Below are 57671 nucleotides of genomic sequence, written 5' to 3' on the forward strand. Positions count from 1 at the left end.
TGTAGTAAAAATCTATTTACTATCATTATGAGTTCAAAAACGTAGACAGTAAAGCTACCCAAGATTTAAGCGCTTACTTTTCAACTACAGTCGCATCAACAGATTCAACTGCCGCACTACTATTATTGCTGAAACTTAACAACATTTGGGTAAATACAAACATCATGATTATGAGTGCTGCTACACAGATTATAAATGCCATCCTATTTCTCCATTCCAGATATTTCATCCTGGGTCTGACTTATATGTTGTTCACGATAAAAATTCCGGTATTCCCTTGACGTTACTTTATATCTTTCACGAGATACCCGGTTAAATGTCCTTTGGCTCTCAACTCCTGCATCCAGGCAAATGTCTGTGATGCTCTTACCAGTACATTCCAATTAATCTCCTGCAAGTTTTGTCTACTTTTTCTTCCCATTTGGCAAGTAATAGACGTCTTCTGATATTATAATGTGCTTGTAAGATAAAGAAAGGAGGAAAACGAAATGAAAAGATTTAAAGCATACGTCAACTACCTCATGAACTTCTATGCCAACTACTTCAGAATTTACCGCTATATGTAAAGGACATTCCTGCCATCACAGGAATGTCCTTTACGGAAACCCAGTTTCAATGGTTTCCCTTATTATACTCTAATTTAGTTGCATTTGTACATGAACAGGATTCTCGAAAACATAGACAAAATTGAACAGAATTATGAAAATACTCTTACCACGTTTTTTGATTTTTAAACCACTTATTAGCAGACGGATCCGCCAATGCTGAAAACGGATAGGCAGTTTTCCTTTCAGCTTTCAATTTGTCCAATTAATAATCTCTGAATTTCCATACATCTGATGGATTTGCATTTTTCATCCTCAGCATTCTTTGAAGCAGCTCTTCTGTAAACCACAAATCGTGCAGTATTTTTCCGAAATATAGAGGCTAGATATCAGACCGCTTCATTGCAATTATAAACTGTTGATTTACCAAGATTATTTACATATACGGTAATCAAGTCGCCTTTCTTAAGATCCGGCTTTTCCCATACCAAACGGCTTTTATGATAATACACTTTATCATGATATGTAAAACTATATAGAATCCTGTATGGAATCTGTCTTCTATATCTTGTGTATTTTTGCAAATATACTTTTTCTACCAAGCCCTTCACTTTTGTACCATTTTCGATTAATTGTAAATGTAATTTATCAAGCTTTGCAGTATAAATTCCAAGAGCAGCACTTATTATACACAAAAGCACCCCCGTTATAGAAAACACAGTTCCCAACATATCTGGATTCTGAATACCTGAGTTTACTGCTGGTTTTAATATCCCAAGAAAACTTAAGATACCGGAAACAAGAAAGAATGTTCCTATCCAAAAGAAGATAACTCTCAATAAATCTTCTGTATAGTTAAGTTTTTTCATATTTATTTTCTCCACAAGCATTCCATCAAAATTTTTTATCCTGTTTCAATCATATCTAATTTTACTTCAATTTAGTTAAATCCTCTAAATACATTTCTGTATGTCCACACTCTGGACAGACTGCAACTTTAACATCATCTATAGTTGTCGTTTTTTGTTTTTCATCTACATCTACAACGATCCCATAGCCACCGCCATTAACTTTAAGTCTTAAATCCGCTCTCATGACTGTTCCACACTTTTCGCATTTTCTCATTGCTGTCCTCCAAATATATGTTTCGCTTTCCTATTTTTCTTACTATATAATAGCAGACAAAATATTAACCACTGAATGATCTACCGTTCATACGATGCAATGATTTCCTTACTATCCGCTATTTTATAATCAAGCGTTTCCAAATTACCAATCAAATCAAATGTCATATCCGCATTAACTTGCAATTCATCTTCAATCTTAACTGCAGACGGCTCAACTTTTAGAAATACTGTTAATCCATAAGGCTTCGTTTCAGACTGTATCTGTATGCTATCATAAGAATATCCTTCCGGATACTCTTGCCCACTTACAATATTTATAACATTCGAAGAATCTCCTACATAATCTGTCTTGTACTGTGACAGGTCAGGAATCTCGTACAGTTCTTCTTTTCTGCCACATGCAGAAAGCAATATTGCTGATACCGTAAATAAAATAATTGGAATTACTTTTTTCATCATGAACCAGCTCCTCTTCACACTTTGATATAAAACAGCCTGCCCAATGAACCAGAAACTGCCATATATTTGCTTCTTTATTTATAGATCAGCCTTTAAACAAACGAAGCATAAATCATAAAAATTTCTGCAATCAAAATAGTTCCTAAAACACAATCAATCATCAGGTTATATTGACCAACTGTTAGCCAAGTTTTCGAATGCATCAGAACATACTTTACACTTTTTATACCACTCAAGATCGTAACTGTCAGAAGAAGTATCGGCATTAAAAAAATTTCCATCTTATTGCCAAAGTCATCTGCTGCTCCATTTCCAGCAAAGTGAACAGGAATAATCTCCGGTAAGAAAAAGAAGCTTATTATTGCAATCGCAATTCCAACGATGCAAATTCCCCATGTTAATTTCCTGCTGCTTATACCATCCATAACAGTGCCTTCCTCTCATATGTCAGATACTGGTATTTACTCAAAGCCCTCTAATAAGCTTACTTTTTGAGCAATTCTATAACAACCCAGCATGTAGCTATTGTTTGCATCAGAAAAACGAAATCACACACATATTTCATTCCAAATTTCATAGAAGAGCTCCCAATCAATCCAAAACCTATGTAAGTCGCACCTATGCTGAATATCAAAGCCAGAATACAAATAAGTACCTTATATTCTTTTTTCATATCCCTTTCCTCCCACATCTACATTAATTTGTTGATAAAGATTTAAGGTTCCATATTTCTATTTTACATGAAGAATATGCTGCCTTGCCTCATCTGGAACGATATCTAATAAATATGTTTCCTTAGAAGAAATTTTTTCAAGAAACTCATCCAGTAAATTTTCTTCCTTACCTTCTGCTATTGGCAGAAGTTCCTTATACAAAACCGTAGGAATTCCAATAGAATACTTTTCTTCCTCATATACGAGAGAAGCAAATGTCCAGTCTTCCTGTTCCTCTGGGCCTAATTCCACGATCAACTCAACAATCGGCAAATAATGACACATTTGTAGGAAACTTAAATTAACTTTTATCCGGCCTTCCTCGCCCTCTGGATCTTTTTCTATTATCTCTATTTTATCCTTTCCCGTTACGGTCATTACAACTAAAGAGTTTTTCGGAGATTCTGTATTTATCTTCTCTATTGACTTTGCTTGAACAAAGCCTTTTTCCATCGTTTCTTTTTTATACTCACTACATCCTTTTGATTCAAAAACACCATAGTAGCCGCCCAAATTGTTCATTGCTATTAAATCCGGTGATTTGTATGTAGTTTTACCATTAGCTGAAAGAAATTGATATTTTTCTATGAGCGGCTGTGAACTGAGTTTTAATACCATTGATAAGTGAACCATATACTCATAAGAGTACTTTTTCTTTCCAAGTACTGTAGTAAGTATCATCCCAAGCCAGTAATTAGTTGCACCAACTTCTGTACTATCCAAATAATCTTTTCTTGCTAAATCAAATGAAAGTTCTCCCTTTGGCAATAAAGAAACAAATGTTTCAAATAATCTAATTTTGAAATATATTTCTTCTTTACGGTCTATTATCTTTTTCTCGGTCAAATATACATCTGGCATCCCAACCGACACAATAGCATCTATTAGTTCTACCCCGGTAAATGACAAAGTTCCATTGTCTCTTCTATTATGATCAGAAATTTTTTCAGGTTCCAGATACAATTTTATCTGATAAATATCTCCACGTTTTATCTTCATCGCCTGATTCCTCGCAATTAATCGTATTCAAATTCAATTAGTTTCCATATCTACATAAAGCATATTTTTCAAAGAATTGAAAATCTCAATATTCGTAAGAAACAATAATCTTTCTGCAGAAATCACAATTATAGGCAGCTATGCGGTCTCCAGATATCCTTGCTGCCAACTCTGGATCCGTATTTAACCGCAAACTCTCAGAGCCTTCTTTCCACTCCAGTCCTGCCCCTGCACCAACCGCATGCAACTGACCCTTTCGCATTTTTCCTTCACAATATGGACATCTCGTATTCACGTCATCTCCTTTAAGTAGTTAAAGTTCCTCTTGTTACCGAGTATTATCCTGTTCCTGGATAAATTGTATATCTCCTTTCGCATATGTCTTTCGTCTAAATGTTCTTTTCTATTTTTTCTCGTTTCATACGTTCTTTCATCAATAAAACAAATTGAACGGTCCATATTACCCATGCTGCAAAACACCCGATTCCACTGTATAATAAATCTATGGCTGCCCCGGCTACAAATGGCAGTGCCATCCACATCATCCGATTTCCATATACTCTGCACATTTCTTTTTCATCATACTGTTTTCGTTCTTCCTTAGATTTCATATTATAGCCAGACAAAAATGCAGCGGCCTTTCCATTTGATTTTACAAAGCAGATTCCGAATAAAAACATAATCACTGCCATTCCCAAATCAAAGATAACACAGATTATCATTGCAGACACCTCACTTCCCACTCTGGCTATCAAATAAAAAAAGCCAAACACAACAGTAAAACTTATTATGTTTGGCTAGGTCAACTTGTTATTTTTTTATCACTTCTTATGGTTTTATTATACTATATATTTCTCTATAGTAAAACAATTTTTTATATTATTTTTTATTTTAATATTATATTTCTACTATCATCAATTTTTCAGATATTTTCAACGCATAAACAATGCTATTAGCTATAATATTTCCATAAAATTCATCATAGGTTTGTGTAAACGCAAAGAAACGGCGGCTCTGAAATCAAAGCCGCCGTTCCAAATTGTCTGCTTTTTTCTTTTGCCGTCGTGCGGCAGATAATCAATTCATTCTATTTTGAACTTCTTTTATGCCACCTGATATCTGCAATAGGAATGAATCGCCAAGAATGTAAACACAAATAATTCAATTCCTGCCGAAAGCAAAATAACATGCGGTGTCCAGAAACTCATTCCACCGATATTTAGATAATTGAAATTTGCAAGCTGATAAAGGAAATTGTTCTGCATACCGATTCCGGCGGATGGAAGTATGGTAGAGAGCCATGTTGCGCCCATCGCCACATAAGCAAAAAGTGGCAGGAAAAGAACTACAATAGAAATCAGCAAAACAGTCAATGTATTTTTGCACTTTGCAGACAGGAATAGCGTACAGCTAACGGTTGCTAAGACTGAAAGCAAGCCTACTGCGACAAGAATAATCTGCAACTGTCCCAGATTGATGTTTGGCAGGTTAATGGTAGAGTATAGCATCTGGAATGATGTTTTTAAGCAATCCGTCCCGAACGCTACATCTAAAAGAAGCTGCCCACTACGGACAGCCTCTTCTCTATAATAAGATTTTCATTACTGATATATGTCCACCAATCCTGTTTTTAACATTGAATCTGAAAACTCATATGCAGCTCCATCACCGTTAAGATTCAGATACATATTATTCAAGTCATTCTCATTTACGATCCATGCCATATTCACCTGTATACTCTCACCAGGTTTTAATGAAGAAATATAGTTTCCTCCATTTCCATAATCCTCTGATATACTGTTGTATGTCATTTCAGCTGTACGTGCAACACCATCCCATATAACACGATCGTAGTCATCTCCGGACTGTTCTGTTGGATCGTAAATTTGATATGCTCCATCTTCATGGTCCATCAACAGCAATGTACCAATATAAAGCATATGGTTAATTTCTTCATCTGACTTATTGGTATAAGTAATTGTCGCATAGACGAGCTTTTGTTTCACACTTTCTGTTTTTACAATCTCATCCACTGAATCAATGCCATTACCGGACTTAATATAAGACAGCGTATTATTTACTAAATTTCCATCAGTTCCAACTGCATCAGTCCATTCTTCCGGCACATTATTCTGACCAAGCAGCTGCAGATTGTCCTCCACCTGAACAGCATCAACACAAACTGAAATTTTATCATTTTCAATATAGTTGCCATCTCTGTCTTCACCAGATGCTGATATATCAAACACTTCACCAATCTGATGTATTAGCAATTTATTATCTGCAATGGAAGTCATCACTGCTTCTCCCGATGATTCTTCAGGGGATACCATTTCGCTCCACGTATACAAACCAGCGGTTTCAATCATTGTATCATTTTCAGTGATTACAAGGTTTTCTACCACTTTAATGGCATCCTCTTTTGAAATATCATCACCGATATAAACAGTAATTACACAATATACATCTGGACAAAGAAGGTAAATCCTTTGATTAAAAGATCCATCCTCTGCCAGGTCATTATATTTAAGATATACACCTTCATAATTGCCAAAAGTTCGTTCCTCACAGTCAACAACATTCTTATCTTGCATTACTTTGCTCAAATCATCCTCGTCTAAAAGCACAGATGCAAAGCTGAATCCTCCGGTTCGATCATGCTCAGGATATTCCAGATGAAATTCATCAATCCATTCCATACCTTCTGGAATATATCCTGCTGAGATATCTATATCATGAATTTTTTCAGGAAGATTAATTTTCCCTGTGCTGCCATCCGCCTTAATTCCCGTTACGATACTGTAGGCTCCTTGTTTTTCTAAAAACATATGATATAATTTGGCACCTGCATAGACTATGGTCGATGTAGCCAATACACATACGGCTATTGCTGCAGCCACTCTGGCACCTGTCCATTTTTTCACTCTCCTTGTCTGAATATTAACCACCTTCGTGTCCTGAAGCTGTTTTTTCACTTCGCTTTGGATCATCGTGTGGATGAACTCCGGAGTTTCAGGAATATTTTTTTTCATATCTTCTAACCTCATACTGTCAGCTCCTCACTTTCCTGTAAATTACGCTTAAGCTTTCCCCGTGCTCTGGCAAGTCTTTTTTGAACTGCTCCCTCGGTTATCTCAAGAATCTGCGCAATCTCTTTTATGTTGAAATCCTCAATATAGTACAGAATAACTGGCATTCGTAATTCTTCTTTCAAAGAATTTACGGCTCTGTACAAGTCGCTGTAGTCAGTTCTCTGATCTGTCTCAATTTCTGTCATTTCACTCATCCCTTCCAAAGAAACAAGTTTACTCGACTTTCTCAAAAGAGTATAACACTCATTGATCAATATACGAATCAACCAAGTCTTGGCATATTTGTCATTTCTCAAAGTTCCAATCTTTGAAAATGCCTTAACAATCGTTTCCTGAATAGCATCCGCACAATCTTGATCGTTAATTAAAATTGTTTTGGCAGTAGAATACAATTGTCTCTCTGAATTGAGAATCAACGTCCCTAATTCTTCTTTGGTCACTTTAACACCACCTTCTTTAGCCGGCCGGCAATTTTCATTTACATAGATTAGACGTACAGTTTTTCAAAATATCCCCAAATAAACTTTATTTTTTTAATAATAGAGGAAATAAATCTTTCCCCTCTGTTGACATTATACACCTGTCTTACTTCTTACCCATATACAATTGTGAAGGCTTTTTCCAACGTCGGTACATTAAAAAACGATAACTATGCACGGACCTGGTTAATCCGTATCTTAATCAACGAATGTTACAGCCTTGTGCGTAAATCCAGTAAATTTATCCCATTGGAAAATCTGGCTGACAGACAGGAACCGGAATCATCAACGGTATCCAAACAGATTTTAGCTTTTTGCACAACACCAAAATCAAAGAAAGAGCTTGCAGCATTTTGCGGCTTCAAAGATTTAAGAAACTTCACTTTGAAGCATATCAATCCGCTTTTAGAATCTGGGCAATTAGAAATGACTATTCCCGATAAACCTAAAAGTCGCAATCAAAAATATATTACGGTTCATTTTGAATAAACAAAGGAGCAGGGCATTGGGTAGCATCCCCATTGTCCTGCTTCTTTGTTTATTCTGTATAGATGTTCCCATTCTCATCCGTCCAGGTACCGTCACCATTGTCTGTGTATCCGACCCCATCTGCGTCACAATAATAATAATCTCCGTTTGTTGTTTCTATTACATTAACAGTACCGTTACTGCCCTGAAGTTCATGCTGTTCCAGTTGGTTTCCGAAATGATAACCTTCGTCATTCCAGGTACGATATGAATTTCCATTGGCATCTGCCCAGTTTCCATCTCCCTGATAACTGTATCGGCTCCCATAATCATCAGAATAGGTCCCATCTCCGTTATCGTAAAGAACTCTGGATTCTTCATCTCCTCCACCCGGTGCTACAATTGATGCTACACCGGAAGTAGTAGTGAATCCACTGGTATATGGTACGCCTGCTGGCAGATTTTCATAAGATGAAACAGACCCGTTGTTGTCAGAGGTAATTCCATCATCGGTCGTTTCACTTACCTGTCCGCTGTTTTCCATGGCAGGTTCATCATTTGTTTCCGCATCCGCTTTTTCCTCTTCGTCTACAGAATCCTCTGTATCTGTATTCTCTGTCACTCCTCCTTCGTCCTGTGTTTCAGCAGCTTTCTGCATAGTTACCATTTCAGAAAACGGTGCATAATCCGGTACATTATTTTTCTCTGGATCTGCATTTTTTTCAATACCAGACTTCTCCGTCTCTACTGAAACTGTATCTGTCCCGGCAGAGACATTAAATACCAGATTACCGCCTGCAAGCAGCAGCGTCACAAGAATTCCCGGAAGAATTCCTTTGCGGAGTTTCCGAATGTTCACCATATACAGAATCCGATCTTTAAACACCATTTCGCTGTCATTAAGACTTGCTGTCACATATGGAATCTGATTTTCCATGGCCACTGTCCTGAGAAGCAGCTGTCGATATAATTTATGTTCCTTTTTATTAACTCTGCGAACAACTGCTGTATCACACAGATTCTCAATATCCTTATCCGCTTCTTTCAGCATGATAAGAAGAAAGGGATTGAACCAGTATATCGATGCACAGATTCGAAGGAGCATCTTATACCAGAGATCCCGATGGCAATAATGTGTAAGTTCATGGTAAAAGATAAGTTTTCTTTCTTCTGCTGAATACCCGGTTGCTGGTAGATACAATTTTGTATGTAAAAGTCCTGCAAGAAGCGGCGTGGTAAGACCTGCGTTTTGCCTGAGCTCCGGTATTCTGCGTACGTGCTTCTTTTGACACGCTGCACGGTACATCTGAATACTCACCGTATCACTTACCTGCAGACTCATCCGTTCCAGATTCCTTATAGAAAAATAATATGCCAGCAATTCTCCTGTCAGTTTAAGTACCGCTACGCTCAGCCAGACAACAGCAAAAATCACAGCCACAATTCCCAGCCATTTATCTGATTCATACCTGACAGTTCTCTTTTGTTCCGGGATTTCTGTCAGATTTTTCATGTCATTGCTCGCAGATGATACGGTTTCTGTTACCTTCTGACTTCCCTCTGATCTGACTGCGTAATCCGTTATCTTCGGGTTTTGCGTATTCTGTTGACTGCTTTTAAGTACTTTGAAATCCACCAGTGCCAGATTCGCCGGAAGGCGCACCGGAACACAAAGGCTTATCGTAATTAACAGCCAGATAAAGTACTTCCATCTCGCTGATACACGTCCTTTAAACAGAGTCGCAAGCACTTTTACCAGTAAAATTACTACTGCTGCAATAATGTTCAGTTTCAGAATGTGCAGAACAAGAACCTCCATAATTCGCTATTCCTCCCTGTCCTCCAGGTTCTTAAGAAATTCACTGAGATCCTGGACTTCTTCCGAGCTGATTTTCTTTCCATGATAAAGTGAAGTTACAAACTTTTTTAGTGAATTCCCATAAAGTTTCTCAAGAACACTCTGGCTTTCATGTGCCTGATAATCTGACTGCGAAACCAGAGGTGTATACAGATTCATTTTTCCCTGTTTCGTCACTTCCACGAAATTTTTGTTCTCCAATCTGGTCAGCAATGACAAAATTGTTGTTGATGCAAGCTTTTTCTTCATATTGATCACTTTCTCAATCTCCGGTCTGGTCATCGGCGGAGTATTATTCCAAAGAACGAGCATAATATCCAGCTCTGATTCCGGAAGCCTCTGGTAAGTTTTTTTCACTCTTTCATACCTCCTGTTACATATTTTCTACAAATGTAGGAATAATTCTATTTTACCACGGTTCACGGAAATGGCAAGGGCTTTTGCACAATTTGCAAATACCCTTGCCATTCCTGCAGCTACTGACCACTATCAATCTATTTCTGTATAACTGTTGCCATTTTCATCACTCCATGTCCCGTCTCCGTTGTCCGTAAATCCTGTACCATTTTCGTCCTGGAAATAATAATCACCATTTGTGGTTTCCGTAACCGTCACAGTATTACCGTTTGCATCCTGAAGGTCATGCTGTTTCAACGTATGTCCCAGATGATGAGTGTCATCATTCAGAGCTGAGTAGATATTTCCATTTTCGTCGGTATAAGTTTCATCCCCATTATCGGTGTAGTTCATTCCATCATCTCCACGATATTCACAAGAATAATCTTTGTGAAGAATGTAATTAATCTCAATAGTATTTCCATCACTGTCAACTAATGTCATTGGTGAAGTAGTAAGGATATCGGAATCATCATTGCTGTCCGAGGATTTTGTAGAAGCATTTTCTTCTGTATCAGAGGAATCTGAATCTCCTCCTGACTTCTGACTGGCAGTATCTGTAGTTGCCTTATCAGAATCATCGGTCTGGTTTTCATTCTCCTGTCTGGTAAGTGAAGGATTTCCAGGATAAGAAATATATTCTACAAATTTTCTGACGTCACTGATGTCATCTGCATCTTTTGCATATCCCACTGCCATATACAGGCTGTTTCCCTCTGAATAAATTGTCTGATAGCAGGCATCGTATGTGTCATTGCATTTGGCAATCCCTGTTTTGACATCCTCCAGCGAATATTTATAGATATTTACATAATCATTTCCGTTCGTATAGCTTGCATAGGTACCTTCAGTATCTGCTTTTTCCCATTCAGATCCAGTCGGCGGCTGTGTATAGAAATCGTTATTTCCTGCTGCCATAACCGTTGCAGCTGAAAAAATCCCAAATGTTGCTACCGTCATAAGTGTCATAAATTTTGTCTTCATCGTGGATTCTCCTAGAATTTTATTTTCTACATCTGTAGAAGTTAATTGTATTCTACAACTGTAGAATACAATTGTCAATTCTTTTTTCTATATTTTTTTATCATCTCAGTTTAATTTCTATTTTTCCTTCCACTGGGCTATATAAATCCAGAGGATCTTCATCACTTTCATAAACACGTCCTTCGCCTTCTCCAAATGATTTTCGGCATACTGGACATGATAGCCAGAACTAACATTTCTTTATTTTTCTGCAATCGTATTTCCATCAAAAGTTCCGTTTTACAACATTCCTGCAGTAAAAAGAGGCCTTCCCGGATAGACCATTATTGTTCCTGTCCATCCAGAAAGACCTGAAAATTAAAATGTTATATTTCTTAGAAATTTTCCATTAAATTTCTGCAAGCATTTAAATAAAATCATGGGTCTCGTTTTTCGCAAACTTCCCATCTAGGAAAGCAAAAGTTTTGTCTTTCATCCATGTTCCCATAAATGCTCCGAAAAGCAGGATAACTACAACCACCCGCATAGCAGGTGGTTTATTTGTTTCCCAAAGTTCCGTTTTTCGGATCAGCAAAAAATTTTACAATGGAAGAATACGGTAAAAGTCAACGGATTTTTTTTACCAGTTTTACCCAATTTCCAGCTGTTCAAAAAAGACAGCCACATTGCAATAACTGCAATAACGATTCAGTGAATTATTTCCATCCATGATAAATTCCCAGGTATCTTTATAAGTACCACATACATAAAAACCATCGTCATGTAAATATTCCAGGAATTTTTCCAGCTGATCTGTATATTGGTCTGCGATGTCAAATGCCAGATCTTCCTTTTCATCATCAGTCAGATTTTCTGCCCGGTCATGCAGCACATGTTCCATATTTCTGGAAAAATAGTAGATCTCGTAGGGAAATCCTGCCACAGTTTTCCGGTTATACAAAGAATATACAATCTTTCTCTTGCTTAGATTTCTACGGATCAGCCGATCCTTATTTTTTGCCTCTATATGTGCATCAAAATATTTCGTTCATGATCGTTTACCAGTTTCGTAAATATAACAGCCCGTGCATCTTCATCCGTCGGCCCTTCTACAAGAAACAGAATAACTTTTTTAGTCATTAGCACGTATCCTTCCTGCCCGCCTCATAGCAAGCTCCATCTCATATATATTTGTTTCATTGTAGAGCTTTTCTTTTTGCCCGCCAAGCTTGATCGTCCGTAAATAAGATAACCGGGTATTTTGCGTATTTTTGATATAAGTAGATTTTATATAGCAATTCTCAGGATTCACAGTCGTATAAAGCAGAGAATCGTTTTCAAGAATCTCCAATGGGCGTAAGTTATGTGATGTAAAGATCAATTGTCCCTTAGCTTTATCCTGCATAACTTCCAGACATTCTCCCAATAAATACTCATAAATACCAGAATCCAGCTCGTCTACCACAAGGCAATAAGACTCCCTGTTATAGCAGGCAACTAAATTACTGCAAATAGAGATCAGCTTCTTTATTCCTGCGGATTCATACAAAAGAGGAATCCGGTTCTCTCCACGCATGGCAATGATTTCAAACTGCACTCCGTCTTTTCCATCCTTCAATAGCTTATCAAACGCATTATAAATTTCTATATTGATCTCAGGTATTAATGATTTCATTACAATATTGATCTGCTTGATCGTATTTGCTACATAAGGAAAAACTTCTTTTGGCACCACATTTATATCTGTGAAGCGTAAGAAGATGCCTTCACCTTTTTTTGGTATCGTGTCCGACCAGTCAATATTAACCGGCATACTTTCCAAATTTAAGGATAAGTAGCCGTATTGTGCGTTTTCAACAACAGCAAGAGCATAAATTCCATATTTCTGAAAACACTGACTCAGTAGAGCAAGCAATGCAGCTTCACCCTCGGCTTTTTCAAAGACTTCCTGCGCTTTTCTTGAAAATAAAAAGGAACTTACCTCTGGAACTCCCTTTTCCTCATTATAGTTCTGTGTTGCCTGCTCTGCGACTCCAAGTGCAATGACATTCTGGATATCCTTAGAAAAACGCTCATACAATTTCAACGGACGAAAAAGCTCTTTCTTGCCTTTTTGGTAATCAAAAACAGGTGTGATCCGTTTTCCTTCGGACATTTCTCTCTGGCTGAATTTTTCTTTACTGATGCAGAAGCTCTTCTTACCGTTTTTCAGCAGTCCAATTTCATATTCTACCAGATAGCATTTTTCTTCGATTTTCAGCTCAAAGCGATACTTTACAGTGGAGGTATCACTTGCTTCATTTATATAATAATAAAAATTTGACGGGATCTGACGTCCGGAAAGAAGATATTTCAGCAATACCATACAGTCCACAACTACTGTTTTTCCAGATCCATTGGCTCCGTAGATTCCTAAAATGCTTCCCTTTTTGTTTTGGGGCATTTCAATTTCGCCGTGTATCACATTTTTTATGTTGTTGATTTCTATTCCCAAAAGCCGAACAGCGTATTTCATCTCCATCACATCTCCTTTCAGCTTCATTCACCTGTACTCAGTATATCTTATTATATCTCAAAAAATCAATTCTTATTCTATTTTTGTTAATTTCTTTAACATTATTTGAATTATTTTTTAAAAACAAATATTCTACTTGCAGTAAACATGTTCATTTCTAAGGGGATAACGGATAATTCTTAATTATTTTACATTTAAAAGCAACCTTACGCTAAATAAATGATACACCAATTATAGTTTTAAGAAAGACGAGGGAGAATTTACAAATATGACTTGTCATTTACCAGATGATTTAATTGTTCTGATATCCGGTGTTCCGGGAGCAGGAAAAACAACAATATCGTATGAACTTCTTAAAATTTACACGGAAATCAGGCTCATCGAAGAAACGGATATAATTAGAGATATATTAAGAGGGTATAATATTTATTTAAAGGAAACTTGCAATTTTGAATTTGATAAGGTCTGTTCACATGACATTTTTTTGACTTATGATATGGCAAAAGAACAATGTAAAATAATGAAAGAATCTATTTTAAATATTATAAAACGCCAACAACGAAAAAAAATTCCTACTATAATCAATGGCGTACATATTATTCCAGAGGAATTATATTTATGCACGCCATATCAAAATATAGTTTATATTAATCTATATGTAAACTCTGAAAATGCATTGTGGAATCGACTTAAAAATCGAAATCCTGAAAAATACAAATCAGAATGTATACCATTATTATATCAAACAAACACTGATTTAAATAACAGTATCCATCGTATACCAACTAATATATGTAAAGTATATTCAATTGATGTAAGTAATAAAACCATTTATGAAACACTTTCAGATATCCATAAAATTTTTATAAATCTGTATGGTAATTAGAACAAATTTATAGCTTCATTCCAAATGTTAGAAAATTTGCGAATACACTCTTGACCTCGTGGGGAAGATGCGCTAAAAATCTCAAATTTTGTATCTGTCATAAGCTGGGGATACCCGTTTTCATCAAAATGAGGTTTTGCGTAAATGATGCAATTATCCAAGCGTATAATAATTTCTTCTCTTCTATTTGAGTACATGCGAAAACATTTTTGTAAGAGTTGATTATCACCTATTTGATATTTGGCGCGTTTAATTGTTGCTTTGAGCTCTGGCAAAAATATATCTTGTTGTTTATGAGCATGCTTCACTTCATCCGAATTGGGGTTTAAAAACAAACAACGAAAATCGATTCCAAACATTTGATTGTTTAGTGATTTTTCTTCCAAATAATCAAATAATTCCTTGAAATTTCCACCAAATAATTTCATGTTTTTTCTTCCGTATATCCATAAATATTTTCCTGTATACATAAAAGATTGTATTATGGCCTTCCATAATTCAAATGTTTCAAATCCGGTTAGAAAATAGGCAGTTTTATTTCTGTATATAGGGCTTTCAATTCTAAATGTATTATTTGAAATAAGTAAATCAACAAAATCTTCGCATTGAGCATCAACTTTACGATATTTTTCTCGAATTTCATCAATTCTTTTAATAAAATTTGAAAGTAATTCTCTAGTATAAACGGAATCACATAAATTAAAACAATTTATAAATGATTCTTCAAAACTTATACTATTGATATTTATTTCTCTCGCAATATTCATAGGATTATCAATCCAAGAGTGCCAGTTGTGATCTTCATCAAATAATAGTGGAATTACCATTTTGTTTTGACCGCATGCATATCCGGCTTCATATAGTAGCCATGGAGATTTTTTGTTATCGCGAGTGAAACACAACAATACTTTATCACATTCAGAAATTTTTTGAATAATTTTTTCTTGAACTTTTTCACCTGCTGAAATGTTATCCTCAGACATAAAAATATTCAAATGAGGATTCAGAGTTTCTAATAAATTTTTCACTTCAAAAGCAAATTCTCTACTTTTGGATTTAGACCAGCTAATAAATATATTATCTGACATAAAAAATGTCATCCTCCTTCAAAATACAATTTTTATTATTTAATAATATTCTGTAATTGAGCTATGGCTTAGATATCTGGGTACAGATAATTAAGAATTATCCATTCATTATCTTATTTGGATTATAGCAAATCTCGCCAGATTTTTCTATTGAATTCATCCCAATATAAAATTTTTTCATTATTCTTAGTATATTTATGCCTTACCAATATTTTTGTATGCAAAAAAGACCGCCATTTTTCGCCGATCTCCTCTCCTGCATTTTATATATGTAACTTTATACGTTCCTTTACGCTGCTCCTATGATCTTCATGTTATTCCGTGGATGCATATCGCGTAGGATTTCTGCCTGTTTTCTGGCTGCCACATGAATGTAGATCTGGGTTGTCTTTATGGAAGAGTGGCCCAGTATCCGCTGTACACAGCTTATGTCCACTCCCTCCTCAATCAGATATGTTGCAAACGAATGTCTGAACATATGCGGCGTGATATTTCTTTCTATTCCAGCCTGAGCTGTATATTTTTTTAGCATCAGTCGAATGGACTGTTCCGTATACCGGTTGCCCCTGCCATTTACAAAAAAATATCCACTTTTTTTAATCGCCGCTCTGTTTTCAGCATAATATTTCCGCAAAATATCCAACACTGAGGTACTGCCAATCTGAACATATCTTTCTTTCGCTCCCTTTCCCATGAGTTGAATCAGCCCAGTATTCAGATTCACATTTTCTGCCCGTATATTTGATATCTCATAAACTCTGGCCCCGGTTGCAAAGAAAATCTCGATTACTGCCACATCTCTCAGGCAATATTTATAAACCGTCTCCGATTCCTGCTGCAGACAGCCATACATATGGTTTAATAAATGTTCAATCTCTTCACGCGGTATAATTCTCGGAAGAATCAAATTTTCCTTAAATTTGACTTTTATTTTTCGAAATGGACTTTCTTTAATCAATTCATTCTCTTCCAAATAACTATAATATGCTTTGACAGAGGCTATTTTGCGTTTCACTGTTTTTTGCTTATATTTTTTATGTAATTCTGTAATATATTCCTCAATCTTCTCTTTGTCTGGCTCTTCGCAAGCAACAAAAGTAAAATACTGATTGAGATCGATTCGATATGCTTTTACTGTTTTCTGATCCAGTTCCTTTCTATATGTGCAATATTCCAGATACGGTACTAATTTATCCTGCAATCTCATTTTTCGTTCTCCCCTACGTTTTTTAACATTCTCCATATCATACTACCATTTCACCAGAATATTTTCAGAAATTTTACAAACAAAAAGACAGACATATTCCATATCATATTTTCTTAAAAATAAAAAGTACAGCCTTTCGGTTCATCCAATTAGCTGTACTCGCATTTCTTATCTAGTTTTATGGTAGTATTCTTCAGAATATTGCTCAGAAAAATCTTCAACATTCAGATGATGTAACGTTAAAAATTCATGTAAAGTATCATCAGATATCTCATCCAGGGAAAACGGTTTTAATTCTTTAATAAACCCTTTTATCTGATCCTTCAGGATCTTAAGTTTATTTGGACGAATTATCTTAACTTTATGTGTAAAATCTCCCTCATAAGAAAGTGTCTTTGTCGAAATAATCATAAATCTGTCTACATTTGCATTTGGGCCATATTGATCTTCAAACCATGCACAATGGTTATTCATTTGTCCCGCTTCATGTTTCGTGATTTCCTGACGGGTTCCGGACACCTCACTTTTGCATTCAAATAATAAATAATGATCATTCGAACCACACCAAAGATTATCAGGTCCCTTCCGAATTTCTTTATCTGGACGCTGGCTGACATAGCCAAGTAAAGCGCCAACATCTTTTAATGCAGCTTCAAATTTAGTAGCTTCAATACCAAAAGACAAATTATCTAATGTCGCATTAACTGACAAAAACAATTCACCATAATCTGAAAATTTCCGCATATATGTTCTGATATTATTTAGGCGGTCTTGGTGTATATAAGAAATTTTTGTATAATCAATTCCTGTACTCGGTTTTAAAAGCTGTGTATTTTTCTTAAATGCACTTTTTTGAATTTTAATCGATTCTGCAATACTTGTCGGATATGTATATCTTGCTAATTGCTGTAAATACCAACCCTTTTCTGTGTCATCAACATTAAGCCCATCAATCAATCGCTGCATGGAAGAAATAGCTTTCTCATACTCACCTTCACAAAAAAATTGTTCTGCCTGCCGTTCTTTTAAAAGCCTGTCATATACCTGTGATTCTGCATTATCTTCTACAATCGTATCCATTTCAGAAGCATAATATTCTTTCCAGCCTTCATCACGCACTAACATCTGCTTTATCAAAGAAAGCACAACTTTTATAGGGCTTTCAGTTTTATCTTCTTTCGCCATGTCAGCAATTTCGATGCCAATGTCAATTTGTTTTCTCGTTTGTGGTGAAAAGAATTTATTAGTTGCAATACTCCGCATAAACCGAACCAATTCTGAGCCAATTATTAAAATGGCGCAATAATCTTTTTCACCACGGACACCTCTGCCAATACCCTGTTCAATTTTTTGAGCTATCCGTTTATTGATCAGTTCACTATTTGGACACGCCTGTTCTTCATAGCGATCTGCCAAGCTATCAAAATACGGAAGGCTATCCATAATCAGTATTCGACAACTTTCATCAGGCAAGTCAATGCCATCATATCTGTTATTAATTACAACGATTTTTGAAAAAATTCCTTTTTTTAACTTATCAAGTTCCTCAACAATATTTCCCGTAGTAGCCGTAATTGCTCCTAAATTTTGATATTGTCTACAATTTTTCGTACTAGGCACCAATGCCACTATGCCAAATTTTGAAAGAGAGCTCTTGCAAAAATTAGTGACAATTAAATCATGATCACAAGATTCTTCAACAAGCGATGGTATTATCAACATTTTTTCGCCAGACCATTTTTGTTTTTCATTCCGCAACGGATTCTTCACAGCCTCTGGCCTAAACTCTAAGCCCTTTACAAAAAATGAATCATCCTGAGTTGTTGCAGACATTAAAATTCTATGCGTAGCATATGAAAAAGAACCAAAAGTACGAATGCTAACATTATACGGAGAAATCTCAATTTTACTTCCGGATATGTAACAACAATAATTTTCTATCTGATCACGCATAAGAGGCCACGTATAATATATTTGACTGTTTTCCTGGGCAGCAGACAAAATCTTTAGCATTTCTGTTTTCTTATTATTCCAGCTCCAGTACGGGACTGCCATAAAAGTATTATAATCTCCAGCCTGAATATCAAGCCAGCTTCCTTCCCCTTGTTCAATCATATCATCATTGAAAAGTGTCAGAATCTTCGAGTAAATTTCAGGATTTTCACTTTTGCTTATTGAAATGGTAAAAGCGCTTTTAATGGTATCTATACAAGCATGTGAATCATCCATAAGAACGGCTCCCGTTTTTATATAGTTGTTGTCTGTTCCAAATACAGATCTTCCGTTAAATATTTTCTGTACATGAGTAATAAGTATTTTGGAACCTGCAAGAAAATCATTTGGGATTTCGGTACTTTCACCAAATGTACAAAAGGGAATACCAAATTTATCCGCTTCTGAACATACCTGCCTGACAAGATATTTATTAGGACATATATAAAGACATGGCCCCTCCTTTGAATTGAGTAAAGATTGAAGAAGTAGCAATCCTACTAATGTTTTCCCTTCGCCAGTATGCAATTTAATAATTAAATCCTTATCTGCACGTCGTTTTGTATACCACTCAGATAGAACAATTTCCTGTGCTGGGCGAAGAGGACCAGCAACGCTTTTTCGGTCTAAAGTTCCATATAACTCAATGGGATTAGTTTTCGGTGTTATTGTTCTGCTTGCTAATTTTTTCTTAAAATCAATTGCCATTAAACTCCCTCCTATTGTCTCTCTACAAAATATTTATCTGATCCATAGTCGCAATTATATGTACTTTTTTCTTTTGACAATCCATAACGTATCTTTTGAATTCTGCTCTTTTTGCCTCGTCATCATCCAGATATTTATATACCTTATCTAAAGCAATCAAAGAAAAATCGCAGACAAATGCAAATATATTTCCTCCATTTTGGGGATTTCTAATTCGTTGTAAATAAAGGCCATCTGCCACTGCCTGTATTGCTCGCGCAGCATTTAGTGCATGTATTTCATAAGAAAGTCCCCCATAAATCCCCTCATAATATTTTTCATGTCCAGTTTCTCTCATCATCTCTCGAAAGTTCTGTACATTAGTTCCGATTTCATACCATTGAATATGTATTTTGTTGATATTTTTTCGTTTCTTTTTCTTCCAGTATTTTCGTTTGGACTCTATGGCTTTCTCTCTGGCATCAGCCACTTCCTTAAACAGCTCATTTGTATCTATCAAATGCTGAAAAGCATCTTTTTTTCGCTGAAATCTTTTACTATCTTCCGTAAACTGCGCTTCACCCAGTAGTTTAATTGCATTTTTACTCTTTTCGGATTTTCTGGCAAAAAGCTTTTCCCCTGTCTCAATTTCTTTATAATGCTGTTCCAGATAATATGCAGCAGCCCTCTTTCTGGTATCTTCTTTTAAAATAAATTCCAGACCTACGGTGTTTTCAAGCAATGTCCTTACAATAACTTGCATCGGCGAAAAAGCTCCTGCATCTATAAGAATATTGAGTGCATCTAGCTGTTCCATTATTTTCCTGAGAAAAAGGCATATTACTGTGTCTACAAATTCATCCTGTGCAGATGTTCTTGCAGTAATCTCATTTATGAGTTCCCCATATTTTATTATAATAGAAGCAAGCACCTCACTCGCTTCCTCAATTATTTTCTTATTATCCTGATCTTCTTTAATGTTATAAAACATATTGCCAAAGAGTTTTAAATAATTGTCTTCCATGTTTCTCCCCATATAGATACTTTACGTTTTTCCCTCCTTTATTTTATCAGTTTTTTCTGATAAATGCTACCCTACATCTTTAATTCTGCACAACAAAAAAAGGCAGTAACACCCTTTTGGTTAGGATATTACCGCCCTTTCACACTTCAAATACTGCGTATTCTCTAATTGAAGCCCTGCTTCATTCCACGCAATCCATTTTCGTACTGTATTCTTGAAAAATACCAGATTTTACCCTGGATTTTTCTGCAGATATGATTTTCAAACAAATAGCATTCACTGCACAATTCTGGATTATCCCGTCTCCATCCGCTTTTTTCCAGAAATTCCTCTATATTTTCATATACTTCAATGCAGCTTTCTGCAAGCAGTATTTTTTCCACCTCCTGCTCCTTCAGATAAAGTCCAAATTCCTTGGCAAGCAGAACTCTGAATCCATAGCTTCATATACCTGCTCATCCAGTATCTGAAATTCCTGCTGCTGTTTTTCCCACTTTCGGTACCAGTCCGGAATATGATCCACAACCTTTTCCATCTTCAGTTTTCCGGCATCTGCATGTTCCGTATAATCCATTTTCTTAAACCGAAGCACATTGTTTCCTCGGATGATCAGGATTCCCTGATCCAGCGGATAACGAAGGATCTCATCTGGCAAAAGGAGCTGCCGTTTTCCAATGGAACGTGATTCCGAATATTCCGGCACATAGTCTGTGGCACGAATCGTAAAAAAGTTCTTTCGGATAGAAGCAACTGAAACTGTAATCTCACCGATCCGGTCACTGTAGTAGGTAGCGGTTGTCATATCATTACAGCCCAGAAAGATTGAGAAATCACAGCCGCCAAGGATCTCTTCCCACTGGTTGTCCGGATAACGGTTCTGAAGCTGTGGAATATTCTGAAACAGGATGCTCATGCCTATCCGCCGGGATCTGGCCGTAGCCAGTTTCTTTTTAAAATCCGGAACAACACCGATATTTGGAAATTCATCCAGTATAAAACTTATCGGTACTGGTAGGACACGTTCTTCCGTTCTGTCAGCCAGACGAACCAGCTTGATACTTAAAAATGACGTAAACAGTGTAGCAAGCATATCGTATGTAGAATCCTGATTCAAATGCAAAAATTTGATCCTTTAAAGAAGTATTCTTTTCGAAAGGCACGTGATTGGAAGTATCCGCTATGGTGCTCTTTAGCAGTCAATGCTTATCTGGACTGGCTTAGGAGAAGCTTCCATAGTGAAGGTACCATTAGGTCCTATAAATATGTTGTATACAATTTTTGTGATTTTCTTTTGCTAAAAAAGTTAAGTTCATTTGAAGATCTAAATCGAAATCTGATAAATGAATTTCTTAGGATTGATCTGCATAGCACGGTAAATGGCACCTCTGGAAGAAATAGCGTTTTACGTCAATTCATAACATTTCTGGAAGATAATAATTATCTTGCGGATCAAACAATACATGGCGTAATACCGGCAAAGCTTGCTCACCACAGAAAAATCATTACAATATTGTCAGATGAGCAGATATCATGTATAAATGAATACCGTAAAACATGTAATTCACCAATCGAACTTAGAGATGCTGCAATGGTTATGATAGGACTGAAACTTGGATTTAGAAGCTCTAATGTTATCAATCTGAAGCTTTCGGATATCGACTGGATGAATAAAAAGATATCCATCACACAATACAAAACGAAAGTCTCTATCTCCCTGCCCTTAAGTGTTGATGTCGGGAATGCAGTTTTCAGATATATGAAATACGGGAGACCTGAATGTGATGACCCGCATGTATTTGTTAGACATAAGGCTCCATACGGAATTCTTTCAGGAAAGATATGTTCAAATGCCTTGAATCGAGTTTTGAGTACTGTCAGCGACGGTTCATCTGTTAAATTTCATACATTAAGAAAAACATTTGCAACAAGTATTTTGAAAAACAATGCTGGTGTAGAGCGTGTTATAGATGCATTGGGGAACCGGGATTCAACAACAGTAAATGTATATCTTACATACGATGAATTGCATATGAGAAAATGTGCACACTCTCTCAAAGAGATGTCTATTCCGATGGGAGGTGCAACCAAATGATTCTTGAAGAATATATTTTTACCAGTTGTTTTTTGAATGATATACAGGGACTAATTGAGCAGAAAAAGCAGTCGGGTTATATCTATGATTCAGCGAAATACATCCTTATACAATTTGACAAGTTTTGTGTAGAGAATCATATCGATAGGGCAATCATAACAAAAGAATTATCGGACACATGGCTGTCTTATCATGCAGATGAAGCAAAATCGCGCCGTGCAAGCCGTATGAGTGTGCTGCGGCAACTGGTTCAGTACATGAATTCACAGGGCAGTGAATGCTACATTCCCTCAAAATTTTCCGCCAAAAGTTATCGAGTTCCATATGTTATGAATGAACGTGAAATTAGGGAATTCTTTACAGTAGCAGATGATTACATCCCAAAGGTGAATGCCGATCGTTTTAGCATACTGGCTGAGGAATATAAAGTACTGTTTCGCTTTATTTATTGCTGTGGATTACGTGTATCAGAAGCACGTAAATTAAAACTGGAAGATATAGATTTTGAAAGAAAAACAGCTCTAATACTACGCTCGAAAGGGGATAAGGATAGGTTGATCTATATCGCAGATGATGTATGCAACATGTGTCTGGATATGCTGGATTTATTGCATGATAAGTATCATTTTTACTCAGAATATCTGTTTCCATCATCTGATCCCAATACCCCCTTGCAGGTGGCATCTATAAACAAAAAATTTCAGGAATTCTGCAATAATATTGTATATATATGTTTTTAATGAAGATATTTGATATGTATTACCAACTAAATAAAGGAAATTCAGTATTCCTACTTCATACTCAGTTACACGAACCAATCCAAAATTTTCATTTAAGTTCAAATCATGTTCACATGTTAAAGACAAAAGGACTTCTCTGGTCTTATAAGAAGGATTTTTCTCAAACTTTTCCACACATTCACATAATGTATCTAAAATCTGTTCACGCGCATTCGCTGGCCATTTTTCTGGCTTGTCAGCTGTTTCTTTCTCATAATACATTTCACTGCCCTTCCGTTCATATAAAATTAAAAGCAATTCTTTTCATCTTGAATCAAAATCAACATGATTATATTATATCCTCAGAATCTGCTTTTTTCCAGCAAAATAACGCCCCAGCCATAAAGCCAGAGCGTTACATACTTTCCATATCAAATTACCTTAAACTTTTTCTGTGCCATCGACTTTTCCTTTATAATTTATCAGTCTCCAAAATTTCTTTTTTCGAATCTTAATTTTCTGCTCTTCAGCACTATATTCAGCTTGATAAAAAGTAAAATCTGATAATTCGTCCTTATGCTTTATCAGCTTATCCAGAATCTGTTTTTTATCATATTCACTGGTTCTGATTCCAAAGATAACACCTTTCAAAAGGTTCCAATCAAATGACATATTCTGCTTTTGAGGAACATCAAATTCACCAAATGTATTTGACACAGCTACCCTAAATTCCTTTTCATGTTCCCAGTTTTTTGTCTTGCGATAGATTTTCGCATCATAGATCTTCCAGTAACGTTTTCTCCATTCCTCTACATCAGAAAATGCTTCATAACAGGAACTGACGCCGTCTACTCCAAGTAACCATTCTCTTATTTGAACCATAGTCAATCGTCCTAATGTCTGGAAAAAATTACATTCAATGGACTCTCCACCATAAGAAATTGCTCTTACATCAAGAGGAATATGTCGCCCTCCTACCTTAAGTTTTGCCTCGTCACCTGTATCATAAATCAGACATACACCCTTATGACAATCTGCATAGTTTCCCCACATAGCAGAATTATCATTTTTTTTAGAAAAACAAACAACATAGCTTTTGGGGTATATCATATCCCTCAACTGAGCCACAAACACTTTTGGAAAATCAGCCATAACAATTAACCACTTTCTATGCTGTTGAACTACTGAATTGCCATCATTATTATATATTTGTTCTTCAGAGCCTTTACCATGAAGAAATATGTCGTTTTCTGCACCTTTCATTATATAGGAGAATTCCTTCATTTCCTCGAATATTTCTTCCATAGATTCAATTGTCTGGACACGCATTTTTTCATTAGAAAAGACTTTCTTTATTGCATCTACTAATTTTTCCACAGAAAGTGAAAAATTAAGAAGTTTAATCTGTTTCTCAGCTTCCTCTGCAGGTACAAATTTATTTTTCTTAAATTCTTCCAGACACCTAATTAGTGCATTATTATGAATATAAAAAAGAATATATTGAAGTTCCTTTTCTGATACTTTCAAACAATTGTCACCATAAACTCCTGCCAGATTTTGTACATCTGTATCCGTTATGAACTCTTCTCCTAATTTCAATAAAATTTTCTCAAAAAAGTTATTTTTATAGCAATGAACATCTGCAACCAAAGTACCATGATATAACGTTTCATCATCGGCTTTCAGAATATAGAGTTCCAGTGCACGCGCTACGCTATATATATAATGTCTGAACAATCCCTCCCAGGCCATCTTATCTCCCTGCCAGAAAACACGTACAAACCCTTCCAACGGATCATTTAACTCTTCTTTCGATGCAAAATGAAAAGTGCCATTTTCAATTTCTAATAATGCACTGCTTATTGAACGGTAGTGGTATAATTTCATTTTTTCCTTCTTTCGATAAATTATTCAAATAGTTATGATGAAGTCTGCTCTTCATAAACCATGGATTGACATGCAGCTTCCTATACGAAAGCTTAATACCTATCTTCTATTTTTTCTTATTATTACCGTCTCATAACCAACTCTCTCACTTCGAACATGTAGTAAAAAATCTATCGTACCAGATAAGGAATGTTAAAACTGTCCAGATTTTACGGCTGTTATCTGCTTTTTTATTTTTATGGTCGTTCAGGAGCTGGAGCAGTTTCTCTGTATGGAAAAATTCTTCTGCTTCTTTCGAGGTAAATAAATCTGTTACCATCTGATACCAGTCATCCTGCCGCAGCCACACACGGATTGGAATGGGGAAACCAAGTTTCTTCCGTTCATTGGTTTCCTGTGGAAGAAATTCTGAAACAGCTTTACGGAAAATATATTTGGTTGTACCTGCTGCAATCTTGGCTTCTTTCGGAAGCTTTGCTGCAAAGTTAAAAACTTCTTTATCCAGAAATGGTACCCTGACTTCCAGGGAATGTGCCATGCTCATTTTATCTGCTTTCTGCAAAATATCGCCAGGAAGCCAGTAGTTCAGATCTACAGACTGCATTTTTTCCATGTCTTGAAGTGAGCCTCTGTTTTCTGACTCAAGCTCTTCATAAAATTGACTTAAATATTCCTGCGTGGAAGGTCCTGTTACTTTATTTTTCAAAATCTGTGCTTTCTCTTTTTCACAGTAAATATATGCATTTCCGATGAAGCGTTCTTCTACTTTCATTCCTGCGCGGATAAGGAAATCCCGTCCTTTCACGTCTGGCAGCTTTGCAGCCAGTTTTCTGACAGTGCGTCTGAGCACGAACGGAATCCAGGCAACTTTCTTTAATGCTTCAGGCTCTCTGTAAATATTGTATCCACCGAAAAGTTCATCTGCGCCTTCCCCGGAAAGGACTACCTTAACATGTCCGGCAGCCTCTTTGGAAAGAAAATAAAGTGCAACTGCAGAGGCATCCCCAAGTGGTTCATCCATATGATACATCACATCTGGAAGGGCATCCCAGAATTCCTGCTTGGATATGATTTTCACATGGTGTTTCAAGCTTGCTTTTTCTGCCACTTTAGCAGCTTTGTTTACTTCACTATATCGGTCTCCCTCATCAAATCCCACTGTGAATGCCTGATCTGCACCGGAGGCAGAAGCCAGATACCCGGAGTCCACTCCCCCGGATAAAAACGCGCCGACTTCCACATCGCTTAACATGTGGTGCTTCACCGAATCCTTTAAAATCTCTGCAAGCTGGCTCCGCAACTGATCCATATTCGTCTTACGGTTCCACTTGCCAGGTGTAAGCTTTGTTTTGAAATAAGTCTTTATTTCATAGTTTCCGTTTTTATATAAAAGCATATGTCCGGGCATAAGTTTATAGATTCCCTTAAAAAAGGTCTCTTCCAGAGGGGCATATTGAAATGACAAATACTGCTCCAGGGCCTTCTGATTTACTTTTCTTTCATAGCCTGGAAATGCAAGAATACTCTTAATTTCAGAAGCAAATACAAAGTGTCCATCTATTTCGGCATAGTACACAGGCTTAATTCCAAAGAAATCCCTTGCAAGCATCAAAGTCTGCTCTTTTTCATTCCATACTGCAAACCCAAACATTCCCCTGAGCTTATCCAGTGCCTTCTCCCCATACTGTTGAATGGTATTTACCAGAACTTCCGTGTCAGAATGGGTACAGAAAGAAATGCCGGAAGCCTCAAGTTCTGCCCGCAGTTCCTTATAATCATAGATTTCCCCATTAAAAACAATATGCAGGTTTCCGTCCGCACTTTCCATAGGCTGCTGCCCATCTTCTAAATCAATAATACTAAGTCTTCGAAAGCCCAGCGTAATCTTCTCCCTGCAAAAAGAGCCTTCACTATCCGGGCCTCTATGTTCAATGGCCTTCATCATCCTTTCAATTACTGTCTTCTGATCCTGTCTGTAACCTGTAAATCCACAAATCCCGCACATTTTTTCCTCCGTATCCATTTGATGTAGTTTAGACACTGCAACGACTTTTGTTACAGTCCCAAACTATTTTTACCGATATTTTATCATAAAAATGTCTGTTTGTTGTAAAATAAAAATGTCTTTCTTATCAAATACTTATATTTCAAAATAGCTTTTATATCTCATATAACATTTTATAAAAAAAGAAATGTTTTCCATTCCCTTATTTGCTTACGGAAAACGTTTCTTTTCATTTACTCTTCATGAAGATTTCCGTTCTCATCGATCCAGGTTCCGTCTCCGTTATTGTAAAGGACTCTGGATTCTTCATCACCTTCACCTGCTGCTACAATTTCCATTCTGTTCATCGGAGGTGTATTATTCCAAAGAACAAGCATAATATCCAATTCTGATTCTGGAAGTCTCTGATATGTTTTTTTCACGCTCTCATTCTCCCTCTTTCTACAAATGTAGGAACGATTTTATTATATCATATCAGTCTATTTCTGTATAGCTGTTTCCATTCTCATCAGAGATTTCGCTTTTAGTTTGTTACTGTTCAAAGGTATGTATAAGTCATTGTAAAAAGTGACGAAATTATTTTCTCTATTTTGTGGATAATTATCTTCAGCAGAAAAAACTGTATTTATAGTTTTTTCTGCTGTTCTTTTTCACAAAAGTTATACACCGAATCCTATCCATTCTTTCAGACAGAGGCCTTATATCTACTCATTTCCAATCTTATAATGGAGATTTATCCACAGTCAGATTGCCCAATGGGTCATTTCCGGAAATTCGCTTTTTTCCTGCATTTCTGCTATACTTTTTTCAAGAAAGAGAGGTTGTTTTTATGGAGATTGATTTTATACAGGAACTAAAAAAACGTGATGAACTTCTTGACGGCTATCTCAGGCAGATCGAGATCCAGGAGAAATTCATCCAGAAACAGAAAGAGCTGATCGAATATCTCGAGGATCATATCTCAAAGATCACAGATATCGTCAGCAGTGTTTAGCAGGACTGTACCGGAGGAAAACGTATGCCTGATACTTATGATCATATCACTCTCATGTGTCGGCTGAAAGCTGCACAACGCAGAAACAAAGAACTGGAATCTGGTGAAAGATATATCCAGTTAGAAGAACTTCATCAGAAAGAGTACAACGTTTATGAACATAAGATTGAGAAGCTGAAAAAAGAACTTGCAGATGCGCACAAAGAAACGATCCGTGTGCGCAATTACTGGTTTCAGGTACTGGAGGATATGCTCCGGGAGTTTGAAAAGGCACAAAAAAGGTCCGCGCAGGAACTCCGAAAAATGGAGATCCGTGCACTGAATGCAGAAAAGCAAAGAGAGGATGCACTGGATAAAGCAGCCGTTTTCAGACATCAGTTTTATGAAGCGGCATCCAGACTGGAAGAAGAACAGGGCATTTCTGTCCGACCTGACGGGTGGAAAACTGAATATTTCCAAAGGCATGATAAGCAGACTAAACCGGAGTTTGCTTTAAAAACTGAGCCTGAACGCAGGTCTGCCTATGCAGATATGCTGCTTTCCCCTGTTATGCATACAGATTGTACAAATGCCAGGGAAAACGGAAAGAGCTGCCAGGTATATGTCTATGCAACACCGGACGGAAAAGCCCTGTACTTTGCCCGCGAGAAAAAGGGACACGAAGGAGTAAAGGGTACGGTTACAGAAGACTATCAGGGGATCCTTGTCCATGACCATGATATTACCTTTTATAATTATGGAGCAGATCATCAGGAATGCCTTGCCCATGTACTGCGGTATCTGAAAGCCAGCATAGAGAACGAACCAGACCGTACCTGGAATAAAAAAATGCATGCACTGGTGCAGGAAATGGTCCCCTCCCGGAATACACGGTTCTTTTTTAGTGTATCGATCGGCTGAACCGTATCAAACTTATTATTCCAATAGCTGCAATCAAAAGCAGCAACCAGCTATATTTAAGCCTTGTACATATAAAAGTGCACAGGAACAGTAACAGGCAAGAGCCAATCACATTACAGTTAACCATCCAGTCTATTACTTTACCTGTGCATGAGTTCACTATCATATCTCAATTTGCGCTTTTTATTCTGAGTATCTGGATGAAACAATGCATTTTCACGTATTCCGCTATCTTTCAAAGCCTTTGGATAAAAAACGCTTCCTCAGAAATTTTCAGGACGCATTAGCTTATTACAACACTATGACTCAAAAGATTCCGATAGAAACTCATGATGGAATATATACTGTTCCATATTCCCATATTATTGCCATTGAAGCTCAGGTAAGAAAGGTGATCATACATACGATAAAAATATTCCGAATTTAAAAATACCTATCTTCTGTATCTTGAAAGTATGAGGTAAAACTATAGGGGACATGTAATCTTGCTATTTTTCAGATTCGTAGTCGAGGCGATTGTTATGTGGCATTACTCATCCAGCCTTTTTCTGCCAAAACACTCTGGCAAAATGAGAACTGGTTGCATTTGTCTACTGTATTGTACTTTATTTCTGTTCTCTCTTATAGATAAAGTATGGAACATACATTATCGTATACGAAATATTTTTTCTTACTCTTTGACTATTTTCCGAAGTATTCCATCTTCCATCTCATATACTTCATCACATAGAATCTCTATATCCTCCCGATTATGACTTGCCAGTATAATCAGCCTATTTTCATTCTTCATCTTCAGCAAAAGCTCCCGGATTTCTGCTACACCATTTTTATCAAGGCCATTCATTGGCTCATCCAAGATCAGGATTGGTGGATCTTCCATAATAGCCTGGGCAAGTGCCAGCCTCTGCCGCATACCAAGCGAGAATTTTCCAACCGGGCGTTTCAATTTCGAATCAAATCCAACTGTGTTTAACACTGAATGCAGATATGATTTATCTGGTCTATTTCGTATCGTGTACAGAAATTCAAGGTTATGGTAAGCACTCCAGTTTCGTAAGAACCCAGGATCTTCGATAATGATACCTGCTTCTGTAAGCATGTCCTTATCTTTTCCCATTACTTTTCCATTTACAGAAACCGTTCCTTCATCACAGGACAGAAAGCCACAGATCGTCTTAAATAAAACTGTCTTCCCGGATCCATTATGTCCGACCAGCCCATATATCCGACCACTTTCACATCTGAGCGTGACATCCTTTAAGACTTTATTGTTCTTAAAATTCTTATTGACATGTGATACCTCTATGATATACTTTTTTTCATTCACAGCAGTTATTCCTCCTATATATCCTCGTTTTCCCAGTTGAACTGCATATATCTGATCTTATGCATGATAAGACCAGTCATTATAGTTATCCCGACTAACAGGAAGACTACCATATATGACAGGGACGGTAACCAGTAATAGGTATGATCTACTGTTGCGATTCTTGCTAACTCTGCCCATACGGTGGGGACAAAACGGGCCAGTTTGTAACAGATTAACGGATGCATATTTAACACCGGAAACAAGGCAATCGCCAGCGCAAGCCCTCCGGCAACCGCAATAATCTTGTTAATGTATAAGCTAAACAAAAACATCAAAACACCAACAAATGTGCAGATCAGAGTACAGAGCAGGATTTCAAGCAAGATAAGTTCAATGGGCGTATATTCTGAAAAGATATCATAATAAATGAGCACACTGCTCTGGTATTCTGAAAGAGCATTTGTAGTTGCCGCAGTTCTCAGCAGCTTTCCCCATTCATTGCTCCATTCTACTTTTGGCAGTAACACAAGGATTGTACAGGCAATCGTTATCAGCACCATTATCAGTGAACGAAAAAAAATCCCCCCTATCTGCCCCAATCCCCATTTCTGCCGTCCAACCCGGATTGCATGATACATGCCCGATATACTTGACGTTGCCAGATCAGATGTCCAGGGAAGCTGTAGCCGTAAATACATGATAAATAAAAGTGTTCCTAAAATCATTGTTATTATGGAGGATACATAGATCACGATTACTTTTGAAAGCACATATTTTTTTAAATTTCCCCGTCCAATACTGTACCGTAGATATTTATTTTCAAGATCTTCACAGAATACAGCAGCAAAAGCAGAAGCACAAAACGCATATGCAATCATCTTCCCGGACATTTCAACCGCATATATATAAGTGTCCATAACATTAAAATTTACCATGCCTTTTTCAAAAGCATAATTTTCCAGAGAAAAAATGAAAGAGACTGCTACACCGGCTATCGCCAGATACAGAGGATATTTTTTAGCAATCGCCTGAAATCTGTTTTTAGGTATCTTTCCTTTTCCATTCAATCATCCCCTTGTTTATTCAGAAGAGTATATATAGCGACCACCAGAATCATAAAAATAATTGGTATCCCAGTGGCAAAGAATTTTCTGTTTTTCGCTTTTCTGTTTTGTTTGGATGTGATAATATCTCTGCTGTTCTCTAAGATTTCATTTAATTTTTCATATGGAACCGGCATATTGCGGATTGCCCGGTATATTTCCTTTTCATAATCATTCGGTGCTTCTTCTATACACCTGTTCAGTTTTTTTCTTTCTTCCACTACATAGTAGGGAATTGTTGAACCATCCATACCAACTCTCCTTTATGATGGCAAATTAATTTCTTTGCCTGTTTCTGCATTGACCAGCATTACTGTTTTGTTGCTGCCATTTTCCATCACTTCAAAATACCATATCGGTTCTTCTGCATACTTCTGATCTTCACCAGTGTAAACATGTTCATATAATTTTGCTCGTGTAACCTCATAATTTACATCGTTTAACATGTTGTCATATTTTTCCTCTACTACTGATGCAATCTCATCAAAAGGTTTCAGAGTTACCGTATTCTGTTCATTTTTAAAGTTGTAGATATAATCTATCGTTAAACTCTCCAGTCCACGAGCAGAATAAATGGCCTGTACAGGTGCATTATCTGGAGAATCATCTGACATTTGCTTTGCTACGCTCATCAATTCATGGAATACTGGAATCCCGGTATTTTCCTGATAGGCATAGATAAAATAAGCTTCATCTTCTGACGTTGGTTCGTTCGTTTTTCCTTTTTCTAATAAACCATTATTTAATTCCTGATCCCTTAGTTTTTTCATTGCATCTACACTTAACGGAATCGCCTGGAAAGAGAGATTTTCTGTGTCATATCCGAGTTCATTCATATCTTTTTTTATTTCTGAAATGTATTTGTCTTTATCAAGAGAAACGGAATCACTTGAAAACAAATCTATATAGTCCGACTGCTGAACTCCAAGATATGCATAATTTCCCGGAATTGAGGAAATGTGCGATGGTAGTTCTATGGCAGGAACTGTTTTATGCAAAGTCGGTAGTCTTTCCATGGTAACCTGAGATAAAGATACTGATCAGGATACTCATGAGATGACCGATCACTCTGTTCAAAAAAGATCTGCATAAATTTAATTTCTTAAACTGGTGTGAATGTAGAATGACGTATAGTATTTGCGATGGACACCTTCTTTCGTAAATGTTGCAATGTTTGTTTACTTTCATTGTACAACACAAACGATTTAAGGTGTCTTTTTTATTCAAAATCACGAACTTGCTCATTTATAGCTTAAAAGCGAAATCTCTGTTCATTGCATAGGAAGGAGAATTCTTGCTATATATTATGCTAAATTCCTGAAAGTATTTTCTTTGCGTTCTCCAGGTTATTTTTTCCATTTATTTTTAGATATACTTTACTGATTTCAGAAGGCTCTCCTATTTCTCTGCAGAGATCCTGTGCCTGGGAAATGGGTATGTAGATTTCGTTGCCTTCTATTACTACAGCGGCTTTACAGGGCATATATGAGGTTTGCGGTTCTCCTGCGGAATTGCCGGACAAAGTGGTAAGATCATCCGTGGCTTTGGAAGTTTCCTTCTCTTTTTCATCCAGGGAATAAAAAATATTCAGGTTTTCACCCATCTCTAAAAATTTTTTCTGTTGTTTTTTTGAAATGGCATGATTATTATAGTCTTTCATATCCCGTAGGGAACCATTTCCCAGCAATAACAAAGGCATCTTCCCCAGTTCATTCTGAGTTGGATTTTTTCCAAACGCATTCATATCAATTCCTGAAAAAGTCGTTGTTTCCGTATAATCTTCAATTTTGATGACAACCGGGACTTCTATGACTGGCCAGATTTCTTTTATACCTTTTATCTTCTTCGCTTTCTGCAAAAAATCTTCATCATAAGCCAGATCTCCAAGTGGGAGCAGCACAGTAAATTGCCGTTTTTCTTCTTTCATGCCTGCCAGCAGCATTCCTAATAATGTAAGTATCAATGCCAGCAGAAGTATGACAAATAAGGTAAAGCTGTCTATTTTTTTTCTTTTCAATGAGAAGCCGCCTTTCTCGCTTCTTCAAGAAGGATATTTTTCTTATGAAGCTTTCTGACCAGAATCAGGATTATGGAAATAAGCAGTACTGCAACAACTGCAGCTATGGAATACCACCAGTTATTGCTTTTCTCCTGGTCATCTTCAACCTTTAAAGATTTTATCTGGGTTTCTTTGATTTCAGAATCAAATTTTATTTCTTCCTCATATGATTTGCCATCTGCATCCTCATACGTAAGAATTAATTGACCTGCACATTTTCCTGTTTTTCCTTTTACATATATGCGAAGACTTCCCTGGGATAAATCTCCGGCCTCTATGGTCCCTAAGAATGCAGTATCGTTTGAGCTTAATTCATCAGCCTTTAAGCTGACACTTGCATTGTATATTTTGTCTCTTCCGAGATTCATTGCTTTTACCGGGATCTCTACTGTATCCATAGTGTATAAAACAGATGGAATATCTGAAGCTTCCAGCTTAACACGAACCGGTTGTATGATCTGAAAAGACAGTAATTCTGTACCGGTAGTTGCCGTTGCTTTCGAATCTTCATAATCCAGAGAAAAAGTAATGACAGCCTGGCCAGGATCACAGTTTTCTGTTATAGTAATCATCTGTTCCAAAGTAATTGCTTCACCAGGAGCCAGGACTTGTACATAAAAAGAGTTTTTCTCAAATTCGATTCCTTTGTTCTCTGTAGAAAGGGAAATTTTTAAACCAAATACATTTTGACTGCAGCTTTTATTTCGAAATGTCAGCGACATTTCTGTTGTAGAACCAGCCTCCAATCGTCCACCTGAAAGATTGCTGTCTTCTAATAATACCTGCGGTTTATGTAATATTTTTTCACTTGATGAGTCTGATGTTGAATTACCTCCTCCCCCACCGCCCGAATACCCTCCGTTGTCTATAACCGGATCTGTTATCTGCGGGGCGTCACCGTCCTCCGGATTATCACTGTCTATTACAACATGAAAAGGATTCGATTTAGAACCATCACCAAAGTCATCTCCTGATGTAAAAATATCCGGATCCGGATTTTCTTTATCGGTATCAGCTTTATCAGGAGTCTTTTCATCCTCTGCCGGAGGTTCGGTACTCGTAGAATCATCCTCTTTTTCATCAAGGGTTAACGAGTTGTCATTCTCATAAGATACGGACGGATCTGAGTCCGTAAATCCTTCTTCAGCAGATGTAATCTCCGTGTTTTGAGGCTCTGTGGCAAAAACGGTAGCTGGAAGAAATATTATTGTCGTACACAATACTAATGCCGTTTTTACAAATAAATTTCTCATTATCAGGCAGTCCTTTCTCTTAAGATTCCTCCATCCATTTCATATACGTGGTCACATAAGATTCTGATGTCCTCTTCATTATGGCTTGCCAGCAAAATGGTTTTTCCTGCTGCTTTTAAATCCAGCAGCAGTTCTCTTATTTCTTCCACGCCATGTTTATCCAGTCCATTAAACGGCTCATCCAGAATCAAAAACAGAGGATCTTCCATAATGGCCTGTGCAATACCAAGGCGTTGACGCATTCCAAGGGAATATTTTCCGACTGGTTTCTTCATGTCCGGATCCAATCCTACCCTTTTTAAGACTATGCGGATATCGGCCTTCGAAATCCGGCCATTCATGTCTGCCAGGATCTCCAGATTTTTAAAGCCCGTATATTGTGTAAGAAAACCGGGAGTCTCGATAATAACTCCAAGACTTTCAGGAAAATCCACATCATGGCCTATTTTTTTTCCAAATACAAAAATAGTACCCGTAGTTACAGGAAGAAACCCACAGATGCATTTCATAAGAACGGTCTTTCCGGAACCGTTATTTCCAACAATCCCATAGACGTTCCCTGTTTTCAGGGAAAGATTTACTTCCTGTAACACGATGTCTTCACCGAAACGTTTGGTCACGTGTTCTATTTTTACGCAGGTGTTCTGCATCATTCCACTTGCTCTTTGCGGATCACAGGCCAGATTAAATGTCCCTTCAGATTTCTTCCAATCTTCCATATAAAACACCTCCCAGAATTCCCAGCATTACGAATAAAAACAACAGTAGAAATAGCCAAACTCCTATTTTGTCCGGTCCCCAATTTTTATCAGCCAGTATCCATTCTACTGGATAAAACCATATCTGATTTTTAAAATAGCGGTCATGAAGAATAATTCCGAAATAGAAGCTTACAAAAGGGATTCCATATACCATGTAAGCAGAATCCCATAAAATCCCGCAGCTTCCACCGAAAGTACTTATGATACTTCCGATAAGTCCTGTCCGGAATGCCTTCATGAGCAAGTCCAGAAGTGCTTCTTTCTGAATAGCACCCTGTATCTCCAGCGGATAGAACACAATAAAATTGATAAAAAGTACCGTTAATATAGCTAATGTCCAGACCATAAAACCAGACATCATAATAGAAAAGACTTTACCTTCGACATACTGTCTGCGGGTCGTTCTGGGAAGTATCTCCTTTAAAAATCCACTTTTATATTCTTGCAGAATGGAATCACTCCATGGCAATACGGCCGCTACCGGAATGGCAAAAGATACTGCCTGACTTTTTAAGGAACCTTCCAGTATACTGATAAAAGTACCACATGCCAGTGCTTTTTTTAAGCTGGGATAAGTCTGGCCAATGGCGATGGAAATGCAGGCTATCAGCCATGCTGCCAGAAAATTCTTATTAAATAACATACGTTTTGTTTCACCCCACACAGGTATTCCCCCTTCCGATCATGTCTTTTCTCCAAGAAATTCAAAGGTATATTTTTTCATCCGGTTAATTGCAAAAACTGCAAGAAGAACTAAAATACCCAGAAAAAACATGTAGGAATGCGTGATTTTCGGAAGCAATGGGTCATAACCTAAGTTATGTTTTCCGTATACTGCCTGGTTCAGAGGACTGATCCAGCAGATTAATACATTTACCTGATACATTTCGTATTTTTCTTTATGTAAAATTGCAGCCAGTACTTTCGGGTCCAATAAAAAACCAAATACACTGTAAAGAAGGCCAAAAATCATACCCTTAGTCTTCCCTTTATAGAGATTTCCTACAAGGATTACAAAGCTTAAGGTCAGCGAATAACAAAACAACAGGAAGAAAACCTGCAGCATACAGCCATAAGGTGAAATACTTTCCATGACTCTTACTGTAGAAGGGACCTGCAGGTTTTTTCCTAATTCTGAATAACCAAGCATGGCCGCAGTTTCGCTCCACAGGTTACCTGGATAACTCTTTTTCATACACAGCACGGCCGTAAACAGCAGCATCAAAACCGTATATAAAACAGTTACAAGAATAACATAAATGAATTGACCTAAAAGCCATTTCCTCTTGGTTGTCCGGGTCAGCTGGTATGGAGTAATAGGTGTCATCTTCGGCAGGTCAGAAAACATAAGAAGCAAGAGCAGCGAACTGGACAGTACTGCTATCCCATCCCCAAATGTCCAGATAAATGGTTCAATGGCCTGTACCGGTGTATCGTAGGTATCCATTACAACCATGATTCTGCCTGTAAGCAGGAAACTAAGTACAAATTCTAACAGAAATATAAAAATAACTTTGGGATTGCGTAAAAATCCGAAGAAATTGTACCTTACAATTCCAAATACCTGTCTCATGTCAGTAACCCAGATTCCGGTCTATGATACTGCCATCCACGGCATTAATGGTGAGGAAACTTTCATTTGGATCTTTACTGGTATTTGATTCTGTTTCTCCGTTATATTCACTTTCTGAAGTCATGCTGCCGAAAAAATCCCAGACGGGGATCAAAATACCTGTGTGTGCGTCAGTAGACGGCTCATATATTCTGGCATAGCCAAGAACGATCCGATCAATATTATAGACTCTGGAATTTTCATATTGCATATTATCAGCGTTTGTTACCACCATCATTTTTTCATAAATTTTCATAATCTCGCTGAATGAAAGAAGATTTAAATTCTCTGTCTTTATGTTACCAATTGTGTAGGGATTTGAATAAGTCATGCTTTCTATGCCATCTTTATCGACATAGAAACAGAGACTTTCATAAGACCATGTTTCCATCGTGCTGTCCATATCTTCCAATGCCCCACCGTCTGCAATTGTCTGAGTTACCGGCACACCATTTATGGTACGTGCATAATCAATTCTATATCCATTTCCAAAATTACCTGAACTATTATCGCCTTCAAAACTTTTGCACACCGCGTAATTCCAGTTAGAAAACTGTAAATCTGTGATGCCCATTTTTTCAACTTTTTCCTTTACAAGTTTTTTTGCTTCATCTAGGGACAGCCCGATAGATTCTTCTGTGGGTTTTTCTTCCTCTTCAGAATATCCGTAATCACACCACATTGCATCCTCCGGTATTTTTTCCCCGCCCTTGTTTGCTGCTTTCTTGATCTTGACTGACAAGGTATCGGAGCCATCGGAAGATATCATATAGTAGTATTGTGAATCGTCTGGCATTTGTGCAATACAACTGAAATAATTTCCGGCAACAGGTTTTGCCTCTGTCAGGGTTTTCTTTTCCGGAGCAGTTTCGTATTCCTGTTCCCATGTCTCAATATCTTCATAGATATCATAGACATAATTCCCATCATCGTCTGTTCCATAGTTATACGGATCCAGGTTTCCGTTAGCAACGTCTTCTTTTAGTTCATCCAGAGTTTTTTTAATTTCATCCTTTGTCTTCACATAATAACTATCCAGGGTATAAAGTTTTGCCTCTGAGAAGAATGCGTTTGTAATACGGTCGAGAAGCTCCTGGGTAACTTCTGCCGCAGTGACAGAAATAGCAGATATCTTTTCCACTTCCGGAATTTCTACGCTTGCATCTGTATTTACCACGAGCTTGGCACTGTCATCTTCCACATGGCTTTTATAATTTTGAGGAGCATCAATGAGATTCCTGATGGTTGTCTTTGACTCTGAACCGTCATCGTTCTTGCTTTCAGATGCTTCTCCTTTAGAACCGCTAACATCATCCGCTTCCGTATAAGCATCTACAGCCTTGCTCCCCTTCGGCTTTACCAAAGAAGAATCCGGGGTCTGTGCGCATCCTGTAAACATTCCAATACAAAGCACTATTCCTGCAAACTTTTTTATGTTTTTTCTCATTTCTGGTAATATCTCCTTTCTAAGGTTGTTATAAGTATATCATCGAGCATTACACCAAATCTTTCGCGATTTGTAACTGATATGTAAACGTTAGTGTGATTACCAGAAAACAGAGACGGTAGTTCCTTTTCCCGGATTGCTTTCAATCTTCAGTTGGAAATCGTGCAGTTCTATAATTTTCTGACATAAAGAAAGACCGAGCCCTACACTTCCTTTTGCCCTGGAACGAGATTTGTCTACCATATAAAATGGTTCCGTCACCATTTCCAGATCCTCTTTCGGTATTCCCTTTCCAAAATCCTGAACCATCAGATGGTCTGGGATTGCCTCAAGCACAATTTTAGATTCTTTCCTGGAAGCTTTGACTGCATTATCAATTAGATTTGTCACTACACTTATCATTAAGTCCTGATCAAACTTCTTTACCAATTCTTTTGGTTCACAAAATACATCAAGAGAGATGTTTTTTTCTTGAAGCCTGCAATCAATAAGTTCTTTTACTTCTTTCAGGAAGTTATCCACCTGTATTTCAGCTGGATTGAATGAGTCTTCCGAAGCTTCGTAGAGTCCGGTTAATTCCAGCATTTTCATAGAAAGTCTTGACAGCCTGCGACATTCATTTTCAATATAAATCAGAGCCTTCTCCTGCCTTTCTGGGGTTAGGCGCACAGTAAGCAATGTATCTGCATAGCCTATGATTGCAGTCATTGGGGTCTTCAGCTCATGAGCCAGACTTCCAATAAGCTGTTTTTGTGTCCGGTTTATGTTAGAAAGACTTTCAATTTGTTCTTTTATTTTACCTGTCATAAAATTAAAGGTTGCACCTATCTGCGCAAGTTCTGTATTTCCCTCTGACGGTACTTTAAAATCATAAATACCTTCAGAAACAAGAAGCGTAGCTTCTCTTAGGCCTGTAAGCGGTGCTGTGATTTTTCTAAGGCTCAAATAAAGGATAATTCCCATCACCACGATCAAAGATAAAGTAAATCCACCCGTCTGAAAAAACAGCAGATGACTTTTTTCTATTACATCTGTTATATCTTTATAAGTAACAATCTGATATCCCATATTTACATTGCCATAGTAAAATAACAAAAGTGTCCTTCCATTTATCTGACTGATCATAGGGCCATGACCATCACTGTTGCTGCCATGATCCACCATGTTTGCCTTACTTGCACATAATTCTCTTAACTTTTTTACATCGAATTCATAAACAGTTCCATTATAGGTCATTTTTCCATCAAGATATAAAACCGCGCTGTCATGAAAAACCTGCCGAAAAGCATAAGTAACTATTTGGGGGCGCATTTCGTTGTCGGCATTCTGTTTCTGATTGTCAGAAAGGCTTGTTTTATTTTCAAACTGTAAGATATTTGTTCTGAATATACTGCTTTCATAACTGTTGATATTCTGTATACTCTGATTTTTCCAACAATAAGTGGTATAGAGAAAGATCCCTGACGATGCCAACAGAATAATACATGTAGTCTGAAAAAAGATCTTTATTAAGAGTTTCATAAATCCACCTCAAGTCTGTAACCGATTCTGGGAATTGTTTTAATCTTATCCTGCCAGCCAAGTTTTTTCCTGATACGACCCACATGTGCATCCACAGTTCTTGTTTCTCCGCAGAACTCTTCATTCCACAGTTCCTGCAGAATCTGATTCCTGGTCAGTGCTTTATTCGGGTTTTTGGCGAACACCATGAGACAGTTATATTCCATTGGCTTTAAATAGATTTCCATGCCCATTTTTGTAACAGTACGACTAGCAGTATCAATGATGACATCACCAATTTGAATCTGTTCTTGTACAGTGCCATTACGTTCCAGTACTTTTTCAAGACGAACCATCACTTCCAGCATTTCAAATGGTTTTACAATATAATCTTCCGCACCGTCTTTTAATCCCTTTATCTTGCTCGCGATATCTCCCTTTGCAGTAAGAAATATTACGGGAATTTCATATTGCTTCAATTTCGGTAACAGGCTATAGCCGTCTCTTCCGGGAAGCATGATATCTACAAGTGCACACTGAAACGCATGATCTTGAATAATTGCTTCATATGCCTCATTTCCATCCAGATATCCTACTGTTTCATACCCTGCAATCTCCAGATTCATACATAGCAGGTCATTGATCGACATTTCGTCTTCTATCACAAGAATTCTTGCCTTCATAATTATTACCTCACATGTTTTTATAAATATCTTTTCACAGGTTAATTATACATTAAATTCTGTATTGCAGTTGTAACTGATTTGTAACAGCAAAAAAGGAAACTCATATAGTTTTCATTCACTATAAACCTTCCATATAAAAGAATCCATGTACAAAATAAGGGAATATATAAACAAAATGCATCAGTTAACAAACATCGGAAGAGGGGCATATCATTGTCCAATTGATATGCCCCCTCTTTGTCTGAATTACTGTTCCATTTTATAAATTTACGCATAATATTTCGTACTACGCCATGTTTCTATGGCTGAATCGAGCTAATAAGAACGTTACTGTTAATTGTGTTTATATCTACTTAAGGCACGAATCAGTTTTTCTGACTCCAGTGGTTTGGTAAGATAATCGTCCATTCCAGACTTCAGTGCTTTAGTCTTATCTTCTGTAAAAGCATTGGCGGTCATAGCTATAATCACAACAGCAGATGCATCACTTCTGTTCATTGTACGTATTTCTCTGGTAGCTTCCATGCCATCCATAACTGGCATCATAATATCCATCAGAATTACATTGACCTCACCAACACCTGATTTTGCAAATGCTTCAACAGCCTCCTTGCCGTTTGAAGCCCTTATAATTACTGCTCCTGCATTTGTCAGAAGGAATTCCGCAATTTCCATGGTGGATCTCACATGACTAAAGTCACATGCTCCTCAGCCGCTTTAAGCGACAAGGCTAAATATCGGCGGATACGCCTGTAACTTAGGATATGCGCAGTCATGCGCTTTTTTCCATGCCAGATATGGCAGGTTCCCACACCACAGGTAGTCCGCTGTATATCTGCCTGTGTTTATGCTGCTCTTAAGAGTTCCATTTCTAAAAATAGTTCTCTTAAGTCCGCATATACACATGAGATCCTACGCTTTACTGAAGGGACTTTTGCCTCCAGCAAAGACCTTTCCGTTACCGGAATGGGTTTTAAAAGTTCCCGTATAAAATATCTTGCTCCAATATTATAGGACGCTGAAAGATCACAGTTATATCTTTTTCCATTCTGGAATGTACATAAACTGTGATTGCCCGGATCGCGGACAACTATTCCTGACCCATCATAGGCAAGCCTGCTGGTATTCCATGCACAGATTCTGGAAATCCGCATCCCTCTGTGATGCGCCTGATGTTCACATCTTTTCTGGATATCTCTTTTTCTCCACAGATGCAGCTTCTGTTTCTTTCTTCCGGATATCTTTCCTTTTATTTCCAGATACTCAAACACAATCACATCCACATGGTTTTCTTCTGCATATCCTGTGACTGCACCTGCAATCTTTCTTCCAAGTTCTGTGTTAAGACGCTTCGCGTAGGCCCATCTGCTTTTCACCTGTGCAGAACCATGTTTCCTCTGGAACCTGCTTATTCGTCCCAGCACACGGTACATCCGGTCTTTTTCACTGGGAAAATCAATAAACTTTCTTCCCAGGACAGTTCCATCTGCCCGCATAATGGTACAGACTGCATCCGTATTGAGTCCTAAATCCACACTGCAGATGATCTGTTCTTTTACAGGTGTCTTTGTAAGCGGCACTTCTTCCGTATAAGAAAAACGCAGGAAGTATTTACGATGCCTTTTTTCCAGCACGGGTGCTGCAGCTTTTTTTCCTACCCAGTTCTTTCTTAGATATTCCATATCTGTATGGCTGAGGCTGACCCGGAACCATTTCCAGTCATGACCATCATAAAGTTTCAGGCACGCTCCATCTTTTTCTTCTGTATCCTCACGATACATCACATCTCGGTAGAATACCGGCATGGCATGATTATCACACACCAGCTTCGGCCTGCCGCCTTTCTGATCCGTTTTTTTCCACAGTTCCATCCTTGTCTTATATGAGGATACACTTCCCAGGGCATGCTGGATAGCTGCCCTTCTGAGATAAGAAGGCATCTTTGGAAAACGCAGGTCAAAATCAAACCTTGCCTGGTTCTTTTTGGTGGTATGTACCAGATGTTCTGCCGTGTCGAAACGTTTTTTAGGTTCTGTGATCACTGCCAGTTCATCCCATATCTGGGCATAGATCTCAATCAGACAACTGACCGCAGAACGATAAATATCCAGTGTCTGGCGGATCGGGATATTTTGTTTTCGCAATTCTACACCATAACTGGATACTGTCCTCATCTTTTTTCCTCTTTCTTACAAATATAAAAAACGGATTCTTTCAGGTTACTGTTTTTCTTTTTGCCCCTCGATATAAGAACATACCTGTTCCCTGCTCCTGTCACTCACCGTTACTGCACAATAAGATGGATTCCACAGATGCCCTCCCCAAAGCTCTTTCTTCAGTTCTGGATGCGCAAGAAACATCTGCCGGGCAATGTTCCCCTTCATGATCTTGATCATATCAGAGATATAAAACTGTGGTCTGCAGTCTACAAGCAGATGGATATGATCCGGCATAACCTCCATTGCCAGGATCTGAAATTTATATTCTTCTGCAAGGTCACAGAGCATTTCTTTGCATTCTGTATCAATACCATCTTTTAAAACCTTTTTCCGGTATTTTGTACACCATACCAGATGATACTGCAGGGAATACACATATCCTCTACCATATGAAAGTTCATTATTATTGATATTAAACATATTTTTCTCCATGTTTTTATTATACCATATGCAAGAACATTTTGCAAACATTTGTTCTACCTTTTTCAAAAAAATAGTGCATCTAACTCATCACTACTACAATACTTAAATGAAAAACTAAATTCCAATTCTACTTAAATAGTCTACAACTGGAATTTAGTTTTTCATTTAAGTCAATATATTTATGAAGTAACGAGAATGCGACACACAGTTATTCAAATTTAATCGTACCGCCCATTTTCTCTATTAGTTTTTTTGTAATTGGCATACCAAGACCTGTTCCTCCATAAACAGATCTTGCACCGCCTGTTTCCTGAGTAAATGGTTCAAAAATATGGTTCTGAAATTCTTTACTCATTCCAACTCCTGTATCCTTGCATTGAAACTCAAACAGTATATGCCTGTTATCTACCTGTGTTTCATAATAGCTGAGCAGTATCTCTCCTTTTTCTTTATTATACTTGACAGCATTACTTATGATATTCATAAGGATTCTTTTTAAATGGACCGGACTCCCATTCAAATATCTGTATTTCAGATTGTATTCTTTTTCAGATAAGCTGATTCCACGTTCATATACCTGTTTTTCTATCACTTCTCTTATTTCGTGCAGTAGCCTGTTAATATCAAAATCCTTATTTTCCAGCACAATTTCCTCTGACTCTAATTTGCTCATATCAAGCACTTCATTAATAAGCTCCAAGAGGTATCCTGAAGCATCCCATATTTTCCTGCGGCACTCATCTTGCTTTTTTAAATCATCTTTATAATAATCAGCCACCTCGATCATGCCACGGATTCCGTTAATAGGAGTTCGGATATCATGACTCATTCGCTGCAGAAATTCTGTTTTTGCATTATTTGCCATGTCAGCTCTTTGAGCTTCTTGCAAAAGTTTCTGCTTACAGGCTTCTTCCTGCATCATCTGAATCTTCAACAATTGCGCATTTGATCTCCTGCGGAAGGCAAATACGGAAGCAGCCACAAAAATATACAACAGTAACACAACCAACAGGTTTTTAAAAACAGAAGCAAACGCCATTTGCTCATCTATAAACATATAAACATAGTAATAACGCCCCTTAGTCATTCTGCCAATATATCTGCATTTTCTGTCTGAAACACGGACCAGTTTGTTAACTGGTTTCTGTTTTTCCTGTTGGATAATATTAATACCTCCAGAGCTCTATCCGATCAGATTTTCGTCATTTGAAGCAACCACATTTTTTCCATCTGTTACAACGATCATTCCGCTGGAATATGTATCATAGCCACTAAGAAGGCTCTGGATCGTAAGATTATAGTTTCTGGCATACTCAGCCGATGTATGATAAAAAGTGATAATTATGCCTTTTTCGTCAGAGCGTCCATATGCAGCCAGATCCACCTGTGACCCATCCTCAAGAACGATACTTGCAGCATATGTTTTCAGCTTATCCTTTGTAACTTCATCCTTTGTATGCGTCAGATTACGATTAACCTGCTGGGCATTTTCAATTGCACGCATTAAACCTTTTGTTTGGGATGCTTCATTATATCTGTTATAAATATAACATTGTTCTTTCACATATTTCAGAGTCTCGTCCATTTGCCTGGCAACTGCTTTTATATCGGTTTTTACAGAATAAACTATAGTTATCAGAAACAGAAGCAGTCCCGCCGTGATAACGATGATTTGAGTCTGCCGTCTGGACAGTTTAGTTATTTTCAATTTTATCCACCTCCAGATATCCACTGGTTTCGGGAAGATATTTTTTTAGAATTTTCTCTTCACTTCCATCTTTTCTCATTTCTTTAAAGATTTCTGTGAGTTTTTCCGGAAGTTCACTATCCGTGTTTTCAGGAAAAGCTACCCCGATTCCTGTAGTCAGGATAGCTTCGTCCAGGATTCTTATCTTTGCCCCGTAATCTTTTATATACTGTTGTATGGAAGTTTCATGAGCTGCTATAGCATCAACATAACCTTTTCCAAGAGAGGTAAAAAGCAATTTTCGGTTTTCTAAGCTATACACATCTTTTACCAATGGAATAGAAGGATTCGTCCTGTTAAGAAAGATATCCTCAGGCTTTGTGGAAGCCTGTACTGCGATTACTTTTCCCGACAGATCACTAAGCTTCTTTATATTACTGTTTTCATTGACTGCAACGACCTGCCGGCTCACCATATATGAACCTGCCCACTTATAATCATTCTCCCGGCCATCCATGGAAAAGCACCCCCATAAACAGTCTATCTCCTTATTTTCCAGATCTTTATCTTTATCATCCCATACAATCTTTGTAAATACCGACCTATAACCAAGGCGTCCCAGAGCTTCATTTGCAATGTCAACATCAATCCCTGCCGGTTCTCCATTTTCATCGGAATAATTAAAAGGTGGAAAATCGTCACTTCCAATGATTATCTCTGGCATATTTTCCTGTGAAGATGTACTTTTCTGTGTTGTAACTGAACATCCTGATATCAGTAATACCCCAAAAGCAAACAAAAACGGTATTACTGCCATGTATTTAGATTTCATGCTATGGTACCTCAACAATTTTCTCTGATTTTTTTGGATTTTACGTCATTATAATAACTCTGTTCATACTGAATTTACATAAAAGATATAATACAAAACATGCACAAAATTTTATATTTTTTACAAAGAACAGGTGATTTTTCAAGTGAGTCATGTTATGTAAATTTCACTCAGAGTGGTGCTCCATCACTTTCACTCTGAAACTCCATCTTCATTTTTACTTTTGCCAGTTTTATTTCCGGTATTCCTTCAGAAATGGACATAAAAAGCGCCATAGGTTTTTTCCAATGCCTATGGCGTGTAAATAATTTTCTACTCTGCGGATACCCTGTTTATGATTGTCTGCCTGAACAGGCATCTATGCCAACAGATTTCTCTATACTTTTGAAATTTTATGATACTCTTTTTTCTCTGGAAAATACAAAACTATACAATAAGTTAAATCGTCTGCGTTAACTTCCATTCGCCCATCCATCTGCTCCATCATAATAGAAATATTCTGCAACCCAATCCCTGTTTTTTGATGTTCAGAATCAAATCTGGTAATACTATTTTGAATACTGATTCCTACTTCTTCATTCCCATAACAAAGCTGTATACATACCTCATTTTCATGTTTTCCATATTTTTCAATATTAGAAATAATATTATTCATAATTCTGCCGATAAAATCTGTATTTATACATACAGATATCTGTCTCCACTCCAACCGATCTGTATTTACTTTAAATCCTTCATATTCCAGTAAAGCACACAGTTCAGAAAGATAATCTCCAAAAGCACACATAATATCTTCTGCAGGTTCCAGTTCTATATGGTGTCGTGAATTTACAAAAAAATATTCAAACATCTGCTCCGACAAATCTCTGATCTGAAGTACACGATCAAAGGCTTTATTTATATATTCCTGAGTAACCGCACCTTCTTTTTGCTGCTTTTTTAGAATCTCAAGATATGCCATCAAACCAGTCAGAGGAGTACGCAGATCATGTGACATTCCTAACACCAGCTTCTCCTGTGCACTCTTCAGGTCATACTCTATCTGCTCTTTTTTCACTAATGTTTGTCTCATATGTTCCAGTCCACTGGCTAACTGTGCAATTTCATCTGTTCCCTGAACAGTTACATTCCCCTGCAAATTTCCTCTGCTGATTATATTTACCTCTTTCATAAGGCATTGTATATATTTTACATTCTCATACATTCCGGATACAACAATTCCAATACACGCCGCGACTCCAAGTACAACAGAAAAGACCATCAATATGTTAAAATATTTATCCGCTGTTCCTTCATATATATATACATCTGCCGCTCCATCCTTAAATGAAATTCTGTGGTACATTCTCCATGTCAGATTTGGTATTTCTCTGCTGCCATACATAATTTTACCGTTGTAGGAAATATCAAACAACAGCCATTTTCCCCTTGAAATCGTGAAGTCATCAATATTTCGTTCTGTACCCCATTTTTTCAACATTTTATAATCAGATGCACTCAACTTATTTTGTGTGACATATTCCTGAAGTTCTTCTGCACGTTCTGTCTCTTCAGCATAAACATATCCTGTACGAAAGAAAAAGCGTTGCAGTAACCCCTTTCCCCCGAAATATGTCACGCTTAACACTAATAAACCTGCTAATAACCCCTGCATAAGATAGCAAATTATCTTGCCTGTCAAACTATTTCCGCAAATTTTATCCAAGGCGATATCCCTTTCCCCATACGGTTTGAATCATCTTTGGTTTTTGTGGATCATCTTCGATTTTCATTCGTAATCTTCGGATATGCACCATAACAGTATTTCCAGATGAATATAAGAACGGCTCCTCCCACAAACTCTCATAAAGATTTTTTACCGAGAATACTTTTTTCGGGTTTTCCATCATAAGCAATAAGATTCTGTATTCCATTTCTCTGAGACTGATTTCCTTTTCATTGCGGAATACCTCATTACATTGAGTATTCACTTTTACTTTTCCATATTCAATCCAATGTTCTTTTGTCTTCTCACCTTGTAATGTCTGACTATATATATGATATCTTCGTAGTAACGCTTTAACCCGGGCAAGAAGTTCCGCATACGAAAATGGTTTCACGAGATAGTCATCACCTCCTGCCATAAGTCCGAGTAATTTATCAGATTCCTGACTTTTGGCTGTCAGAAACAACACTGGAACATGTGAGATTTTTCGAATTTCTTCACAAGTTTTTATCCCGGATATTCCCGGCATCATAATATCAAGAATAACAAGGTCAATATCATCTGATACTTTTTTCAAACACTGATATCCATCCTCTGCTTCCTGAACAATATATCCCTCACCTTCAAGAAGTATCCTCACTCCTTCTCTAATTGCTGCATCATCTTCTACAACCAAAATATGATTATCCATTTTCATCCTTTCGTCTTCTATAGCAATTCCATAAAATAATGCAATCAAGACAGTTCAGCAGAGTGCGAAGGACAAGGAAGATACCTGCAGGCGTACTGACGCACGGCAAAGATATCTGACGCAGGACTTCACGCTATGATGGACTGGGTTGTTTGCAGTATTTTATGGAATTGCTTAAGCTGCATATACCCATATTTGCTGACATTGAGAAATCAGGGTCGTATATTCCCATTTTTTTGAACTGTTTGTATAGCTGAATGGATCGTTTACAGAAAATTTCTTTCTGGAATAATCATAAATAACAATAAAATGCCCTGAATTTGTAAAATCTCCGGGACCCATAGCACAGATTATCAGATTTCCATCTTTAAGTCTGTCGGCCATTTCCTGTTCTCCCAGCATATCAAATTGCGAAGCAATTACACCGTAATCCAAAGCAGCTTCTCTCATGAATTTCCAGGATGTTCCAATACCCTCTACACAATATCCCTCGTTCATGGATTTTTGCGCAAGCACAGGTGGTGTTGCCTCTGTATTTCTGGTTAAACTGTATATTACCATTGCCATGCACGTCGGACCACATCCGGAAATTCCTATATCACTTGTTCCATAAGGTTCATATCCCCATCTTTTATCCCATTGAATAAATAAAGGAACTTTTTTCTTCCGTTCCTCAAATGTAAGTCCTTCAGAAGACTTCTTATGTACATCATTGTATCCTTCGACAAATTCCAGCATTTCCGGATTTCTTTTTAAATCCTCTAAAAGAATATCCGGATAATTTTCTGTATGTAAAAATATCTTCTTCCACTCTGCACTTTCCATTATCTGTTTTTTGTAAGCGTCTGTCAATATAATACCCTCTTCAGTTTTTTTCGCTCTTACTGTCACAACTATCCATGCTGCCAGAATTAAAATCAGAAGAATAATTTTACTACAACTTTTTCCCATATGTTTTTTTCTTTTTTTCATCATAAATCACCATTAATATGATCCCGGTAAATCCTGCCATTGTTGGAATTGAAGCTGTAAACCCTACCGAACCATTAATTCCTGTAAGCAACATATTTTTACTGTTTACAGTATACATCCATATTGCAGGAAAGTTCTGTGCCACATCAATATGAAAAATCTGGCTTTCTCCTGATAGAATATTATACAGACAATGAATCATAACCGAAGACCATATAGAACCTGTCTGCTCTGTAACAAGTGCCAATGCAATTCCTGCAATTTCAACAGAAATAATCATCATAATTACTTTTTTTATATCAGAAGTATCAATCCCATCAAAATGATAAACAGCGAATAAAAAACTTGAAACAAACACTGCACATTTCTTTCCAAAAGTATTCTGAAGCAATCTTAAAATCATACCACGAAAGACAATTTCTTCTGTTACTGCCGCTTTAATACCTGATGATAAAATAGAAATTGTAACTACATCTATGATTTCTTTATATGTAAGGTTTCCTTTTTCAAATGTTCCCTTTGTAAAAAATATATAAAAAAGGCATATTAATACTGGCATTAATACCGCTGTTATACACCACTTTTTTTTCGGAAGCGGCATTCCTAAAAACAAATCCTGCATTTGAATTCTTATAATATACTTCGTATATAAATATATCATGGTCAGCAGGCTCAAAATCGCAAGTGTCACATATAGAATTCTCACATATGGATTCTTCTCACATATCCCATATGCAAATGCTATACTAAATTCATCCGTAAGCTGAATAAGAATGAATGCTATTGCAATATGGAACGTACATTTTATTTTCATAAATGCTCCTTTACTTTTCTCCTCATGTATTATTTTCTAAGAGTTATCTCTTAGAATGTACTTATACAATAACATTTAATTCTTACCTGTTCATTTAACTGTACCTTAACTATTCTTAACTATCTTCAAGCAGATGCAAGGCCTATGACGAAAGCTTTGCCTTAGAAGCTATGGCATCATCCATGGTCATGTTCCCCATAAAATTTGTTTTTCATTTGTTTTTCATGTCTACCATCCAAATGCGTCCCGGATCAAAGTCCCGGTTTCTCCGTCTATATAAAACAATTCCTGTTCTTCTGGTGAATCCTTCCATTGGTAGGGACAGCAGAAACTCCATACAGGTCTGTAAACAATTCCATCTGCAGTTTCATCAATATAATATTTCAGGCGGATTTTCGTAACTGGAATCGTGATTGGTTCTGTTTTCTCCGTCGTGTCCTCTTCCGTAAAAAATCCGATTTTTCCTTCTTTTACATATTGTTCCACCGATTTCATAATTTCTTCCATGGGAAGCATAGTAACTGTTTCTTTCTCTTTCACCTGAAGCGGGATTGGTATTTTGAAATAGCAGTCTTCAGGCTTGAGACCAAATCCTGTGCTTCCCTGATAATGATACTGAGAAAGTCCACCTGCCGGTATTCCATTCAACATAACTTCTGTGTCGTAATAATCATATCCTTCCGTCATGTCGCTAATTGATTTTCTTACAGAAGTTCCAGCTAAATCAGCTTTGGAAAACAGTTGATTTATAATATTTAGTTTCTCATTTTCCGTATTCTCGCCTAAAAATCCCAGATCTTTTTCATTTAATCCATCACACTCTATCATCCCATCTGAAATAAATAACTGCAGTCCTTTTTCTTTATTTTCCCAGACCATTTCATCTGTTACAGATTTTTCCCATCCATCTTTCCCGCCAAACCAGGAGCAGATATCTTTCTCTGATATATTGCATTTTTTCAGAACTCCCTTTGAAACGTCATCAGTATTCCCGGTAACATCAGCTTCTATTGTAAGGGTTCCTGATTTCCCTGGCAAAGAAGCTGTTACATGGTTTTTCTTTACCTGTAATATTGTTTTCTCCGGATCATATTTTTCATTTACACTCGTAGTATTTGACGAACTATCCAAATCTGTTGTGTTCTGCGTACTCTCACCCGAAGATGGTTCTATTCCGGTGTCAGCAGCCTGCAATTTCCCTTCTTTTCTATATTTTTCAATGATATCCCTTACTTCATCCTTTAATGGAAGGGTTAACGTAAGAGTCTGAGGCGTATATCCTCTGTAAACGTCCTCCGCAGGAAGTGCATAAGAAATCCTTCCTTCTGAATCTGTAAAAGAACCAATTTTAAAAATCTTTTCGTAAGCTTCAGTGTCTTTCCAGGTATAATAAATTTTACCGTCATAAACAGGATATGCCTGAATAGTCATGGAAAGTTCTACTTCAGAATCTTCATTTAATATTTTCTCAATCAAAGCGTCATCATACAAAGTAATATGCCCATAATAAAGATCTTCTCCTTCTATTTTATTTAAAGAAGCCAGTGCATCTTTTCCATTCACCGTTGCATGATCACGGCAAGTGATCATATAATTCTTTGCCTCATTGGAAGGTTCTCCCACAAAACTTAAACCGCCGCCATCAAAATACGCTTCTTTAACAGTCAGCATGGACTGATTCCAATCGACCGCCTCGGGAGTTATTGGATAAGAAGTAATATTTTCCACATTTTCTGCAGTTGACTCAGGTTCTGTGACAACCATTTGAGCTGCCTCCTGTTCAGCGACACCCTGTTGTTCAAGTTCTTTATACAGTCGTCCGATATTTGTTGCAAGTACACCAGTACTAACTCCTAATATAGCAGCTACCGGAAGAAGAATCCGAATTATTTTTTTCTTATTTCCTGAATTTTTCGTTCTTTCTCCATCTGTTTTTTTACTTAAATCCCCCGTTGTTTTCTCATCTGGGGAATTTAAAATTCCGCTCAGAACATCTTCCATAGCTTTATCAATATTTTCTGGTATTGTAGTTTCTTCTTTTAAAATCCTTCTGATTTCCTTCATATAGTCTCACCTCCTGATCACCTTTTTTAATTTTGCTCTTGCCCGGGAAAGTTTGGTTGATACGGTATTGCTGTTCATTTCAAGAAGGGCACTGATTTCCTTAACTGAAAATTCATCAAAATAATAGAGTTCCACGATTTTCCTACTTTCTTCATCCAGGCATAAAAGCAATTGTTTCCATTCACAGAGATTCAGTTCTTCACAATGTACACCTTCTGCAAAATCATCCAGTTCTGCTGCATGGTTCTTTTGGCGGAGAATGTCCTTGCACTCATTTATAAGGATCCGCATCAGCCAGGTTTTAAAATACTTCGGCTCTCTCAGTCTCTGTATATTTTCATAGCAGGATAGGATTGTATTTTGCAGGGCATCTGCAATGTCCTGCTCATCCCGAAGATAAATCCAGGCAGTTTTATACAGGCTCTGCTTATTCATCCGGATTAATCTGACAAATGCTTCTTTATCTCCATTTTTAGCCTCTGTTATTAAAGCATCCATAAAGTACCTCCCTTTCTTCTTATAATTATTAGACTTGAAAAACAGTCATTTGCTTTCAAGAAAAAAATTTTATAAAAAACGCCATAGGTTTTCGATACCTATGGCGTGTAGATATAGGGAAAAGCTGCCTTTTTTATCGGCAGTGGAATGTTTTCTGTGTTTGTGCCAGATCATCCAAGTCATATGAGTGAATTCCTAATGCTTCTAAATCCATTATCCATTCCTGAACTTCATATCCCAAAATATCTGCGAATATTTTTTTCAATATTCCTTTGTCTTATCAATTATCTTGTATATGGTTCGGTGTCTTTTCCGTCATATACAAATACTTTTATATCCGTATTTTCATCAACATCAGCATGGATGCCTACCGTGTATTCTTCATCTGTAACGTTCAGAAAAGAATAGCAGCCACCTGCAGGAATCCTGCCAGACACGAGTTCCTGTTTTCCTTCGCAGAGCAAATACACAATAATATCAAAATCGTTTCTGTTCTGAACCGTCAACACGCCTGTTTTGGATGAAATTTTTGCATCGGAATATGTAATTACATAAGAATCAGGCGTTGACTCTTCCGCACAGGTTACAGAACAATCCCACTGTATCGCGGCATTTGCTTTTCGACAGGCTTCTGAAGACTTATATATTGAAAACATAATCATTGTACTTATAGCAACAATACTAATAATGACCAACACTATTGCCACTTTTTTCTTCACAGCCATCACCTCCACACACAATTCAGTTTGTTACCCATATGATATCATATCTTTTCTTCAATTACATTACCTAATTTTAATACACAGCCATTCGACTTACTATTACTTTGTTTTCTTCCGTGTATAAAATTGCGGATTTGAATATATCTCCCGGTCACAATCTTTTAAAAGATCCTGAAAAAATTTTGCCCACATCACAGGTATTTTTTAATTCTTTAAAAATGAGGTCTTCTTTTCCAAAACAAATCTCCGGCAGATTGAAAACATATTAATTAAAGCCGTCTGGCAGAATAATATAGAATTAGTAAAAACAAATTATCGGGACATCATACTGAATAAGGCTGTAAAGCTGCCCGGCATTTTCCGGGGGAAGATTGATGCATCCATGAGAACCACCTGTAAGATATCTGTCACCACCAAAATACGGCTGCCAGTCTGCATCATGAAAGCCAATTCCTCCATTGAATGGCATCCAGTACGTTACCGGCTGTTCATAAGAATAGGTTCCATTTGCTGTCATTTCACCTCGCAGCACAGACGGACTGCTCTTTGAATTCAGTGTGAATATTCCAGGGGGTGTTTTTCTATCCGGATCACCTAGCAGTCCGGATACGATTTCTGATTGAAAAATAATATTTCCATTCTGATAATACCACATATACTGCTCTGTAAGATCTACCTCTATATATGTATCTCCGAGATCATTGATCCCATGTGCATTTGCTCTCATAGAATATACCGGTTCCCTGGTTGTCTGGGTTCCTGATTGAATTTCCTGCATGAGCTGTGCTAATTGTTCCGGGTCTTGCCGATTTTGAAGTTCTTATTGATTGCCCCATCACTTCTTTTTGTCTCATATCTTATTCATCTTTCTTTTATATCAACTAGTTTTTTACATTGTCATTGTCAAAATGCAATGTCTTATGGTACTTCGCATTCTCCTCCAGAAGTTTTTTCCATTTTTGTCCATCCTCTTTCGTAGGATTATCAAAATTCTGCTGGCCTTTCAGCTCATCCATATACTGGACATAATCCAGAAAATAAATGTCTACCGTAGAAATATCTCTGTCCTGAATTGCGAAGTTATTACAGTTTCCAGTAGACTCATTGTACGGAAGTGTGTTTCCATTGGCATCAAGAGCTACCATAAAGCAATCACTGTTGGAACCTTCCTTATAAAGTTCATTTACCGTCAATTCATATGGAGTACGAATCACCGATTTAAGTCCAATACCTGCATCGTTTGTATCATTGAGTTCCAATACTTCTGTCTGGGAATCATCTACCGTAACCGGGATATCGAAGCTCCAGTCACCTTCATATTTGTAGTAGCCAGCATCCCTTCCATATTTTTTCTCATCCTCTTCTGACCACTGATAGTTTGCTTCCAGTCCTCTTACCTTCGTAATATCCAGATGCAGGTTAAAGGTATCTGGAATATCAATATCTTTAATGTACTTCTGATATGCTCCACCACGTTCAGACAATTTATTGATAAACTCTTCCAGCAGCGCATAACCTTCATCCGTCTGATCATCTAAGTCCGCCTGAGTTATTCCCATCTCATCCATTACCTGCTGTGTCATTTCATTGTATTTCTCATTATATTCCGTATAATCTTTTGCGGCTTCAGCCAAATCATAACGGAAAATACATGCATAGGTGTTATCATCCAGAAATTTTCCTTCCACTTGACCGTCAATTACCGGGCTAGCCTCTGAATTAAAGTCCACACCCCCTGTCATATCCAGATCAATGACTGGTGTTCCACTTTCCGCCCCAGTTTCTGTTTCTGGGAACGGTTTATCACTTTTAAACTGCATAGTCACATAAATTGCCTGGCTGTTTGCGTATACCTCAGAACATGTAATTGTCAGCCCATCTGCTGTCTTAGTGTAAATAGCATCATTATTGGCATGATCTGTCTTGGCTCCGTCTGTTTCACTGCTATCTGTCTTCGTTCCATCAACAGCTTCCAAAGTTGTTGCATGATCTGAAAAGTCACCAAAGAAACTCACATTATCCTGTAAAATTTCAAAGAGTCCTCCTACAACCGGGATATTTTTTGCCATTACCGGATTGATTGCACAGAATACAAATCCTACTGCCAGTACCGCTGCCATCCCTCCTGCTATCCTGCCTCCACTTTTCATCCAATGATATGGATCCTTTGATGCTTTTTTCTGTAAAACAGCGTTATTTTCAATCAAACGATATGCCTGATTAATATGTTCATGCACGATTTCCGGCATTTCTATATCCTTTTGAAGTTTTTTCTGGAAGTCTTTCTCATTATAATTTAAAGTCGTCATTAGGCACGTCCCTCCTTAACCTTATATCCATACATCTCTGCAATCTGTTTTCTGCCACGATAAAGACGAGATTTTACAGTGCTTTCCTTCATATCCAGAATGTCACTGATTTCCCGGATACCAAATCCTTCCATATAGTATAGAAGAACAACCAAGCGGTATTTACTGTCCAATGGCTCTAAGGCCTGGATCCATTCCATTGCTGCATATTTTTCTTCGTGAAAAGGCGTTTCCGGCATCTGATCCGTATAAGTAACCAGCTTTTTCTTCTGTATCATGTCCTTGCACTTATTGATCAGAATTCGGATCATCCATGTCTTGAAATATCTGTTCTGTTTCAGACTTTTTAGATTTTCATAGCAGGAAAGAATCGTATCCTGTATTGCATCCGCAACATCTTCATCATTTTTCAGATATGCTGCTGCAACCTTGTACATACTCTGTACATTCTCATCTATAAGCCGACAAAAAGCATCTTTATCGCCTTTCTTTGCTTTTCGTATCAAAATCTCATTCATTGTCGTCTCCTTTCTCCTATATCAGACCGGTCATCAGGAAATCTTGTATAAAAGCCTTTCTTTATGCGCTTCTACTTATTAGACGTGCAAACTCCCAAAAAAGTTGCAATTTTTTTTAACAATCTCAGAAAATCCCCAAAAGATTAGTTTGAACACTTCCATGCTTTTCATGATTATCAGTCAAGGTGCTATAAAATATTCCAGGTACTAAAAACAGCCGTACCATGTGCTTTTACATGATACGGCTGCCAATGATTCCAGCCCCTCAGGACAGATCAATCAAAAATCATATTCTCTGTCCCAAATTCCCATCAATCTGGAACAGAGGGTGTGCACACAGCATGTTGGGATAAATGCCGCCTCCCACACAGGAGATATTTTCCTCCCTGGTATAACGGAGCTGGTTTTTCAAAAGCCCCAGTGCATGTTCCCCGTCCCGTAAAGAAGAGGAGGAACAGACAATGAAAAGATTTAAAGCTTATATCGAATATGTAATGAACTTTTATGCCAACTATTACAGATTTTACCGGTAAGTGCAAAATATGGCTTCCGGATATAACCCGGAATCTGTATTTGCAGTTTATGCAGACCTTGTAATCAATAATTTCAGTATACGCTAGAATCCGTTTCCTGTATATGAACAGGATGCGTTAATATATAAACAAAATTTTACAGTTGGCAGATTTAGCCAAAAAGAACCGATATCAGTCTTGCAAAGACCTTGTATCGGTTCTTTTTGTATTTTCTCATTATCTAATTATGGGAGAATTTTTCTGTATCACCGAAAAAACCTTTATTCCCGCACTTCAAGCCACTGGTCAATGTTCCCAAAATGTACCGCCTGCAGATTATCTACATCAACCAGTTGCGGGAAGCTGTTTCTGATGATCAGGACACCATTTTCCTTATCCTGTTTTTCTCCACCGCCAGCGATGCCTCCCATGGTCAGATCAAGTGTCAAAACCGTTCCATCTTTATAACGCACCTGGTCAATATTAGCTCTGCCATAAAGATCCATGCCATAGTCCGTACCTGCGTACTCAAATTTGTTTTTTTCATCTTCATACACCTTCATAGCTTCATCATAATCAAGATATAATGACCATAAAAGGGGGGTTACTTCCATTTTCTTCACTGTGATTTCATAACCTCCAAAATCACATTTCCGGTTCACTTCCAGAGTTGTCGGAGGCTTTACTGCACCCAAGGTCCATTTAAAGTCCCATGTTCCATCTGTAATAACAGTCGTATCATAATCTCCTTCCTCCGTAAGATTCTTCAATGTGATTTCTACAGTTTTATTACTCAGATTATAATCACTGTCATAAGAAATCCCTGCTGTGAAATATTTAGAATGTGCCGAATCCTGATCATAGTTCAGCAGATTATCCT

At 37.3% G+C, this 57671-nt stretch carries 60 protein-coding genes and 2 pseudogenes (1 of these 62 running past the window's edge); 6 read left to right on the forward strand and 56 right to left on the reverse strand.

The window, feature by feature from the left end; all coding sequences use genetic code 11:
• Positions 1 to 203 precede the first annotated feature (203 nt).
• The 12 genes and pseudogenes from I4V44_RS18305 to I4V44_RS12060 all read right to left on the reverse strand — a co-directional run.
• Positions 204 to 383: pseudogene (locus tag I4V44_RS18305) on the reverse strand (AraC family transcriptional regulator); the annotation flags it as partial.
• Between the two features lie 551 nt (positions 384 to 934).
• Entirely contained in the window at positions 935 to 1414 is a 480-nt protein-coding gene (locus I4V44_RS12015) for a hypothetical protein (protein ID WP_059085791.1), read from the reverse strand.
• A 61-nt stretch (positions 1415 to 1475) separates the two neighbouring features.
• A complete protein-coding gene (locus I4V44_RS12020; RefSeq protein ID WP_055056113.1) occupies positions 1476 to 1670 on the reverse strand; it encodes a zinc ribbon domain-containing protein in 195 nt (64 codons plus the stop codon).
• Positions 1671 to 1750: 80 nt separating this feature from the next.
• Positions 1751 to 2131, reverse strand: coding sequence for a DUF4825 domain-containing protein (locus I4V44_RS12025; RefSeq protein ID WP_055056114.1), 381 nt, complete (start codon positions 2129 to 2131; stop codon positions 1751 to 1753).
• Between the two features lie 92 nt (positions 2132 to 2223).
• A complete protein-coding gene (locus I4V44_RS12030; protein ID WP_118069953.1) occupies positions 2224 to 2556 on the reverse strand; it encodes a DUF1648 domain-containing protein in 333 nt (110 codons plus the stop codon).
• A 59-nt stretch (positions 2557 to 2615) separates the two neighbouring features.
• Positions 2616 to 2804, reverse strand: coding sequence for a hypothetical protein (locus I4V44_RS12035; RefSeq protein WP_118069951.1), 189 nt, complete (start codon positions 2802 to 2804; stop codon positions 2616 to 2618).
• A 58-nt stretch (positions 2805 to 2862) separates the two neighbouring features.
• A complete protein-coding gene (locus tag I4V44_RS12040; RefSeq protein WP_196002779.1) occupies positions 2863 to 3843 on the reverse strand; it encodes a hypothetical protein in 981 nt (326 codons plus the stop codon).
• A gap of 85 nt (positions 3844 to 3928) precedes the next feature.
• Entirely contained in the window at positions 3929 to 4138 is a 210-nt protein-coding gene (locus I4V44_RS18550) for a PF20097 family protein (RefSeq protein WP_118592829.1), read from the reverse strand.
• A 94-nt stretch (positions 4139 to 4232) separates the two neighbouring features.
• On the reverse strand, positions 4233 to 4565 hold the full coding sequence (locus tag I4V44_RS12045) for a DUF3784 domain-containing protein (RefSeq protein ID WP_207744254.1): 333 nt from the start codon (positions 4563 to 4565) through the stop codon (positions 4233 to 4235).
• 381 nt (positions 4566 to 4946) lie between these two features.
• The gene (locus I4V44_RS18555; protein WP_243104485.1) at positions 4947 to 5216 is read right to left on the reverse strand and encodes a hypothetical protein; all 270 of its coding nucleotides are present in this window, start codon (positions 5214 to 5216) and stop codon (positions 4947 to 4949) included.
• A 228-nt stretch (positions 5217 to 5444) separates the two neighbouring features.
• Complete coding sequence (locus tag I4V44_RS12055; RefSeq protein ID WP_243280272.1) at positions 5445 to 6875, reverse strand: DUF4367 domain-containing protein; 1431 nt, start codon at positions 6873 to 6875, stop codon at positions 5445 to 5447.
• A gap of 11 nt (positions 6876 to 6886) precedes the next feature.
• On the reverse strand, positions 6887 to 7375 hold the full coding sequence (locus tag I4V44_RS12060; RefSeq protein ID WP_008703599.1) for a sigma-70 family RNA polymerase sigma factor: 489 nt from the start codon (positions 7373 to 7375) through the stop codon (positions 6887 to 6889).
• Between the two features lie 261 nt (positions 7376 to 7636).
• Between I4V44_RS12060 and I4V44_RS12065 the strand changes: the two genes are divergently transcribed.
• The gene (locus tag I4V44_RS12065; protein WP_243104486.1) at positions 7637 to 7903 is read left to right on the forward strand and encodes a Fic family protein; all 267 of its coding nucleotides are present in this window, start codon (positions 7637 to 7639) and stop codon (positions 7901 to 7903) included.
• Positions 7904 to 7952: 49 nt separating this feature from the next.
• Here I4V44_RS12065 and I4V44_RS12070 read toward each other — a convergent pair whose 3' ends face one another.
• The 5 genes from I4V44_RS12070 to I4V44_RS12090 all read right to left on the reverse strand — a co-directional run bounded on the left by I4V44_RS12070 (position 7953) and on the right by I4V44_RS12090 (position 13614).
• Positions 7953 to 9701: a M56 family metallopeptidase gene (locus I4V44_RS12070; protein ID WP_118592831.1), complete on the reverse strand. Its 1749-nt coding sequence runs from the start codon at positions 9699 to 9701 to the stop codon at positions 7953 to 7955.
• A 6-nt stretch (positions 9702 to 9707) separates the two neighbouring features.
• Positions 9708 to 10097 carry a BlaI/MecI/CopY family transcriptional regulator gene (locus I4V44_RS12075; RefSeq protein ID WP_026649345.1) on the reverse strand — a complete coding sequence of 130 codons (390 nt, stop codon included), beginning with the start codon at positions 10095 to 10097 and terminating at the stop codon, positions 9708 to 9710.
• A gap of 132 nt (positions 10098 to 10229) precedes the next feature.
• Entirely contained in the window at positions 10230 to 11120 is an 891-nt protein-coding gene (locus tag I4V44_RS12080; protein WP_118592832.1) for a hypothetical protein, read from the reverse strand.
• Between the two features lie 628 nt (positions 11121 to 11748).
• Positions 11749 to 12060, reverse strand: a complete 312-nt coding sequence (locus I4V44_RS17615; protein ID WP_049896285.1) for a hypothetical protein — start codon at positions 12058 to 12060, stop codon at positions 11749 to 11751.
• A gap of 171 nt (positions 12061 to 12231) precedes the next feature.
• A complete protein-coding gene (locus I4V44_RS12090; protein WP_118592852.1) occupies positions 12232 to 13614 on the reverse strand; it encodes an AAA family ATPase in 1383 nt (460 codons plus the stop codon).
• A 268-nt stretch (positions 13615 to 13882) separates the two neighbouring features.
• Here I4V44_RS12090 and I4V44_RS12095 point away from each other — a divergent pair, with 268 nt between their 5' ends.
• Positions 13883 to 14500, forward strand: a complete 618-nt coding sequence (locus I4V44_RS12095) for an AAA family ATPase (protein ID WP_118592833.1) — start codon at positions 13883 to 13885, stop codon at positions 14498 to 14500.
• Here I4V44_RS12095 and I4V44_RS12100 read toward each other — a convergent pair.
• The 6 genes from I4V44_RS12100 to I4V44_RS12125 form a co-directional block, all read right to left on the reverse strand.
• On the reverse strand, positions 14497 to 15588 hold the full coding sequence (locus I4V44_RS12100; protein WP_182437331.1) for a toll/interleukin-1 receptor domain-containing protein: 1092 nt from the start codon (positions 15586 to 15588) through the stop codon (positions 14497 to 14499). The genes I4V44_RS12095 and I4V44_RS12100 overlap by 4 nt on opposite strands.
• A gap of 289 nt (positions 15589 to 15877) precedes the next feature.
• A complete protein-coding gene (locus I4V44_RS12105; RefSeq protein WP_182437332.1) occupies positions 15878 to 16795 on the reverse strand; it encodes a tyrosine-type recombinase/integrase in 918 nt (305 codons plus the stop codon).
• Positions 16796 to 16963: 168 nt separating this feature from the next.
• Positions 16964 to 19495 (reverse strand): DEAD/DEAH box helicase family protein, encoded by a 2532-nt coding sequence (locus I4V44_RS12110; protein ID WP_117846014.1) that lies wholly within the window; start codon positions 19493 to 19495, stop codon positions 16964 to 16966.
• A gap of 22 nt (positions 19496 to 19517) precedes the next feature.
• Positions 19518 to 20498 carry a DUF5677 domain-containing protein gene (locus I4V44_RS17620; protein WP_020993987.1) on the reverse strand — a complete coding sequence of 327 codons (981 nt, stop codon included), beginning with the start codon at positions 20496 to 20498 and terminating at the stop codon, positions 19518 to 19520.
• A 164-nt stretch (positions 20499 to 20662) separates the two neighbouring features.
• Positions 20663 to 20881, reverse strand: coding sequence for a hypothetical protein (locus tag I4V44_RS12120; RefSeq protein WP_020993988.1), 219 nt, complete (start codon positions 20879 to 20881; stop codon positions 20663 to 20665).
• Positions 20882 to 20892: 11 nt separating this feature from the next.
• The gene (locus I4V44_RS12125) at positions 20893 to 21618 is read right to left on the reverse strand and encodes a type IV secretory system conjugative DNA transfer family protein (protein WP_243280273.1); all 726 of its coding nucleotides are present in this window, start codon (positions 21616 to 21618) and stop codon (positions 20893 to 20895) included.
• On the opposite strand from I4V44_RS12125, the gene I4V44_RS12130 reads away from it, so the two are divergent.
• Both I4V44_RS12130 and I4V44_RS12135 read left to right on the forward strand, forming a co-directional pair.
• Positions 21613 to 22590, forward strand: a complete 978-nt coding sequence (locus tag I4V44_RS12130; protein ID WP_118137783.1) for a tyrosine-type recombinase/integrase — start codon at positions 21613 to 21615, stop codon at positions 22588 to 22590. The genes I4V44_RS12125 and I4V44_RS12130 overlap by 6 nt on opposite strands.
• Complete coding sequence (locus tag I4V44_RS12135; RefSeq protein WP_020993990.1) at positions 22587 to 23330, forward strand: tyrosine-type recombinase/integrase; 744 nt, start codon at positions 22587 to 22589, stop codon at positions 23328 to 23330. Before I4V44_RS12130 ends, I4V44_RS12135 begins: the two co-directional genes overlap by 4 nt.
• A 420-nt stretch (positions 23331 to 23750) precedes the next feature.
• On the opposite strand, the gene I4V44_RS12140 is transcribed toward I4V44_RS12135, so the two are convergent.
• The 3 genes from I4V44_RS12140 to I4V44_RS17625 form a co-directional block, all read right to left on the reverse strand.
• A complete protein-coding gene (locus tag I4V44_RS12140; protein ID WP_055200754.1) occupies positions 23751 to 25196 on the reverse strand; it encodes a DUF2971 domain-containing protein in 1446 nt (481 codons plus the stop codon).
• A gap of 145 nt (positions 25197 to 25341) precedes the next feature.
• Entirely contained in the window at positions 25342 to 27201 is a 1860-nt protein-coding gene (gene asnB, locus I4V44_RS12145; protein ID WP_118137779.1) for an asparagine synthase (glutamine-hydrolyzing), read from the reverse strand.
• Between the two features lie 233 nt (positions 27202 to 27434).
• Positions 27435 to 27623 (reverse strand): hypothetical protein, encoded by a 189-nt coding sequence (locus I4V44_RS17625; protein WP_008703624.1) that lies wholly within the window; start codon positions 27621 to 27623, stop codon positions 27435 to 27437.
• Positions 27624 to 28030: 407 nt separating this feature from the next.
• Between I4V44_RS17625 and I4V44_RS12155 the strand changes: the two genes are divergently transcribed.
• Positions 28031 to 28195, forward strand: a complete 165-nt coding sequence (locus I4V44_RS12155) for a hypothetical protein (protein ID WP_173698229.1) — start codon at positions 28031 to 28033, stop codon at positions 28193 to 28195.
• 406 nt (positions 28196 to 28601) lie between these two features.
• Positions 28602 to 29062: pseudogene (locus tag I4V44_RS18560) on the forward strand (IS66 family transposase); the annotation flags it as partial.
• A 703-nt stretch (positions 29063 to 29765) separates the two neighbouring features.
• Here the strand turns inward: I4V44_RS18560 and I4V44_RS12165 are convergent.
• The 30 genes from I4V44_RS12165 to I4V44_RS12305 all read right to left on the reverse strand — a co-directional run.
• The gene (locus I4V44_RS12165) at positions 29766 to 30422 is read right to left on the reverse strand and encodes an ABC transporter ATP-binding protein (protein WP_196002780.1); all 657 of its coding nucleotides are present in this window, start codon (positions 30420 to 30422) and stop codon (positions 29766 to 29768) included.
• A gap of 14 nt (positions 30423 to 30436) precedes the next feature.
• Positions 30437 to 31471, reverse strand: a complete 1035-nt coding sequence (locus I4V44_RS12170) for a hypothetical protein (RefSeq protein WP_118567184.1) — start codon at positions 31469 to 31471, stop codon at positions 30437 to 30439.
• Positions 31468 to 31758 (reverse strand): hypothetical protein, encoded by a 291-nt coding sequence (locus tag I4V44_RS12175; RefSeq protein WP_055059993.1) that lies wholly within the window; start codon positions 31756 to 31758, stop codon positions 31468 to 31470. Before I4V44_RS12175 ends, I4V44_RS12170 begins: the two co-directional genes overlap by 4 nt.
• 12 nt (positions 31759 to 31770) lie before the next feature.
• On the reverse strand, positions 31771 to 32523 hold the full coding sequence (locus I4V44_RS12180; RefSeq protein WP_196002781.1) for a hypothetical protein: 753 nt from the start codon (positions 32521 to 32523) through the stop codon (positions 31771 to 31773).
• A 293-nt stretch (positions 32524 to 32816) separates the two neighbouring features.
• Positions 32817 to 33524: a hypothetical protein gene (locus tag I4V44_RS12185; protein ID WP_243104684.1), complete on the reverse strand. Its 708-nt coding sequence runs from the start codon at positions 33522 to 33524 to the stop codon at positions 32817 to 32819.
• Positions 33521 to 34819 carry a hypothetical protein gene (locus I4V44_RS12190; protein WP_118592837.1) on the reverse strand — a complete coding sequence of 433 codons (1299 nt, stop codon included), beginning with the start codon at positions 34817 to 34819 and terminating at the stop codon, positions 33521 to 33523. Before I4V44_RS12190 ends, I4V44_RS12185 begins: the two co-directional genes overlap by 4 nt.
• A gap of 2 nt (positions 34820 to 34821) precedes the next feature.
• The gene (locus I4V44_RS12195) at positions 34822 to 35472 is read right to left on the reverse strand and encodes an ATP-binding cassette domain-containing protein (protein WP_044925097.1); all 651 of its coding nucleotides are present in this window, start codon (positions 35470 to 35472) and stop codon (positions 34822 to 34824) included.
• A gap of 43 nt (positions 35473 to 35515) precedes the next feature.
• Complete coding sequence (locus I4V44_RS12200) at positions 35516 to 36244, reverse strand: ABC transporter permease (RefSeq protein WP_271724943.1); 729 nt, start codon at positions 36242 to 36244, stop codon at positions 35516 to 35518.
• An 18-nt stretch (positions 36245 to 36262) separates the two neighbouring features.
• Complete coding sequence (locus I4V44_RS12205; protein ID WP_117592325.1) at positions 36263 to 37153, reverse strand: hypothetical protein; 891 nt, start codon at positions 37151 to 37153, stop codon at positions 36263 to 36265.
• A 1-nt stretch (position 37154) separates the two neighbouring features.
• Positions 37155 to 38639: a DUF6034 family protein gene (locus I4V44_RS12210; protein WP_117627831.1), complete on the reverse strand. Its 1485-nt coding sequence runs from the start codon at positions 38637 to 38639 to the stop codon at positions 37155 to 37157.
• Positions 38640 to 38738: 99 nt separating this feature from the next.
• Positions 38739 to 40160, reverse strand: a complete 1422-nt coding sequence (locus tag I4V44_RS12215; protein ID WP_118592840.1) for a sensor histidine kinase — start codon at positions 40158 to 40160, stop codon at positions 38739 to 38741.
• The gene (locus tag I4V44_RS12220) at positions 40157 to 40822 is read right to left on the reverse strand and encodes a response regulator transcription factor (protein WP_005423065.1); all 666 of its coding nucleotides are present in this window, start codon (positions 40820 to 40822) and stop codon (positions 40157 to 40159) included. The genes I4V44_RS12215 and I4V44_RS12220 overlap by 4 nt, the downstream gene beginning before the upstream one ends.
• Before the next feature lie 336 nt (positions 40823 to 41158).
• A complete protein-coding gene (locus I4V44_RS12225; protein ID WP_226840136.1) occupies positions 41159 to 41500 on the reverse strand; it encodes a response regulator in 342 nt (113 codons plus the stop codon).
• 170 nt (positions 41501 to 41670) lie between these two features.
• Positions 41671 to 42999: an IS200/IS605 family element transposase accessory protein TnpB gene (locus I4V44_RS12230; protein WP_118592841.1), complete on the reverse strand. Its 1329-nt coding sequence runs from the start codon at positions 42997 to 42999 to the stop codon at positions 41671 to 41673.
• Between the two features lie 45 nt (positions 43000 to 43044).
• Positions 43045 to 43476 (reverse strand): IS200/IS605 family transposase, encoded by a 432-nt coding sequence (gene tnpA, locus I4V44_RS12235; RefSeq protein ID WP_118566207.1) that lies wholly within the window; start codon positions 43474 to 43476, stop codon positions 43045 to 43047.
• A gap of 199 nt (positions 43477 to 43675) precedes the next feature.
• The gene (locus I4V44_RS12240; RefSeq protein WP_165858238.1) at positions 43676 to 44404 is read right to left on the reverse strand and encodes a sensor histidine kinase; all 729 of its coding nucleotides are present in this window, start codon (positions 44402 to 44404) and stop codon (positions 43676 to 43678) included.
• A gap of 246 nt (positions 44405 to 44650) precedes the next feature.
• Complete coding sequence (locus I4V44_RS12245) at positions 44651 to 45175, reverse strand: hypothetical protein (protein ID WP_020994000.1); 525 nt, start codon at positions 45173 to 45175, stop codon at positions 44651 to 44653.
• Positions 45162 to 45986 (reverse strand): substrate-binding periplasmic protein, encoded by an 825-nt coding sequence (locus tag I4V44_RS12250; protein ID WP_118566154.1) that lies wholly within the window; start codon positions 45984 to 45986, stop codon positions 45162 to 45164. Before I4V44_RS12250 ends, I4V44_RS12245 begins: the two co-directional genes overlap by 14 nt.
• A gap of 376 nt (positions 45987 to 46362) precedes the next feature.
• Positions 46363 to 47613 (reverse strand): HAMP domain-containing sensor histidine kinase, encoded by a 1251-nt coding sequence (locus tag I4V44_RS12255; RefSeq protein ID WP_243104488.1) that lies wholly within the window; start codon positions 47611 to 47613, stop codon positions 46363 to 46365.
• Positions 47614 to 47683: 70 nt separating this feature from the next.
• Positions 47684 to 48388, reverse strand: coding sequence for a response regulator transcription factor (locus I4V44_RS12260; protein ID WP_118592843.1), 705 nt, complete (start codon positions 48386 to 48388; stop codon positions 47684 to 47686).
• Between the two features lie 168 nt (positions 48389 to 48556).
• Positions 48557 to 49333, reverse strand: coding sequence for a C39 family peptidase (locus tag I4V44_RS12265; protein WP_182437334.1), 777 nt, complete (start codon positions 49331 to 49333; stop codon positions 48557 to 48559).
• A complete protein-coding gene (locus I4V44_RS12270; protein WP_118592845.1) occupies positions 49317 to 50168 on the reverse strand; it encodes a CPBP family intramembrane glutamic endopeptidase in 852 nt (283 codons plus the stop codon). Before I4V44_RS12270 ends, I4V44_RS12265 begins: the two co-directional genes overlap by 17 nt.
• 228 nt (positions 50169 to 50396) lie before the next feature.
• On the reverse strand, positions 50397 to 52232 hold the full coding sequence (locus tag I4V44_RS12275) for a hypothetical protein (RefSeq protein WP_243280275.1): 1836 nt from the start codon (positions 52230 to 52232) through the stop codon (positions 50397 to 50399).
• 6 nt (positions 52233 to 52238) lie between these two features.
• Positions 52239 to 52730, reverse strand: a complete 492-nt coding sequence (locus I4V44_RS12280) for a sigma-70 family RNA polymerase sigma factor (RefSeq protein ID WP_025577142.1) — start codon at positions 52728 to 52730, stop codon at positions 52239 to 52241.
• A gap of 284 nt (positions 52731 to 53014) precedes the next feature.
• The gene (locus I4V44_RS12285) at positions 53015 to 53455 is read right to left on the reverse strand and encodes a hypothetical protein (RefSeq protein WP_118331121.1); all 441 of its coding nucleotides are present in this window, start codon (positions 53453 to 53455) and stop codon (positions 53015 to 53017) included.
• A gap of 295 nt (positions 53456 to 53750) precedes the next feature.
• Entirely contained in the window at positions 53751 to 54230 is a 480-nt protein-coding gene (locus I4V44_RS12290; protein ID WP_243104611.1) for a L,D-transpeptidase, read from the reverse strand.
• A 103-nt stretch (positions 54231 to 54333) separates the two neighbouring features.
• A complete protein-coding gene (locus I4V44_RS12295; protein WP_196002782.1) occupies positions 54334 to 55761 on the reverse strand; it encodes a DUF4179 domain-containing protein in 1428 nt (475 codons plus the stop codon).
• Complete coding sequence (locus I4V44_RS12300; RefSeq protein WP_008703676.1) at positions 55761 to 56279, reverse strand: RNA polymerase sigma factor; 519 nt, start codon at positions 56277 to 56279, stop codon at positions 55761 to 55763. Before I4V44_RS12300 ends, I4V44_RS12295 begins: the two co-directional genes overlap by 1 nt.
• 286 nt (positions 56280 to 56565) lie before the next feature.
• Entirely contained in the window at positions 56566 to 56742 is a 177-nt protein-coding gene (locus I4V44_RS18565; protein WP_420314763.1) for a glycosyl hydrolase family 95 catalytic domain-containing protein, read from the reverse strand.
• Positions 56743 to 57072: 330 nt separating this feature from the next.
• On the reverse strand, positions 57073 to 57671 hold the 3' portion of the coding sequence (locus tag I4V44_RS12305) for a DUF4179 domain-containing protein (protein ID WP_196002783.1). It continues 508 nt past the right edge of the window; the window shows 599 of its 1107 coding nt (coding positions 509–1107); its start codon lies beyond the right edge, outside the window; its stop codon occupies positions 57073 to 57075.

Origin of the sequence: Blautia sp. 1001283B150304_161114_C9, assembly GCF_015668165.1 — a bacterium.
GTDB lineage: Bacteria > Bacillota > Clostridia > Lachnospirales > Lachnospiraceae > Blautia_A > Blautia_A wexlerae.

Excerpts from the sequence above, each read along its gene's own strand:
- I4V44_RS12295 (WP_196002782.1), bottom strand. The coding sequence starts at position 55,761 with ATGACGACTTTAAATTATAATGAGAAAGACTTCCAGAAAAAACTTCAA.
- I4V44_RS12140 (WP_055200754.1), bottom strand. The coding sequence starts at position 25,196 with ATGAAATTATACCACTACCGTTCAATAAGCAGTGCATTATTAGAAATT.
- I4V44_RS12045 (WP_207744254.1), bottom strand. The coding sequence starts at position 4,565 with ATGATAATCTGTGTTATCTTTGATTTGGGAATGGCAGTGATTATGTTT.
- I4V44_RS12155 (WP_173698229.1), top strand. The coding sequence starts at position 28,031 with ATGGAGATTGATTTTATACAGGAACTAAAAAAACGTGATGAACTTCTT.
- I4V44_RS12080 (WP_118592832.1), bottom strand. The coding sequence starts at position 11,120 with ATGAAGACAAAATTTATGACACTTATGACGGTAGCAACATTTGGGATT.
- I4V44_RS12270 (WP_118592845.1), bottom strand. The coding sequence starts at position 50,168 with ATGAAAATAAAATGTACGTTCCATATTGCAATAGCATTCATTCTTATT.
- asnB (WP_118137779.1), bottom strand. The coding sequence starts at position 27,201 with ATGTGCGGGATTTGTGGATTTACAGGTTACAGACAGGATCAGAAGACA.
- I4V44_RS12055 (WP_243280272.1), bottom strand. The coding sequence starts at position 6,875 with ATGAAAAAAAATATTCCTGAAACTCCGGAGTTCATCCACACGATGATC.
- I4V44_RS12135 (WP_020993990.1), top strand. The coding sequence starts at position 22,587 with ATGATTCTTGAAGAATATATTTTTACCAGTTGTTTTTTGAATGATATA.
- tnpA (WP_118566207.1), bottom strand. The coding sequence starts at position 43,476 with ATGGAGAAAAATATGTTTAATATCAATAATAATGAACTTTCATATGGT.
- I4V44_RS12090 (WP_118592852.1), bottom strand. The coding sequence starts at position 13,614 with ATGAAATACGCTGTTCGGCTTTTGGGAATAGAAATCAACAACATAAAA.
- I4V44_RS12180 (WP_196002781.1), bottom strand. The coding sequence starts at position 32,523 with ATGGAAAGACTACCGACTTTGCATAAAACAGTTCCTGCCATAGAACTA.
- I4V44_RS12195 (WP_044925097.1), bottom strand. The coding sequence starts at position 35,472 with ATGATGCAGAACACCTGCGTAAAAATAGAACACGTGACCAAACGTTTC.
- I4V44_RS12225 (WP_226840136.1), bottom strand. The coding sequence starts at position 41,500 with ATGGAAATTGCGGAATTCCTTCTGACAAATGCAGGAGCAGTAATTATA.
- I4V44_RS12015 (WP_059085791.1), bottom strand. The coding sequence starts at position 1,414 with ATGAAAAAACTTAACTATACAGAAGATTTATTGAGAGTTATCTTCTTT.
- I4V44_RS12035 (WP_118069951.1), bottom strand. The coding sequence starts at position 2,804 with ATGAAAAAAGAATATAAGGTACTTATTTGTATTCTGGCTTTGATATTC.
- I4V44_RS12205 (WP_117592325.1), bottom strand. The coding sequence starts at position 37,153 with ATGAGACAGGTATTTGGAATTGTAAGGTACAATTTCTTCGGATTTTTA.
- I4V44_RS12285 (WP_118331121.1), bottom strand. The coding sequence starts at position 53,455 with ATGGCTGTGAAGAAAAAAGTGGCAATAGTGTTGGTCATTATTAGTATT.
- I4V44_RS12275 (WP_243280275.1), bottom strand. The coding sequence starts at position 52,232 with ATGAAGGAAATCAGAAGGATTTTAAAAGAAGAAACTACAATACCAGAA.
- I4V44_RS12105 (WP_182437332.1), bottom strand. The coding sequence starts at position 16,795 with ATGAGATTGCAGGATAAATTAGTACCGTATCTGGAATATTGCACATAT.
- I4V44_RS12190 (WP_118592837.1), bottom strand. The coding sequence starts at position 34,819 with ATGAGAAATTTATTTGTAAAAACGGCATTAGTATTGTGTACGACAATA.
- I4V44_RS12030 (WP_118069953.1), bottom strand. The coding sequence starts at position 2,556 with ATGGATGGTATAAGCAGCAGGAAATTAACATGGGGAATTTGCATCGTT.
- I4V44_RS12290 (WP_243104611.1), bottom strand. The coding sequence starts at position 54,230 with ATGCAGGAAATTCAATCAGGAACCCAGACAACCAGGGAACCGGTATAT.
- I4V44_RS12100 (WP_182437331.1), bottom strand. The coding sequence starts at position 15,588 with ATGTCAGATAATATATTTATTAGCTGGTCTAAATCCAAAAGTAGAGAA.
- I4V44_RS12070 (WP_118592831.1), bottom strand. The coding sequence starts at position 9,701 with ATGGAGGTTCTTGTTCTGCACATTCTGAAACTGAACATTATTGCAGCA.
- I4V44_RS12025 (WP_055056114.1), bottom strand. The coding sequence starts at position 2,131 with ATGATGAAAAAAGTAATTCCAATTATTTTATTTACGGTATCAGCAATA.
- I4V44_RS12175 (WP_055059993.1), bottom strand. The coding sequence starts at position 31,758 with ATGGATGGTTCAACAATTCCCTACTATGTAGTGGAAGAAAGAAAAAAA.
- I4V44_RS12260 (WP_118592843.1), bottom strand. The coding sequence starts at position 48,388 with ATGAAAATGGATAATCATATTTTGGTTGTAGAAGATGATGCAGCAATT.
- I4V44_RS12250 (WP_118566154.1), bottom strand. The coding sequence starts at position 45,986 with ATGAAATCTAAATACATGGCAGTAATACCGTTTTTGTTTGCTTTTGGG.
- I4V44_RS12095 (WP_118592833.1), top strand. The coding sequence starts at position 13,883 with ATGACTTGTCATTTACCAGATGATTTAATTGTTCTGATATCCGGTGTT.
- I4V44_RS12215 (WP_118592840.1), bottom strand. The coding sequence starts at position 40,160 with ATGAAACTCTTAATAAAGATCTTTTTTCAGACTACATGTATTATTCTG.
- I4V44_RS17620 (WP_020993987.1), bottom strand. The coding sequence starts at position 20,498 with ATGGAAGACAATTATTTAAAACTCTTTGGCAATATGTTTTATAACATT.
- I4V44_RS12110 (WP_117846014.1), bottom strand. The coding sequence starts at position 19,495 with ATGGCAATTGATTTTAAGAAAAAATTAGCAAGCAGAACAATAACACCG.
- I4V44_RS12300 (WP_008703676.1), bottom strand. The coding sequence starts at position 56,279 with ATGAATGAGATTTTGATACGAAAAGCAAAGAAAGGCGATAAAGATGCT.
- I4V44_RS12230 (WP_118592841.1), bottom strand. The coding sequence starts at position 42,999 with ATGAGGACAGTATCCAGTTATGGTGTAGAATTGCGAAAACAAAATATC.
- I4V44_RS12040 (WP_196002779.1), bottom strand. The coding sequence starts at position 3,843 with ATGAAGATAAAACGTGGAGATATTTATCAGATAAAATTGTATCTGGAA.
- I4V44_RS12020 (WP_055056113.1), bottom strand. The coding sequence starts at position 1,670 with ATGAGAAAATGCGAAAAGTGTGGAACAGTCATGAGAGCGGATTTAAGA.
- I4V44_RS12210 (WP_117627831.1), bottom strand. The coding sequence starts at position 38,639 with ATGAGAAAAAACATAAAAAAGTTTGCAGGAATAGTGCTTTGTATTGGA.
- I4V44_RS12265 (WP_182437334.1), bottom strand. The coding sequence starts at position 49,333 with ATGGGAAAAAGTTGTAGTAAAATTATTCTTCTGATTTTAATTCTGGCA.
- I4V44_RS12220 (WP_005423065.1), bottom strand. The coding sequence starts at position 40,822 with ATGAAGGCAAGAATTCTTGTGATAGAAGACGAAATGTCGATCAATGAC.
- I4V44_RS12130 (WP_118137783.1), top strand. The coding sequence starts at position 21,613 with ATGCAAAAATTTGATCCTTTAAAGAAGTATTCTTTTCGAAAGGCACGT.
- I4V44_RS12280 (WP_025577142.1), bottom strand. The coding sequence starts at position 52,730 with ATGGATGCTTTAATAACAGAGGCTAAAAATGGAGATAAAGAAGCATTT.